This window comes from Bradyrhizobium lablabi, from assembly GCF_018131005.1.
GTDB classification, from domain to species: domain Bacteria; phylum Pseudomonadota; class Alphaproteobacteria; order Rhizobiales; family Xanthobacteraceae; genus Bradyrhizobium; species Bradyrhizobium lablabi_D.
Map to the genome: position 1 here is coordinate 166,042 of NZ_JAFCJK010000003.1, position 54,576 is coordinate 220,617.

The window sequence follows — 54,576 nt, forward strand, 5'->3', positions numbered from 1 at the left end:
CGATCGTGGTCTATAGCCGCACCAACATTTCTGACGAACTGCAAGCCGCCGCGATCTACCGCCGCGATCTGATCTATGACGTCGAGTATGCGACGGTCGAGCAATTCCCGGCCTACGTCATCACCTCGGTGCAGGTCTCGATCGCCAAGCCAGACAATTCCGCCATCGCTACCGCTCTAACATGAAGAGGTTGCCCGTGCGCCATCACCTGATCGTCGTGCATGAGTTCGGCCAATACGCTAAAGGCGACAAGATCATCGCATCTGACGAAGTCGCGAAGGTCCTCGACAGTCCGCAGCATACCCACGTCGTCAAGATCGCCGCGCCGGACGAGCCGCCGGCGCTGCCGGCGGACGAGGACGAGTAGCGCTCGCCTATCAACGCCACCCACCTAAAAAGGAACGTAGACCATGCCCGTCTTCCTCGACGGCCAGCAGAACCTTGCTGCGCTCACGGTACCCGGCGTTTATGGCGACATCGTACTGCCTTCACCGTTCATCGCGGGCACGCCGACCAACATCGAAGGTCTGGTCGGCGTCGGCAGCTGGGGGCCGCTCAACTCGCTGATCCCGGTCTCGAAGCCGTCCGATGCGGCGATTCAGATCGGGCCGCCAATGAGGCGCGACTATGACATCTCCTCCTATGTCTCGGCGGCATCGCAGGTCGGCGGCGCGATCGGATTCCTCTGCGTACGCGTCTCCGACGGCACCGATCTTGCCGCGAGTGCATCGATCCAGAGCGGCGCGCTGACGGTGACGGGCAAATATACCGGAACGCTCGGCAACGGCATCACCTTCTCGCTGCAGCAAGGCTCGCTCGCGAATTCGCTGATGGCCGTGATCGCCTTCCCGGGCCTCGTGCCGGAGCAGTTCAACAACATCATGGGCCCGACCCCGGCGTCCGGATCCGCGACCTTCTCCGGCAATCCTGTCGCCAACGACACGCTGACGATCGCCGGCACCGCGATCACCTTCGTGGTCTCCGGTGCGACCGGCCTGCAGGTCAATATCGGTTCTTCGCTCGCGGTCACGCTGTCGAACCTGTTGAACCTGCTGCAGACCTCGGCCGATGCCGGCCTCGTCAAATGCAACTATTCGCTCTCGGGCTCAGTGCTCACGATCGTCGCGAACCAGTTCCAGGGCACCGGCACGAATGCCGGCAGCGGCGGCAACGCGCTGACGCTCGCCAAGACCTCGACCGCGATCACGGTATCCGGCGCGACGCTCACCGGCGGCGTTGGCACCTGGCAGACGTTCTGGACCAACGCGGCGGCCGTCATCAATGCCGGCAACGCGACGCGCGGCCCGAGCTTCACCGTGGTCGCCACCGCGGGCACCTCGACCCTGGTGCCGCTCTTGAGCACGACGATCACGCTGTCGGGCGGCACCGATGGCGCCGGCAACGTCACCGATGCCACGCTGGTCGGGCAGGACATCGTGCCGCGCAAGGGCATGTATGCGCTCCGGCAATCGAACTGTGATTGCTTCACGCTATGCGACCTGTCGACCTCGTCGTTCTACGCGGCGATCGCTTCCTTCGCGCTGTCGGAAACCATGCTCGGCATCTTCGCGACGGTAAAGGGCGACACCATCCAGAACGCGATCGCCACGCGCATCAACTCCGGCGTCGACACGCCCTGGTTCAAGCTGATCCTGGGCGACTGGCCGACGTTCTTCGATAGCTTCAATCAGCTGTCGCGCCTGATCAGCCCGGCGGCGTTCGGCATCGGCATCTACGGCAATCTCTCGCCGCAGCAGTCGGCGCTCAACAAGCCGCTGCAGGGCATCTCGGCGACGCAGCGCTCACAGCTCGGCCAGACCTATTCCGACACCGAACTGTCGCTGATCAACACCGGCGGCATCGACGCCATCCTGCCGCCGACGTCCTCGCCGGGCGGGTTCTACTTCTCGTTCGCCACCGGCCGCAACTGCTCGAGCAACACGGCGGCGAACGGCGACGAGTACACGCGGATGACCAACTTCCTGATCCGCGCCTCGCAGAGCAAGGCGGCGGGCGCCTTCGTCGGTCAGCTGCAGTCGATCCAGCCGAACGATCAGACCCGCGCAAAGGCGAAAGCACTGTTCGACGGCTTCTCGGCGCAGCTGGCTTCGCCGGAAGTCGGCCTCGGAATCAACGGCCAGGGCATGATCGACAAGCCCTGGATGGTGATCTGCGATCTCACCAACAACCCGCCGGCGTTGCAGGCGCAGGGTTACCTATTCCTGTATTGGCAGGTTCGCTACCTCAATGTCATCCGCTACTTCGTGGTGAAATTCCAGGGTGGCGGCAACGTCACTGTGATCGACACCGGCTCCAACCAGCTGCCGAGCCCGTCGCAGTTCGCGACTGTCAACGCCTCGGTGTAGCCGAAGCCCAAAGGTCATTTTCCAACTCAATAGGAGGTCACCTTGCCGGTGAACGGAATGAACACGGGCGTCGACTACGCCCTATTCTACTTCGACGGTGCAACTGGCGCGCTGGTCGATCTCGGCGACGTCCAGAACGTCAAGATCATCGCGCTCAAGCACGACATCAAGTCGATGCCCTACAACCGGGTGCCGCGCTATGGCTATGTGCCTGACGGCTTCAAGATCGATTTCTCGATCACGCGGACCGGTGCGGCGCTTGAGGATTTCATGGTCGCGGCGTCGGCGTCGTTCAACGCCGGCGCCATTCAGAAGCCGGGCTATCTGCAGGAAACCATCATCAACCCAGACGGCTCGATCAGCCGCTACCAGTACACGGAGATGGTGATCTTCCTGACCGATCATGGCGAGATCAGCCGCGACAAGCCGGTCACACTCGCGCTCGAGGGCATGAGCAGCGAAAAGGTGCCGATCGCCTGATGCAGGTCGGCATCATCACCGTTGACGGCAGGCAGGTCGGCGTCGTCTCGCAGACCGAAGGCGATGTCGTCGACACGTTCACGCCAGACCTCGAAGGCTATGAGCCGCAGGGCCGCGCCTCGGAGACACCGCAGGGCGGCACGAAAGAGCCCGCGCCGGCGCCGCATCACGGCTACCACCATCACGGCGGCCGTCATCGCGAGCCGGGACATCACGAGCACCGCCAGCGCCGACGCGAGCCTGAAAAGCCGCGCATGCGCTTTGGTGGCGAGGGCGACACGGACCCCGTCAGCCCGCAGCGCCAGGGCTATCAACCGCGCGGCGAAGAGTATCGCGGCGAGCGTGGCCATCCGGTGCACCAGGGCTCGGCCGAAGTCGACCGCGCGATCGTCGAGGCCGCGCGCGCACACAACCTCGATCCGAACTTCATGCGCTCGATCGCCTCGATCGAAAGCGGCATGAATCCTTCGAGCAACGCCAACCGCTCGACGCAGTACAAGGGCCTGTTCCAGATGGGCTCTCGCGGGCCAAAGAGCGAATGGGCGCGGTTCGGCGGCGGCGGCAACATCTATTCCGCGCAAGACAACGCGATGGCCGCGGCGCGCTACTTCGACGCCAATAGGACCGTGTTCCGCCAGCACTATCACCGCGACCCGACCGACACTGAGATGTATATGATGCATCAGCAGGGGCTCGGCTTCTACACGCGCGGGGCGATGACGAACATCCGCGGCAACCCGTATCCGGGCATGCGAGGCGCACAGAGTCACGAGACCTTCGAAGAAGGATGGGGCCGCGAAGTCGCGCGGCGCAAGGCTGGCTATGCTGCGCGCTCGAAGCCGGAAGTCAAAGCCGAAGAGACGCCGCCGAAGCCCTTCGATCCCGAGACCGACCCGCTCTAGTAGTAGCGCTGTTCTTCGGTCCAGGGCGCTCGCAGCGCCGCCCAGATCGCCGACGGCCTGATGGCGATGGCGAGCCTCGGACCGATCCCGCTCCACACGCCGAGCAGGGTGACGACGACGCGCAGGATCCAGATCGCGAACGAATACACCAGCGCGCCAAGGGCGAGTTGGGTGTGTGTGATCGCTCCCGCTTGAAAGAGCGGCACCAGGCTGAAGAAAAACGTGTAGCCGAAAAACGCAATCGCCGGCGACAGCAGGACCCAGACCCACGCCGGCGGCCTGCCGCCGATCATGGGCGGATATTTCGGCGCGATCGCATCGGCATCGACCGGCTTGACGCGATAGCCGAGCCGGTGCGCGGCCGCCATCACGGCGGTGATCGCGACGTCTGGCGGCACCGTGAACCACTCGTCGCCGCCCGGCGATTTGTACTGGTTCAGCATGAAATGGGCTTCGACCTCGATCGGGCCGGCCACGTTGTCGATCGTCTCGCCGACGAATTCGAATTTCAGCGGAAAGGGCGACCCGGTTTGCAGGTCTTTAATGCGCTGCGCCGGGTTGTCAGTGATGCCGATCTTCTGCCGGCCGTGGTCGCCGGAAATCACGTAAATGAATGCCTTGGCCATCGTCTGGGTTCCATTAATGGTTGCGTCAACATAGGACAGTCATGAGTAAAGCGAAAGACACCCCCTCCGAATCGATAGCGGAAGCGGCCAATACGACCGATTGGGCGATGGACACCAGGGGCCGGCGGATCACGGTCAGCAAGCTTGATGCACTGCAATACTACCGCCTCGCCAAGGCGATGGGCGCCGTCTCCTCAAACCAGGCGGCAATGGATTTCGCGATGATCGCGGCCACGGTGCGCAAGATCGACGCGACCAAATTCCCGATCCCGAGCACGGAGCGGGATGTCGAGTTCATGATCCAGCAACTCGGCTTCGAGGGCATCAATGCTGCCGGCGTCGCGCTCGAAAAGCTGAACAGGCAGGACGAGGAAGCCAAAAAGGCAGAGGAAGAAGCCGCAAAAAACTAAGCAGGCGACCCTGGTTCAAGCTACGGGTCGCCGCTGTTCATGCTGGTCTCGACTTCGATGTGGCCTTCTCGGCCGACGACGGTTTCCTGATGGCGTGGATCGTCGCCAGCGGCGAGAACAAGGGCGCCTCATTCGATTGGGACGTCGGACAGTGGGTGAGGCCGACATGATGGAATTGAAAGAGTTCGAGGCGATGCTGTCGCGGTCGCTCGCGACCGTCGAGCCTAAGCTCGCCATCGGTCTCGACAAGGTCGGACAACTCGCCGAGTCCATCGCGGCCGAACTGCCAGGCCACTATCAGCCGGGCTGGGCTCCGCTCGCCGAGTCCACGATCAAGGACAAGGTCGCCAAGGGCTTCCCGGTCCCCTCGCCGTTGAAGCGCACCGGCGCCATGGCCGGCTCATATCGCAAGGAAGTCGACCCAGCCTCGCTTGCGATGGTGGTTGGCTCGGCGGACCCGAAAGCGCTCTGGCAGGAAATGGGAACGTCGCGCGGGATCCCGCCGCGGCCGGTGTGCGAGCCTGCGCTGAAACGGTCGCTGCCATTCGCCGCTGACGTGTTCGGCGCGATCGCGGTCTCGCTGTTGACGGGTAAGGCGCTGCTCAAGTGATCACATCGTTCGAAGTCGGCGCAGTCTTCCGGATCATCAATCAGGCGTCGCCGGCGCTTGCCCAGATTCTAAAACAGGTTCGCGAGCTCAGCGCCGCGATCGACAAGGCCAAGGCCAACATCGCCGGCATCGCCAAGATGCCAGGGCTTGCCGCCGCCACGGGCGAGGCGAAGGCACTGGCGCTGGCGTGGCGCGAGGTTGGCAAGGCGGCCTCATCGGCCAACCGGTCAATCACCGCGGCCAGCAAGAAATCCTTGGCGGGTCCTGGCGCGGCTGGCGTGGCCGAGGCGCAGTCGCTTGCGGCGGCCTGGGAGCGGATTGCAGTCGCATCTACGGCAGCGACCGGCAATGCGCGCCAGATCGCCACGGCAGCACGCCGGGGCGCCAGCGGGTCCGTAGGCGGCGGTGGTGGCGGTGGTGCTCCTCCCCGCATTGGCGGGCGGCATCAACCCGGCTTCATGGCGGGGCTATCCGGCGGCATGCACATCGGCGGGCCGTCGGCGGGTATCCCGGGCGGTGCACATATCCGCATGCGCGGTGGCGCAGCGGCGGCCGCGGGCCTCGTTGGCTATGGCGTCTATGAAGCGGCGCAGATGGAAGACGCGGTCTTCCAGCTGATCTATCACGCCGGCCTCGAGCAGAACGACGCCAACCGCGCCAAGTTTCGGAAGGTCCTGCAGGACTCGATGGTGGAATCGGGCTACGGCCTGCACGAAATCTCGGAGAGCGCAAAGCAGGAAATCCGCATGTTCCAGGGCACGCCCGGCGGCGGCCTGGATGTGCTGCCCGAGATGCTGCGCGCGGCGACGATCGAAAGCCGGCTGAAGGGAGAGAGTCCGCAGGAATCGATGAAGGCATTGATCGGCCTCGCGCACATGACGAAGCAGTATGATGCAAAGTCGATCGCGAAACTGGCCCCGGCGTTCGCGTTTCTCTCGACCGCCAATCCGGAGTCATTGAAATCGATCGAGCGCGCGGCCGGATATGCGACGCCGATCCTGCAATCGTCTCTCGAGGTCGACCCGATCCAGTCGCTGCTGATGGGGACCGCGCTGACGCGCGCCGGCGCGACGTCGACAAAATCGGGCACATGGCTCCGAGAAATGGCGATCCGCGCGATGCCGGGCACCGCGATCTTCGAGAGCGAGAAGAAGGCCGAGCGTCACGACGAGTTGCTGCGCCGGCTCGGCCTACTCGATAAGGATGACAAGCCGCTCTGGTTCACCAACGGCAAGCCCGACCTGTTCAAGATGTTGGACATCGCAGGGACCAATCTGGAAAAGATCCCGCTGACGGAGCGCGCCGGCGTCGAGCGCAAACTGTTCGGCGCGCAGGGTAGCGGCGGCCTCGCGCTGCTTTCAGATCCAGCGGTGCGCGAGCAGGTGCAGGCGCTTCGCAAGGAAATGGAATCTCCGGAGTTCAAGAATCGTTATGCCGGCTTCGTCGAGGCCTACAAGGAAGGATCGACGGTGCAGCAGGCGCGCACCTCGATGCAGGAATTTAATGTCCTGATGATGGACCTCGGCAAGGATATCCTGCCTTCCGTCAATGTGGCGCTGAAGAATTTCAAGCAGATCATCGAGGGCATCCGCGACCTGATCCCTGGCGCGAAGAATGACGGTAAGATGGGCGGCGCTGCGATCACCGGAGCCGTCGGCGGCGCGGCAGTCGGCTTCATGTATGGCGGCGTTCCAGGGGCGGTTGCTGGCGGAGTGGTCGGTGGCGTCGGCGGCGTCGCCGCGCAATACCTCGAGCAGCAGTCGCGCGATAGCAAGGCGAAGTTCGACGCTGAGGAAAAGGCGCGATCGAAAGCGAACCTCGATGCTCTCCGCGGCGTGCCAGCTGGCGGAGGCGGCGTCTTCCCTGGCGGCACCAAGGCCGTGGTGCCGCCGATCCATCTCAATCTCAACATCGATGGCCGCGCGCTCGCGGCCGCGGTGTCCGAACAGCAGAGCTCGGCGTCGAAATATGATACGTCCGCGCCGGATGTTAACGGCATCTCGTTCCCGGCGCCATAAACATGCCCAGCACCCTCATCCTCGCCGGCATCGCCTTCGACTCCTACTCGACGCCCCGGCGCATGGGCGCCGGCGGCCGGCAAGCGATGGTGGTGCATAAGCTGCCGGGCGGATCGCGCGCCATCGATACGCTTGGACCGGATGAGGCTGACATCGTCTGGCAAGGCGAGTTCTTCGGCGACGACGCCTACCAGACCGCGCTTGTGCTCGACGGCATCCGCGCCGCCGGTCAGGTGGTGACGCTGACCTGGGGCGGCCAATCGCGCCTCGTCATCGTCGCGGAGTTTCTCTACCTGATCAGGCGCGAGCCGGTCTGGGTTGAATATTCGGTGGTCTGCATGGTGGTCCAGAACCCGGGACTCGGACTGCTTGGCGTGGTGCCAGGCGGCATCGACAGGCTGATCTCCTCCGATCTTTCCCTCGCCGCAGGCCTGCTATGAGCATTCCCGCCAACATCGCAACCGAGATCGGGAGTCTGCAGCAGCAGGTCGCGGAGGCCGTGCCGCTGGCGCAGGCATCGCATGCCACGGTGACCGCGCTGCAGCTCAACGCCGGCAATCTGGTGAACGACATTCAGAGCGCGCTGACCGCGACCAGCACGCTCGACACATGGGTGCCGCCGGTCGACGCGCCCAGTATGGTCATTGGCTTCGATGCCGTCGTCACTGCAGCCGAAGATCAGGCCAATCTCTCACTGATGCGCGGCGTCGTCGGCCGCGTGTCGGCAAACCTGAACCAGCTATCATGACCGTCGGATTTATCGCGGCCACTGTGCCGGCCAAGGTGGTGCATGCAAGCGACACCACGCTGTTTCGCATAGCGATGCAGCAGACCGGCGATCCGCTGCAGTGGGTCGCGATCGCGCGGCTGAACGGCATCACCGATCCGTGGATCGTGGGCTCGCAAGACATCCTGATCCCGCCGGTGCTGCCGAGCGGTCCGCAGACCGGAATCCTGGGTCTATGAGATGGCAATCAGCAGTGGCGTCGGACCGCATGCGGCATGGCTGAACGTCGCCGGCGGTCAATTTCCGATCGAGCACGGCAACGTCGAGCAGACCGCTGACCGGAAGACCTCGTCGTTCTCCGGCGTGATCCCGATGGCCTTGAACGGCGCGCGCGCGACGTTCGCCGGCCTAGCGGCAGGAACGGAAGCCTCAGTCATCGTGATGACGCGCGGCCAGACCGCGACGCTGATCACCGGCGAGCTCGACGAGGTTGGCTTCGACTATATCGCGCGCACGATCCGTTTTCGGGGCCGCGACAAGTCGTCAAAGCTGCATGAGAACAACACGTCAGAGAAATGGCTGAACAAGAAGCCATCCGAGATCGTGCAGGACCTGATCGGCCGCGTCGGCCTCTCCGGCAACGTCGCCGCCAGCCTGGTCAAGGCCGGCAAGCAACTGCAGCAGGATTTCGTCAAGCTGTCGGAGAACAACACCTTTGCCCGCATCATCCATGAGATGGCGCGCCTCGATGGCGCGCGATGGTGGGTCGATCCGCAGGGCCAATTCCACTACCAGCCGATCGGAAGTCCGGAAGGCGTCTACTCGATCACCATCAACCAGGAGATCGAACCGATCTCTGCCGACTGCGTCGAACTGCGGGTTCTCCATAATCTGCAGGCCGCTCGCCCCGTCGCCGTCACCGTGCGGGGATGGCATCCGAAGAAGCGGCAGATCTTCTCCTACACGTCGAACGTCGAGGGCAAAGGCCCGAAGCTGAGCTATTTCTATCAGGTGCCGACGTTGACGGAGGACCATGCGAGGCGGCACGCGAAATCGGAAGCAACTGAAAAAGCGCGCCACGAGCTCCTGGTACATGCGACCGTGGTCGGCGATCCCTCAGTGCAGGCCGGCATGGGATTGCAGCTCAACGGCACCGACTTCGATCAGACCTACGATATCGATCACGTCAGCCACGACTTCGGCATGAGCGGGCATCGGACCCACATCTCGGCCCGGTCGCCGAAATCAGGAAGGTCGGCGTCGTGAGCAATCTGGACGACCTGATCTACCGGCAGATCATGCGCTATATGCACGGCGGCGTCGGCGCGATCGGCAACGCGCGCTTTCACGAGCGCCACGCAGTCGTCACGAGCTACGACCCCGAGAAGTATCTCGCCAAGGTCATGTTCATGCCGGAGCAGCAGGAGTCCGGTTGGCTGCCGATCGAGACCGGGCACATCGGCAATTCCTATGGCGTCGCCATCGGCCTGCAGCCGGGCGACGGCAAGAACTCTGGCGATCAGGTCATCGTTCGCTTCCAGGAAGGCGACCTCGAGTCCGGCAAGATCGTCCAGCGCGTTCACTCCGACGACGAAAAGCCGCCGGTGGTGCAGTCCGGCGAGATCGTGATCTGGTCGAAGTTCAAGAAGTCGACCGGCAAGTCAGGTCTTGGCGATGACAATACCGGCGGCGATTTCGACGAGACGGCCGAGAGTGGTCAGGGCGGAAGTGGCCAGCAACTCTACTTCAAGAACGACGGCACGCTGACCATCACCGACGGCAACGGCGCGACGCATTTCTACGACGGCAAGGGCAACATTACGGTCACCACGAAATGACGCATAAGATCCGGATCGTCCCATCGCAACCAGAGACGCCTGACAATCCGGGGCTCGACTCGCTCAATCAGCTTTCCGGCATGATCCAACAGGCCGCCGGGCTCTCCGGCGCTGGCGTCGGACTTCCCGGCCTCAACTCGCTCGGCTCGAGCATCTCCTCGCTGGCGTCCAGCTTCACCGGGGGCGCCGGCGGAACGTTCGCCTCGGCGATCGCCACGGCAGGGACATCGATGATGTCCGCAAGCGCCGGCGCCATGGCGGGGCTCGTCTCTTCGATGCAGTCGGCGCTGTCGTCGTTGACGGGCGCGCTCGGCGCCGGGTTGTTCGCGCAGGCGATCCACACCCATGTGCTCGACGCGAAGGACGGCATCCTGGCGAGCGCCTTCCAGGGCCAGCACAAGACGACATGGGACAACAACGGCGTGACCCATACGTCGAGCCAGGCGGTGACCACGACGGCGCCGCAGCTGCCGCACAACGGCAACCTTCTCGCCTCTGACAACCTGATCCTGACCAAGGTCATGACGGCGCTCAGCTACGTGACGACGTCGGATGCACGTCTCAAAAGCGACATCAAGGACCTGCCGCCGGTGCTCGACAAGGCCATGAAGATCAAGGTCAAGACCTTCCGCAAGCGGTTCGTCAGGACCAACGAGCGCGGCGAGCATTCCATCCATGAGGACGGCGTACGATCGATGGGTGTGATCGCGCAGGAATATCAGAAGCACTTCCCCGAGCTCGTCCACCGGACAACCGACTTCCTCGGCGTCGAAGAGTCAAAGATAGGCATCATCGCGCTGGTAGCGCTGCAGGAATTCGTCGAGGAGCAGCGGCGCGAGATCGCCGAGTTGAAACGCCAGCTGAAAGCGAAAGCCTGATGGCCGACGTCTCGCTTGAATGGAACGACGATTTTCAGCCGGATTCGAACGGCGATCTCTTGTTGGTCGACGGCGATGACGAGGTGCGCCAGCGCCTCGAGCGCCGCCTGTTCACCGCCGAGAAAGGCTACGTCTGGCATCCGAGCTACGGCGCCGGGCTGCCGCAGAAGATCGGCTCGGTGTACTCGGTGGAAGAGATCAAGTCGATCGTCGCCTCGCAGCTCGCGCTCGAAGCCTCTGTTGCGCCCTCGCCGCCGGCGCAGCTGACCGTCTCGCAAGCGGACGGCGGCATCGTCACGATCTCGATCCTCTATTGGGACGCCAAGACCGGCACGTCGGTCAGTTTCGAGATTACGTCGTGAGGACTTGATGGCAAACCTTCCGACGCAAAGCTTCGATACGATCGTCGCCAACACGATCGCCGGCATCCAGGGCCGCGCCAAAAAGCTGATCGACTTCTCGGAGGGATCGACGCTGCGTGCGATCGCCGAGGGCTTCACCGGCGTGTTCCTCTGGTTTCAGGGCCTGGTGCTGCTGGTGCTGCAGGCCTCGCGACTGTCGACCGCGAGCGGCGTCGACGTCGATACCTTCACCGCAGATTTCATGCCGCCGATTGTCGGAACGACATCGCCGCGGCTCGGCGCGCAGGCGGCCAGCGGGCAGGTGACATTCGCCCGCTTCACCGCGGCGCCGGCGACATGCTTCATCCCGGTCGGCGCGACAGTGCAGACCAACGATGGCCAGAACGATTTCGCCGTCATCGCCGATCCGACCTTCGGCACCTATTCGCAGGATCCGAACGGCTACACGCTGGCGGCCAATGTCGACTCGATCATCGTGCCGGTGCAGGCGGTTGTCGCGGGCTCCGCAGGCAACGTGGTCGCAGGCTCCATCACGGTGATGACGTCGCCGATCACCGGCATCGATACCGTCACCAATGTCGCGAGCTTCATCAACGGCGCCGACCAGGAAAGCGACAGCGCGCTGAAGGCGCGGTTCGCCGCCTACATCCTCGGCCTGTCGCGTGGCGATGCGTTCGGACTGCAGGCCTCGATCGAGGGCACCGCAGTCAATGTGCAGTACACGTTGACCGAGGCCTATAACCTCGACGGCAGCTTTCACCCCGGCTACTTCTTCGTCGTCGCCGATGACGGCTCGGGCTCGCCTTCGCCGGCCTTCCTGCAGATGGTCACGGATGCGGTCAACGCGGTGCGGCCGCTCTCGGTTCAGGCCGCGGTCTTCGCGCCAACGATCTTCATCGCCAATGTCTCGATGCAGATCCAGACCGCGCTCGGCTATGATCACAACACGGTAGTTTCGCAGGTCGTGGCGCTGATCGGCGTCAACATCAAGCAGCTCGGGCTCGGCAATCCGCTGCCGTTCTCGATCCTGTCGGCCTGGGCCTACTCGGTGCCGGGCGTCACGCAGGTCGGCGGCGTCCTGCTCAATGGCGCGAGCGGTGATGCGGCCTCGGTGCTGCCGACCAAGCTGACGCAGGATGGCACCTTCGTCATCCGCTACGCCACGATCAAGCCCGGCATCATTGCCGTGAGCTAAAGGCCCGATATGCTCCTGCTCCTCTTCGGCCAACAGTCCGATCCGACGCCGCCCCCTGTCGTCGTGACGGAGGCCGCTACGGCGCCGTCAACGAGTGACGACATCGTCGCCCGCGTCAAGAAGCTCATTCCGCATCGCTGGTTTAGGTGGGTCGCGCCGTATCGTGATGCCATCATCGGCGGCCTCGCCGACTCCGCGGCATGGAATTTCACGCTGATCGCATATGCGAAGGCTCAAACCCGGCTCGCGACGGCATATGGCATCTGGCTCGATATCTTCTGTTACGACTTCCTGGGCGGAGCGCTGACCCGCAGCGGGCTGCAGGACGACAGCTTCCGCGCCGTGATCCGCGCGACCATCCTGCAAGAGCGCGTGACGCGCGCCGGCATGAGCAACGCCGTGACGCGGATCACAGGCCTGGTGCCGCTGATCTTCGAGCCGTGGAACACTGGCGACACCGGCGGCTATGCCCATCAAGCGAGCGGAGTGATCAGCGGCGGCCAGTTCGGCTACGGCGTCGGCAACGGCGGCTATGGCAACATGAACCTGCCGGCCCAGGTCTTAATGCAGGTCCACCGCAGCGCGCCGAGCGGCGTGCCAGGCGTCGACGGCTACGACGGCACGATCGCCGGTTATGGCGCGGGCGCGATCGAATATGTCGGCAGCACCACGCAGCTCGAGGGCATCACCGATGCCCTGATCTACAACCAGATCAACATGACGAAGCCGACCGGATCGATTGCGTGGATCAGCTTCACGTCGCCGGCGCTGGTTTTGACTGATGACGCGGGCAATCCGCTGACGGACGGCAGCAACCTGCTTGTGACGAAATAAGGGAAATCGTCGTGATGATGATGGTGCGCAGCATTTTGCTGGCTGCTTTCGCTTGGCTCGCGGGCGCGGTGCCGGCGCTTGCGCAGGTGAACGTCCCGTTCTCGACCTACATCACGGGCGCGCCGACAGCGTCGTCGCTTGCAGGCACCGAGCGGATCGTCGGCCTGCAGTCGGGCGCGATCAAGACGCTGACGCCCTACCAGATCCTCTCGATCGTGGCCGGCGATTGCTCGATGGTGTCTCCGCCATCGCTGATCTGCACCAAGACCAACGGCCTGCCGTTTGTGGCCTCGGCGACCACCGATACCACCAACGCCGGCAACATCGGATCAGGCACGCTCAATCTTCAGCGGTTGTCGCTGGCAAACACGCACATCTATGTCGGCAACGCCTCCGGCAACCCGGCGGACGTGGCGCTGAGCGGCGACTGCACGATCAACGCGATCGGAGCGATCACCTGCACCAAGACCGGCGGCGCGAGCTTCGTCGCGAGCGCGACGACAAACACCACCAACGCCAGCAACATCAGTTCCGGCACGCTTGGCACTGCTCGCCTGCCTTCGCCCTTCACAAGCGGCGCGCGGCAGGGCAACACGTCGAACTTCGTCACCTATAGCGGCTCCGCACCGGTCTCAGGCCATGTCGCGACCTATGACGCCAGCGGCAATATCCAGGATGGTGGCGCGGCGGGATCCGGCACGGTCACCGAGCAGAAGAACACGGCCGGCGCGGGTCTGTCGACGTCAGGCAATTGCGACAACCTTTCGAGCAATGCCGGCTCGCCGTGCCAATACCAGATCGTGGCTGGCAGCGTCCCCGGCATCGCCACGAACACCGCAGCAAGCGCAGGCAACGTCGGCGAAGTCATCGTCTCGTCTCTCAACACCGGGACGTTGCCAAATGCGTCCCCCGTTGTCGGCGCCAGCATCTCGTTGACGGCCGGTGATTGGGACATATCAGGTCAGATCGAGTTCAACGCCGGCGGAAGCACTTCGGTGACCGATTGGAGCGCAGCCATCTCCACAACCGGCTCATCGCTCACTCCCATCACCAATTCGCTCGCCCTGCACGAGCGCGTGACGGCCATGAACGATCATTCGAGCTCGATGGCTTTTGCACCGATCCAGGTGCTGCCCTCCACGACCACGACCTATTTCCTCAACGTGCAGGCCACCTACACCGGCGTCGCGCCTAACGCCAACGTAGTCGTGCGCGCAAGGCGAATGCGCTGACCACTTCAAAACCTCACCTCTCCGAACCCGCCGCAAGGCGGGTTTTTTATTGGGCAAGGACGGCCATATGACTGACCGCGTGATCGTGTATCCAGGCCAGCTGCCGCAAGACACCGACATCCTCGACAGCAACTTGTTTGCGATGATCGGACAGGCGTATCTCAACGCCGCGGTCATCGGCTCCGCCACGGCGGTGTCCGGTCTCGCATGCACGCCGACCGCGCCCGCGTCTCTGGTGGTCAATGTCGGCGTAGGTTCGATCTATCAGATCGATCAGATCGACGCCTCCGCCTATGGCACGCTCGGGATCAACAGCAACAACATCGTCAAGCAGGGCATCCTGCAGGCGGCGCAGTCGCTGACGATCACGCCGCCCGGCACGACCGGCTTCTCGCAGGTCTTCCTGGTGCAGGCCGATCTGCAATCAATCGACACCGGCGCTACGGTGCTGAGCTACTATAACTCGGCGAACCCTGCGCAGCCGTTCTCTGGTCCCGCCAACTCGGGATCCTCGCAGTTCACGATCAGGTCGTGCAAATGCGTTGTGGCGCTCAAGGCCGGCGTGCCGGCGACCACCGGCACGCAGGTGACGCCCGCCGCTGATGCCGGCTTCGTCGGCCTCTATGCCATCACGGTGGCGAACGGCGCGACGCAGGTCATCGCGAACAACATCGCGCAGCTGCCGAGCGCGCCGTTCTTCCCGACGCTGCCGCAGGTGCCGTTCCAGGTCCAAGGCGGCAACTACATCTATGCCGGCCAGGACACCGGCACCGCGAACGCCTATGTCGTCACCTTCGTTGCCGGCCAGCCGATTCCGCTGGCGCTGACGGCTGGCCTCACCGTGAAGTTCAAGGCGCTGAACGCCAACACCGGCGCCTCGACCGTCAACGTCAATGGCCTCGGCAACGTCTCGATCCGGCGTGGCAACGGCATCGCGCTTTCGGCCAACGATATCGTATCCGGCGGCGTGGTCGAACTGACCTATGACGGCACCAATTTCCAGATGGCGAACTATCTGGGCACCGGCACCAACACGAACAGCAATACCGTCGTCGGCATCCCCTACGTCGCTGACACCGGCACGGTCAATGCGCTGATCGGCACCTATTCGCCGGCGATCACGGCCGGCCAGCAGGTTGCAGGCCTCACGCTCGAGATCAAGCTCGCCAATACCATCACCGGTGCCGCCACGATCAACGTCTCTGGCCTTGGCACCAAGGCGATCAAGACCGGCGATCTTCAGAACCCGCCGAACGGCCTGTTCGTGGCCGGCGAGGTGTTGCTGATCGTCTATGATGGCACCCAATATCAGGTCGCCAACTCCACCAGCCTGATCTATCGCAAGCCATCCGCCAACACGACGATCTTCGTCAATGGCTCGACCGGCAGCGATACGCTCTACGACGGCACCTCAGCGACCGTCGGCAGCGGCACCTCTGGACCGTTCGCGACGATCGGCAAGGCGGTAGCGGCCGCCTTTGGCTACGCGCCGAGCCAGTTCACGATCACGATCTCGGTTGCGGCAGGCACCTACAACGAGTCGGTTCAGACACCGTCGACGGCTGGTCCCGCGCTGGTCATCGATGGCGGCAGTGCTGCGACCACGACCGTAAATGGCGGCTCGATCGGGACCTGCTTTGCGGTCTTCGGGCCGAACACACTGACGGTCAAGAATTTCACCGTCCAGACGAGCAACCCTGCCTTCAACGGCTTCAGCGCATCGACCGGCGCGACCATGGTGACGATGAACACCGCGAGCAACGGCATCGGCCTCGCCGTGTTCGGCTGCAACTCAGGCGCCAGCCTGCAGCCGGGAACGCATACGTTCAACGGCTCATCGCAAGACCTATTCCTCGCGAACACCGGCGGCAGCATCAACCCTGCGGGCGGCACCGTCTACACGGTCTCGACGGCCATCTCGGTCAGCGCAGCAGCTGCGCAGGCCGTGGTGGGCGGCATCATCAACATGCCGATCACGATCCCCGTCACCTTCGTCAATCCGGCCTTCGTCAGTGGCAAGAAGTTCGACGCCACCGTCAACGGCGCGATCTTGGGCGCATCGCAGTTCCCCGGCACGATCGCCGGGACGCAGTCCACCGGCGGCCAGGCCGTCTTGTAAAGCTTACCCCTCGTAAATGGAATTGGAATGCCCATGATCGACCTGTCAGCACCACCCTATTGCGTCAGAGGAGACTGGTTTGGAAATGATGCCTGCGCCACCGACTGGTGGACAGCTATCCAGGATGCAGCGAACTGTGCCGGCGAGAATCCGGGCGGCATCTCGCCCGACTACGGCGGCTGCGAGGGCGACACGCTGATCCTGCCGAAGGGTTCGATCATGATCGGCCATCCACTGGTCCTGCCGCCCGGCGTATCGCTGCAGGGAAGCGGCAACTTCGCCACCACGCTGGTGGTCAAGGAGAGCTTCGATCCGAGCCGGCACTTCATCGATCTCGGCGATGGCACGCGGCACTACGCGGCGTTCGGCAACCAGATCAAAAACATGATCCTGTGGAATAACCCGAATGTCGACGCCGCCCAGGGCGCCGCGATGGTCTACACCAACAACACCCAGGACACCGACCCGATCCTCGATAACGTGAGGGTGATGGGCTACAAGCGGCGTTGCATCTGGGCCGAGATCGGCTTCGGCGGCGCCTCGATCGCGAAGTTCAGGCAGGTCACGACCGCCTGCACCAAACCCAATCTGCCCGGCGTGCTGCTCGACTATGGCGAGGGCACGCTGATCCACTTCGATGGCTTCGAACCCTGCGCCGGCCGGCAGTCGAACGATCCAGCAAGCCCGCTCTACAACCTGCCGATCCCCGGCACGATCGGCATGGTCATGAAGGGAGGCATCCTGCGCATGGAGCGGATGCATCCGGAGATCGTCGACACCTGCCTCCTGGTCAACCACAAGACCGCGCGCTGCTTCACCGATGTCGACTGGTCGACGATCGGCGGCGGCGTCAACGCCGGCATCGTGTTCATGGGCAACCCGCTGCAGAAGGGAAGGCTGCGCGTCGCCAACACCCAGTGCAACGCCAGTAACCCGAGCTGCCCGACCGTGCTGAACGGGCAATCCGGCGCCGTGTCGATCTTCGGCGACATCGTCGATCCGATCAGGCTGTGACGATGGCCGCCGACGTCTCAGCGCTGCAGGCGGCCTGGTCGCAGTATCCGGCCGGCATGACGACGATCGACAAGCTGACCGCGATCAACAGCCTGAAGGCGATCGGGCCTGCCGTGGATGTGCAGCGCTCCGAGATCCAGAAAGTCATGAGCGCCCACGGCGTGCTCGATAAGATGCAGGCCTACGTCGCCAATCCCGCCGCAGCGACGCAGCCCTGCCTCACCGCGACCAACTACATTCTAGCCGTCGTTCTCTATGAGGCGGAGACTCTCGGCGAGCTGATGCTGGTGACCTCGGACCCGGCCAACCTCAACCTCGTCCAGCAGATCGCGCCGGACCTGCTCGCCGATCCTGCCAACGGCATGACGGCAGACATCCTCGCTCAGATGATGGCGCTGATCACTCCGGGCGTCCCGTGGTGGCAGGCGCACGGCTTTGCCGGGCCGATCACCGTCAAAGACCTGATCGCCGCCGGCAATCTCTTCTGACCCTCACTCGACACGCTTCCCTGCACGCCGCCTCCGGGCGGCTTTTTCATGAGGACGTTACGCGATGAGTATCCCGGCGGAGTTCATGACGGCGCTTCCGTGGTTGGTGCTGATATTGGTTTTTCTCGGCATGGCCTGCCTGCAATGGCGGGTGATCAATGCACTGGATCAGGCGCTGTCGCGGCTGTCGCTGCCGACGGCGCCGCCTCCGCCGCCGGTGATCGTGCAAGGTCCGCCGCCGGTCACTCCCTCGCCGCCGCCTGCTCCGCCGGCACCGAAGTCGACCGGCCCTTTTGATGCAGCGCCGCCCTGGTTTCAAAAGGCGCTGCACGAGATCGGCTTTCACGAGACCGGCAACAACCAGGGCATTGACCGTTACATCGCGCTTGGCCATTGCGGCGCGCTCGGGGATCCGTGGTGCGCGATCTTCGCGAACGCGATGCTGGAATCATCCGGCATCGCCGGCACGCGATCGGCATCGTCGCAGTCGTTCCGCTCCAACCCCAACTTCGTGCAGCTGCAGGGCCCGGCGCTCGGCGCCATCGTCGTGTTCTGGCGCGGCACGCAGGACTCGGGTCTCGGTCATGTCGGCTTCTACCGCGGCGAGAATGCCAACAGCGTGTGGACGCTTGGCGGCAACGAAAACGACATGGTGCAGATCGAGGCGCTGGCGAAGTCGTCATCGACCTTTGGCCTGATCGGCTACTGGTGGCCGAAGTCGGTACCGCTGCCGACGACCGGCGCGGTGATGATGCCGACTGGATCGCCGACCAGCGTCACGGTTGCGCCATCCGCCTCCGCAGCACCGGCGCGGCAAGGCGTGCAGACCGACATCGTCGCGACCTATTTCGGCGGCCAGCAATCGGCCTACGGCGGCGCGATCGACGACAGCGCGCTCGGCGTCGCGCTGCCCTTCCACTTCCAGGGCGATCGGCCGCGCGTGCGCGTCACCGGCAAGCGCTCGGGTCTGTCCGTCGATTGCGACATCGTCGACGTCGGGCCGTGGAACACCAACGATCCCTATTGGCAGACCGGCGCGCGGCCGCAGGCCGAGACCGGCACCGACACGCGCGGCCGCCACACCAATCTCGCCGGCATCGATCTCACGCTCGCTGCCTCGCAGGCCATCCAGATCGACGGCAAAGGGCTCGTCGATTGGGAGTTCGTTCAAAGCCCTAAAGTCACATGAGGAGTAACGTTCGATGGTAGACGTGAAGACCGTTGCGGTCCAAGTCGCGCAAGTCGACGAGGCCGTCATGAAAGCCCTGCCGTTCATCTCGGGAATGATCGGCTTCATTCCAGGCGGCGCGGTCGCGGTGCCGTTCATGCCGCTGATCGCAGGGTTGCTGCAGGTGGTCGACAATGCGGCCAAGCATGTCGCCGAGGGCGACAATGGCGCAGCGATCAACGACGTCCTGTCTGAGATCATGGCCCACCTGACCCCGGGCATGCCGAACTCGAAGACACTGTCGCCGCCGCCGGTGATCATATCACCATCGAGCGCCGATCCGTCGGCACAGGGCTCCGGCTAGGGCCGAAGGCAATGGTAATGACCCCGGAATGGGTCCTGGCGATCTGCGCCGGGGTTACGCTCGCGATTCTGTGGACCGGCACCGTCATCGGCGCCGTGCTCTGGATCACGAACAGGCTCAACGAAATGAAGGCGGAGATCCTCGCCGACTTCAAAGCGAAGCATCAGGCCAACGAGCTGACGGTCAAGGCGCTCGAGTCGCTCGTCATCCGCCACGACGTCATCCTCAATCCAGAGTTCAACGGCGGCGGCGGACCGTCGGCGTATAGAAAGCATCACCCAAAATGAGAAACACAGGCGTGCCCCTCATCACAGGGGCGCTCGTCGCGCTGCTGCTTGCAGCGCAGGCGGGCTTTGCGTTCGCTCACGATCACAATCATCCCGAGCTTAACGAGTGGTATCGATCGCTGCAGTCCCGCAAGGGACCGTGCTGCGGCGGCCCTGACGAGGACGCCACATCGCTGAACGATCTGCAGTGGCGCACCAAGGGCAAGACCTTCGAGGTGTTCGTCGAAGGCGGATGGGTCGACGTGCCGGAAGAGGCGATCGTCAACGTGCCGAACGTCACCGGCACCGCGAAAGTCTGGCTCTATCACTTCAACGGTATGCCGGTGGTCCGGTGCTTCATGCCGGGGATGATGGGGTGATGAGCACGATCGACGACTACCTGATCTTGCAGGTGGACGGCCTGATCTTCTCCCGCACCATCCGCGATTTAAACGCGCTCGACGACTACTTCCCGAAGCTCGAGCCGCGCCACTTCCTGCACGGCTATTGGTGGCTCGCGTCGTTTCGTGGTGCGCCGGTCGCGTTCGCCGGCCTCGTGCCAATGACGCCGTTCGAGGGCGTCGGCTACCTGAAGCGCTGCTATGTGAAGGCCGATCATCACGGCCACGGCTTGCAGCTGCGCATGCTGGCCGCGCGCGAGGTCAAGGCGCGGCTGCTCGGCTGGACGCAGCTCGTCGCCGAGTGCCGGGCCGACAACGCTCACTGCATCAACAATTTCCGTAAGGCCGGATTTGAGCGGTGCGACCCCGAGCAGCGATGGGGCCAGCCCGGTTCGGCCTACTGGACGAAATCGCTGCGCTCCTGAAAAGGGAAATCCGAAAATGGCTACTGGGTGCCTGATGGCGGCTGCCATCTGCGCGGCGCTTGCGCCTGGCGCGCTCAACGATATCGACAAGACGCCGGGCGATGTCCGGACCATGAGCCGGCAGACGATCTGCACGACGAAGACCACGACCGTGCGCAACGTCACCGCCTCGACGAAGAAAAAGGTCTTCGCGCTCTACGGTCTCACCAACAAGACCGGATGGTGCAAGAAAGCCGGTTGCGAGGTCGATCATCTGATCTCGCTCGAGCTCGGTGGCAGCAACGACGCCAAGAACCTGTGGCCACAGCCATACGCCGGCGAGTGGAACGCGCATCAGAAGGACAAGCTTGAGAACAGGCTGCACCGGTTGATCTGCGATGGCACGCTGACGCCGAAAGAGGCGCAGCAGGCGATCGCGAGCGACTGGATCACGGCCTATAAGAAATTCGTCGCCCCACCAGACTGAGACCATCGGCGGACCTGCGCTGACTTGGCCCCGCTTGCCCTTACCGGGCGGCGGGGCCTTTTTTTGCGTTTTAGGCGGCCGCTTGCCAGCTTGCGCCTTTGCGCAAGTTGTCGATCGCCTTCAAGGGTTGAAGATTTGAAAGGGCCCAGCACTCCTTGATCTGCGCCGGGAGATCAAACGATGACACTGGTCGCCTATGGTCGATGTGCCATTCTGTGCCGTAGTTATCCCACGTCATCCAAGGTTCGAACTGCGCCTCGAGATGGGGCACCAGCAACGCCGGATCATAGCCGATCTGTTCCTGCCAGCCCTTCGGTCGTTTGCCGTTCAAGACCTTGGCAAGCCTCTTCCCGATACGCCGCGCGATGATGAAGGCAGGATTTTCTTTTCGATATGCGCGCTCTCGGAGGCGCGTCTGTTCAATGATCAGCGCTCTGTTTTCCCGATACCTGGCTTTTGCTCTATCGATGTGGGCTTCTCGATTTGACGTGTAGTAACGACGCTCCTTGTCGCGATCTCGCAATGAAGACCGGACGGCGTTCCTTGCAGTCCGGCGGCAAGGCTTGCAGATACGCCGCTGATGTTCAAAACAGTCAGCCGGCAGACATTGGGCGCAGGTCCGGCAGGTTTTGATTTTCGGGCGAATCATCGTGGCAATATTACCCGAATTTTGGGGAAACCGCGTAGGAAGCCCGTGGGTGCGTTATTTCCATGTCCCCCGTTGTGGAGTAGCGGGGCGATCCCGGGAACGTATGGGAGCGCCGGAATCCTGCGGGAATGGGCTGGCTAACCCGGTTGGCTAACCGTGCTGGCTAACCGTCCTATAGCGCTTTGATCGCGCTATTTTTTGGCGCTCCCTAGGGGAATCGAACCCCTGTTTCAGCCTTGAGAGGGCCGCGTCCTAACCGCTAGACGAAGGGAGCGTTGAGACCTCAGGCAATAGCCTTGAAATTCGCCTGCCGCAAGATGGCTTGTGCGTTGCGGTGGGGTTTTGTCACGTGATGCTTTACGGCTGTGGGCATTTTTTCGGCACGGAATGCCGCCATGTGGCCCGCCAAAGCCCGTACGCCCTCTCCCCAGCGCGAAATGCCTGGCCCAGGGGTGGAGCCAATCCGTGCCCACAGCCGCGAGTCGCCTCTCGTGCGTGGCGCGGGGCGGTCAGGACGGCCCTGCTTTTGACAAACGGCAGTGCAGGATAGCAAACTGTGAGTCATCTCCACCCCGGCGTCTGAATTCGCAGCACCGTCGCGCTGCGCCAGCCGGCGCCAAGGAGCGAAAAGGAGGGCTTGGAGCAACGCGCGAACTTGGCGCATCAGCAAATTTGTTCACGAGAAAATCTTGGCAAACAAAAAACAGCGCGGCTGCTGGCGAGTGGAAGTGTGTTCCGCCCTGCGCCGCATCGGTCAATAGCTTAGGCAGAGCGAGGACAGACCATGATCAAGATGAAAATCAACGGCCAGGAACAGAATTGGGACGGCGACCCCGATCTTTCGCTGCTCTGGTATCTCCGTGACGAAGCCGGACTGACCGGCACCAAATTCGGTTGCGGCCAGGCGCTGTGCGGTGCCTGCACCGTGATCGTCGACAAGCAGGCGGTGCGCGCCTGCATCACCTCGGTCTCCGACGTGGTCGGGCGCGAAGTCACCACCATCGAAGGCCTGCACCCGACCGGGGATCATCCGGTCCAGAAGGCGTGGCGCCAGATGAACGTTCCGCAGTGCGGCTATTGCCAGGTCGGCCAGATCATGCAGGCGGCGGCGCTATTGAATGAGACCCCAAAACCCTCGCACGAGCAAATCCGCGAGGCGATGTCGGGCAACATCTGCCGCTGCGGCTGCTACCAGCGCATCGAGAATGCCGTCCACCTCGCATCGACGGGAGTGTGACATGAACATCCTCACCAATCCCCGCAAGCTTCGCGGCTTCGAGAAGCACGTCAAGGTAGAGAACGTTTCCCGTCGCAGCATCCTGAAGGGCCTCGGCATCGCCGGCAGCTTCGTGCTCGCCGCGCCCGTGATGTCGCGCCCGGCCTTCGCGTACGAGACCGGCGCCGGCAAGATGCCTCATGGCGTCGTGATCGACCCGCGCGTATTCGTGGCAATCGCGCCCGACGGCATCGTTACCATCGTGGCACACCGTTCCGAGATGGGAACCGGAGTCCGCACCAGCCTGCCGCTGGTCGTTGCCGAGGAAATGGATGCCGACTGGTCACGCGTCCGCGTCCAGCAGGCGCATGGCGACGAGGTCAAATTCGGCAACCAGGATACCGACGGCTCGCGCAGCACGCGGCACTATTTGATCCCGATGCGCCAGATCGGCGCCTCGGCGCGCTCGATGCTGGAAGCCGCCGCCGCAAAGAAGTGGGGCGTGCCGGCGACCGAAGTGAAGGCGCAAAACCACGAGGTCGTTCACAGCGCGAGCGGACGCCGCATCGGCTTCGGCGATCTTGCCGCCGACGCCGCCAAGGAATCGGTGCCGGGTATCGAGGGCCTCAAGCTCAAGGATCCGAAGAATTTCCGCTATCTCGGCAAGGGCGAGGTCAGCATTGTCGACCTGCGCGACATCACCACCGGCAAGGCGCATTATGGCGCCGATGTCCGCCTGCCCGGCCTGAAATACGCCGTGATCGCGCGTCCCCCCGTCACCGGCGGCAAGTTGGTGTCATTTGATGGCAGCGCGGCCATGAAGGTGTCGGGCGTCGAGAAAGTGATGGAGGTCAAGGGATGGCCGTGGCCGTCCAAGTTCCAACCGCTCGGCGGTGTGGCGGTGATCGCGCGCAACACGGGCGCGGCGATCAAGGGCCGCGACGCGCTGAAGATCGTGTGGGATGATGGCGCCAACGGCAAATATGACTCTGTGGCTTATCGTGCCTCACTCGAGGAAGCCGCGCGAAAACCCGGCCTCGTCGTGCGTAAGGAAGGAGATGTCGAGGCGGCGCTCAAGAGCGCCGACAAGGTGATCACAGGCGAGTACTACCTGCCGCACCTCGCCCATGTCAGCATGGAGCCGCCGGTAGCGGTCGCTGACGTCAAGGGCGACCGGGCCGAGATCTGGGCGCCGGTGCAGAGCCCGGGTGGCACACGCGAGGATGTCGCCAAGACGCTCGGTATCCCCGAGGACAATGTCACCGTCAACGTCACGCTGCTTGGCGGCGGCTTCGGACGCAAATCGAAATGCGATTTCGCGCTCGAGGCGGCGCTACTGTCGAAGGAGCTCAACGCACCGGTGAAGGTGCAATGGACCCGCGAGGACGACGTTCGTCACGACTTCCTGCACACGGTCTCGGTGGAACGGATCGAGGCGGGCCTCGACAAGAACGGCAAGGTGATCGCCTGGCGGCACCGCAGCGTGGCGCCGACCATCGCCTCGACCTTCGCGGCCGGTGCTAACCACGCGGCCCCCTTCGAACTGGGCATGGGCCTGATCGACAATCCTTTCGAGATTGCGAACCTGCAATGCGAGAATCCGGAAGCCGCTGCGTTCACGCGCATCGGCTGGTTCCGCTCGGTGTCGAACATCCCGCGCGCCTTTGCGGTGCAGTCGATGGTGGCGGAAATCGCGCATGCGACAGGCCGCGACCCGAAGGATATGCTGCTGGAACTGATTGGGTCGCCACGGATCGTCAACTTGTCCTCGGTGAAGGATCCCTGGAACTATGGCGAGCCCTACGACAGTTACCCGATCGACACCGCGCGGCTGCGAAAAGTGGTCGAACTCGTCGCCGAAAAGGGCGGCTGGGGGCGCACGGTGCCGAAGGGCCATGGCCTCGGCATCGCGGTGCATCGCAGCTTCGTGAGCTACATCGCGAGCATCGTCGAGGTGGCGGTCAGCGAAAAGGGCCAGCTTACGGTGCCGCGGGTGGACACCGCGATCGATTGCGGCACCTACATCAACCCGGAGCGCATCCAATCGCAAATCGAAGGGGCCGCAATCATGGGCTTGAGTCTCGCCAAGTATGGCGAGATCTCTTTCAAGGACGGCAAGGTGGAGCAGGGCAATTTTGACGATTTCCCGGTGATCCGAATCGACGAATCTCCTGCCGTGACCAACGTCTACATCGTGCCTCCGGGTCCGGACACGCCACCGAGCGGCGTCGGCGAACCCGGCGTGCCGCCGTTCGCACCGGCCCTGATCAATGCGATCTTTGCCGCGACCGGAAAGCGTTTGCGCGCACTCCCGATCGGCAAGCAACTGGAGACTTGAGGCGGGCACCATAAAGATGGAACGATAGACGGAAGCAGCCGTTTTCATCGATCTGACAGGAGCGGATCGATGAACGCACTTCCCATGACGAACCGGACGCTCGCGGCATCCCTGCTCGCGGGCGTCCTCGCTTTAGGTATCCAGAGCGCCAGCGCTCAGAGCAACGCGCCATCGAGCACCGCGACAAGGCCCGCCAAGGTGCTGCCGAACCAGACGTCGGTTCCCGGCAACGGCCCGCCGGCGACCACCAGCCAGACCACCGGCGAAGCCAGCCGTGATCCGACCATCAAGAAGATGAACGACGACGAGAAGCGGAAGGTCGATACCAAAGGCAAATAGAACAAGAAGCGGCGGACTTTCATCCGCCGCTTCCCTGCCGAGCCGCTGCTGTCTCGTGTCGCCGCTACTTCTTGACGGCAAAGACCCAGACGACGCCTCCTTGCGGCACGTTGTTCTCGAAGCCGGGAACCTTGCCCGCGAGCGCATCCTGGATGCGTTGCGCATCGACGCCCCAGCCCGACTGGACCGCGATATATTGCGTGCCGTCCACCTCATAGGAGACCGGCATGCCGACGATTCCCGAGTTGGTCTTCTGCTCCCACAGCAACTCGCCGGTCTTGGCGTCGAAGGCACGGAAGTTGCGGTCGTTGGTGCCGCCGGCAAAAACGAGATCACCGGCGGTCGCAGTCACCGAGGCGAATAGTTGCGATGTCTTGAAGTTGTGCGACCAGACCTTCTTTCCGGTCGCCGGGTCCCACGCCTGCAACTCGCCGAAATGAGTGGCATCGGGGGCCGGCGTCAGTCCGATGTCCTCAGGCTTGGTGCCGAGCCAAAGCTGGCCGGGGACCAGCGGCTCTTTCTCGCCGGTGAAGCCGCCGCAGAAATTCTCGTTGGCGGGAACGTAGACGAGCTTGGTGTTTTGGCTGTAAGCCGCCGACGGCCAGTCCTTGCCGCCCCATAGCGACGGACAGAACTCGACCCGTTTGCCCATCACCGGCTTGTGCGCGGGATCGACGATCGGCCGGCCGGTCTCGGCTTCGATGCCCTTCCAGACATTGGTCTTAACGAATGGCCAGCCGGTGACGTAGTTGACCTTGTCAGCCTTGCGCTCCAGCACCCAGAAGATCGCATCGCGGCCCGGATGGATCAGGCTCTTGAACGAACGCCCGTCGCGCTGCAGGTCGATCAACATCGGCGCCTCGACCTCGTCCCAGTCCCAGGAATCGTTCTGGTGATACTGGAAGTGGGTCTTGATCTTGCCGGTCTCGGGATCGAGACCAAGCACGGAGCTGGTGTAGAGATTGTCGCCGGCGTGGGCTGATCCCGGCCACGGCGCGGCGTTGCCGACACCCCAGTAGACCGTCTTGGTATCCTTGTCGTAGTTGCCGGTCATCCAGGCCGATCCACCGCCCGACTTCCAGTCGTCACCGCTCCAGGTCTCATGGCCCGGCTCGCCTTCGCCGGGAATGGTAAAGGTGCGCCACAATTCCTTGCCGCTGTCGGCATCGTAGGCGACGACGTAGCCGCGCACGCCGAACTCACCGCCGGAACCGCCGACGATCACCTTGCCGTCGACCACCAGCGGCATCAGCGTCAGGTATTGCCCCTTCTTGTAGTCCTGCACCTTGGTGTCCCACAGCACCTTACCGGTTTTGGCGTCGAGCGCGACGACATGGTCGTCCGTGGTGGCGAGATAGAGCTTGTCCTGCCAAAGGCCGACGCCGCGGCTGGTCGGGTGCAGCTGGAACAGGTCGTCAGGGAGCTGCCGCTTGTAGCGCCAATATTCCTCGCCGGTCTTGGCGTTGAGCGCGATGACCTGCCCCGTCGGGGTCGCGACGAACATCACGCCATTGTTGACGATCGGCGGCGCTTCGTGGCCCTCGATCACGCCGGTGGAGAAGGTCCACACGGGTACCAGGTTCTTGACGTTGGAGGTGTTGATCTGGGTGAGCGGACTATAGCCCTGTCCGTCGTAGGTCCGGCGATAGAGCATCCAGTTGCCGGGTTCGGGATTTTCGAGACGTGCTGCCGTTACCGGGCTGTAGTTTTCGATCGGCCCTGCGACGGCGTAAGTCGAGACGAGGCATGTGAACGCGACACAATTCGACAATAACCACTGTTTCCTGCTCATGAGATGCTACCTCCCTAATCTGGTTGTTTTTTCAGTTCTAGGTCGTGCAGAAATCCCGATGCGGCCTCATCCTCCCTGCTGGGCGCCCACCTTTCCGACGAACGTTGCTGCGACAGTGATTGCGCCGTCCGCGATCGCGAGCGGCAATGCTGCCAGGCGCCGCGGCGCCGGCCCGAATACGACCTGCGCATTCTGCCGCGGGTCGTATTCGGAATTGTGGCACATGCATTTGAGGACGGCCTTGTCGCCCTGCTCCTGCTTGACCCAGGCGGTGATCGGGCAACCGGCGTGCGTGCAGATGACGGAATAGCCGACGATGCCGTCGGCGGCGCGCGCGCGCGTGTCGTCGTCGAGTTCGTTCGGGTCGAGCTTGACGATGACGACCTCGTTCAGTCGCGAACCTTTGCGCACGACCGACGTTTTCGGATCTTTCGGCCAGGCGCGCAGCGGTGGCCCGCCGAGCTTCAGGTCATCCGGCTTGATGACTTCGCCCGCCTTGTCGCCTTCGGCGCGAACCAGCAGATCGGCCTTTTGCGGCCGCTCATTGCTGCCCGGCTGTTCGTCTTCGGCAACGACGGGCTCGTTTGTCGCGAGGCAGGCGCAACCCGCGAGCGCGCTCAACAACAGCGTCCGCCGCGTGGGGTCTGCGCTTGGAACCACCCGTCTTGATTCATCGATCTGTTCGATCGAAGCGCTGAGGTTGGACTCCGACATGGCTCAAGCTGAACGTGCAACTCAGCCGAAAAGATGGCGGCAGACAATCTCGACGGCAAACGCAGGTGCAATATATGCTTTGGATACTTTGCACTCTTGGGTTGATCAGCCGCCCAGGTTCGCGATTGCTTAGGTGTCAGGGCTCGCTGACGAATGTCAGCCGGCCGGCCGGCTTCAGCGTCTTTGTATCGAACGTGCGGATCTCGGTTGCACCGCCTATATCAAGTGTCACCACCAGCCGATCGCCGGCGACGCCGGTCGAGACGATGCGGGCGCCCTTCGGCAGCGCAGCGGCGACGTCGGTTACCGATGCGGGGCTTCCCTCGCCGCGATAAAGGCGGTAGCCGATAGCTGTCAGCACGACCGCCACCGCCAGCGCTGAGGTCAGGCCCGCGATCAGCATCATGCGTCGCACCCGCGCGATCAGCGCAGCCTGTTCGGGGGTCGGTTCAGTCACGGCGGTGTCGGTCATCACAAGGCTTTCTTTTGCAGCACGTCTTTTCGAATAGCGGTCGGAGGCTGGAGGTCATTGTCGCGGGCGATGAGGGATCGGCCCGGCTCGACCGTGTGCTCGCGGTGCGTCACCCCGAGTTGTCGCGGTCGCGGCTAAAGTCGCTGATTCTCGCCGGTTCCGTGACTGTCAGGAACACGCCAATCCGCGACCCCGCTTATCATGTCGCCAGCGGCGATACGATCACAATCGACATCCCGGAGGCGGAGCCGGCCGAACCTCAGGGCGAGGAGATTGCGCTCGATATCGTGTTCGAGGACGACGACATCATCGTCATTGATAAGCCGAAGGGCCTCGTCGTGCATCCCGCCGCCGGCCACGCCACCGGCACGCTGGTCAACGCGCTCATCGCGCATTGCGGCACAAGCCTGTCCGGCATCGGCGGCGTCAGGCGGCCGGGCATCGTGCACCGCCTCGACAAGGACACGACGGGGTTGATGGTCGTCGCCAAGAACGACCGGGCCCATCAGTCGCTGACGGCGCAATTCGCGGATCACGGCCGCACCGGTCCGATGCAGCGCGGCTACATGGCCTTCGCCTGGGGCGTGCCAAACCGCCCCCATGGCACCATTGACGCGCCGATCGACCGCCACCCGCATGCCCGCGAGAAGATGGCCGTGCGCCAGGGCGGCCGCGAGGCGATCACCCATTTCGAGCAGCGGCAGAGCTTTGCCGGCCGGGACGGCAAGCCGGTCGCCTGCCTGCTCGCCTGCCGGCTCGAGACGGGCCGCACCCATCAGATCCGGGTCCATCTCGCCCATCTCGGCCATCCCCTGATCGGGGACTCCGTCTACGGCTCGCATTTCAAGACCAAGGCCAGTCATCTTGGGCCGCAGGCGCAAGCCGCGATTGCCGCCCTCGACCGGCAGGGCCTGCACGCCTATCTGCTCGCGTTGGAACATCCCCGGACCGGGCAAATTTTGCGCTGGGAGACGCCTTTGCCGGAGGATTTGCTTCTCCTGCAACGCGCGCTGGAGGCGGCGCTATGACGCAGAATCGTTAAAAAATAGCAATTATGACAACAGGTTATGGCAGCCACACGGGGACGTGACGTCAGCAATCCTTCCCTATTCGCCCCTGTTTAGTGTATGGTGCAGCTACGTTGGATGACCAACGCGGAACATCGCAGCACGGTCGGCTTTAACACAGCGGCCGCCTGCCGGGCCCGCCGCTATCGGGGGCCTGAACCACTGGAGGGCGCTAGAATGGCCCGTACAGCTACGTTACCGGTTCTCAACGGAGAATCTGGTCTTTCTCGATACCTCGCCGAGATCCGCAAGTTTCCCATGCTGGAGCCCCAGCAGGAGTACATGCTCGCCAAGCGTTGGCGTGAGCATGATGACCGCGACGCGGCGCATAAACTCGTGACCAGCCACCTCAGGCTCGTGGCCAAGATCGCCATGGGTTACCGCGGCTACGGCTTGCCCATTTCCGAGGTCGTCTCGGAAGGCAACGTCGGCCTGATGCAGGCAGTCAAGCGATTCGAGCCCGACAAGGGCTTCCGTCTCGCCACCTACGCCATGTGGTGGATCAAGGCGTCAATTCAAGAGTATATTCTGCGGTCGTGGTCGCTCGTGAAGATGGGCACAACCGCGAACCAGAAGAAGCTGTTCTTCAACCTGCGTAAGGCGAAGAGCAAGATTTCGGCCCTGGAAGACGGTGATCTCCACCCCGACCAGGTGAAACTGATCGCCAAGCGCCTCGGTGTGACCGATCAGGACGTGATCGACATGAACCGTCGCCTCGGCGGCGACGCCTCGCTCAACGCCCCGATCCGCGATGACGGTGAAGCGGGTGAGTGGCAGGACTGGCTGGTCGATACCGCTCCGAACGCGGAGGCCATCATGGCCGAAACCGAGGAGTTCGATCATCGCCGCCAGGCTCTGAACGGCGCGATCGGTGTGCTCAACCCGCGCGAACGCCGCATCTTCGAGGCGCGGCGTCTTGCCGATGAGCCGATGACGCTGGAAGATCTGGCCGCCGAGTTCGGCGTGTCGCGCGAGCGCGTTCGGCAGATCGAGGTCCGCGCTTTTGAAAAGGTGCAGTCGGCCGTCAAGGGCACGATCGCCAGACAGGAAGCCGAACTGGAAGCCGCGCACTGAAAACTCGCGGTACAGCAAGAGATGCGAAAGCCGGCGGAAACGCCGGCTTTTTTGTAGGCTACTCACCCCGCTCCCGTGCCTCGTCGCGAGCGCGCTGTGCGCATAGACGCGGTCGAGCGGGATGCGGATAGCGCGCGCAGCACGCTCAGGCGCGCCTGCGCAGCGCCGCCTCCGCCAGTTCGACCATGTCGGGAACCAGCGCCGGAGCCGGCTCGTAGGCGGCATAGCTGTTCTTGCCGCCCTTCTTGGCTTCGTAGAGCGCATGGTCAGCCGCCGCGATCAACCGGTCGGGATGCGCGCCGATTTCGCGGGTCCATTGCGCGACGCCGATCGAGACCGCGATCGGGATGTCGTTGCCGGTACACTGCGCCGCATCGACGCGGCAGACTTCCAGCACGCGGCGCGCGATCATCGCACCCTCGCGCAGCGTCGACGACGGCAGCACGATGCAGAACTCGTCGCCGCCGGTGCGGGCCAGCATGTCGCCGGGCCGGAGCCTGGTCTGCGCCATCAGGGTGAAATGCTGCAGGCACGCATCGCCGGCGGCATGGCCATGGGTGTCGTTGATGACCTTGAAGCCATCGAGGTCGATCACCAGCAGCGCAAACGGCTCGCCGCTGCGGTCCGACCGCGCGCATTCTTCCGCGAGCCGCTGCGCGAGGTGACGGCGGTTGCCGACGCCTGTGAGGTCGTCGATCAGCGCGAGGTCGGCGACCTCGTTGCGCAGGCGGTCCATCGCCATCAGCAGAAAACCGAAGTTCAGCGCCATCGACAGGAACACCAGCGACAGGATCACGAGCGACTGGCTGGCGTTGAAACGGATGAAGGAGAATTCGCCGGATTGTAGCAGCGCGCCGACGAGGCGCAGCACATAGATGCCGATGATCAGGCTTGCGACGATTCCGGCAAGCCGGGCGCCCGGGGAGACGTGACCGTTCTCGGGCGTCAGCAACAGCTTCAGCGCGAGCGCCATCGGCGCGACCTGCGCGAGCGTATAGATGAGGATGCGCATCTGCATGCTGTCGTACACGAAGATGAAGGTACTCAGTCCGGCAAAGGTGAGGCCGCTGAGCAGCGCGGTACCGCGCCACGTCACGGGGCGGTCGTGGAAGCGCATGACGCCCATCGCGGCGAGGCAGGCTGCGAACACCAGCACCGTGCCCGCGACCAGGAGCGGCACCAGCGATTCCATCGTCACCACGCGCACCATCGCGCTTGCCGCACCCGCGGCGGCGGCGAAAGCCGAGCCGGTCCAGAAGCGTGCCGCGCCGAACGCGGGATAGCTGCGCGCTACGTAGGCCCAGATCAGGCCGAGCGCGAGAAAGTTGATGACGAACACCGTCCAAAGCGTCGGAACGCTCAGCATCGCACTTCCGAGACCGCCTTGGCCCCGTTCCCCTCTGATTGAACCACCCGCCTCCGGGCTTCTCGCGGCGACAATCCCCGTTGTCCTGCGGGCCAAAATGCAGCCGCGCCGCTTAACGGACTGTCACCGCCATGCGCGCCAATCCATGCCGTGGTTTTAAATTGATGAAGAGCAGCGCGTTCCGTATTTGCGCCACGTTAAGCATGAGGCGAAATGTCGGCCGGGCCGCGCAGAATTTTGCGAAAAGATGCCGAAAACTCCTAACAACTGTGGATAACGCAATGACAGCGCCGTGACAGCACGCGGCAGCAGCCTGCGAATCTGCTGAGTTTGCGATCGAGGATGTTGCGAGGCTGGCCCTCCGCCAAGCATGCCTCGGTGTCGCGTTCAATCCATTTAACCCTGAGAGGATACTATGGCTAAGAAAGCGAAGAAGGCAAAGAAGGCGAAGAAGGCCAAGAAGGCGAAAAAGGCCAAGAAGTAGACAGATCCCGCCCGGGTAGAGGCTCTTGCCCTGCCCGGGCATCCAGACCAGGGACATTTTCAGCGGGCGAAAGGCCCGCTTTTTGTTTTGTCGATCGTCTTTCAGGCACGCCGCTCAGCTCATGCGCCGTCCCCGGATTCTCCGAGGACGACGCACCGTCATGAAGACCCGCGCGAGCCGCCCGCGCCGTTTCCGAAGAGCGCAGGCACCTTCGCTTCGGCAACCATCTCGGCGACGCGGATCACGTCCAGCGGCGCCCACGGCTTTGCCCAGAACGTGGCGCCGTCGGGCAACGGCTGTCGCAGCGGCCTGCCCGAGGTGACGATGACGTCGAGGTCGGGGTTGTGCTTCTTGGCGACATGGGCGAGCTCGACGCCGTTCATGTGCCCGGCCAGTTCGACATCGGTCATCATCAGCACAACGTTGCCGCCGCCATCCTGCAGCACCAGCTCGGCGGCCTCGGCGCTCTCGCAGGCGATGACGTCGAAGTCACTCTCCTCCAGCAAAAGGCCGATCATCTCGCGCTGCATCGGGTCGTCCTCCACCACCAGCGCTTTTGCACGATAGGGCGTTGACTGTCCCATGGGTGTGCCTCCCTTGAATGGTCGTCAATTGAAGCGGACACAGACTAAATGCCTAGAAGCGCTGGATGGTTCGGTTCCAATTTGAGAAAAGTAGCGGAACCTGCTGCTCTCTACTGATTCGCACGGAGTTGCCCATGACCGCGATCCAGGGATCCGCCGCTGCCGTGACCGGGGCTGCGAGTGGCATCGGCCGGGCGCTCGCCCTTGAGCTGTCGCTGCGCGGTTGCGACCTGGCGCTGGCCGATCGCGACGAAGCCGGCCTGCAAGCGGTCGGCGCCGAGATCGCCAAGGCAAGCCAGCGCAAAGTCACTGCGCACCGCTTGGATGTCGGCGAGCCTGGCCAGATCGAGGACTTTGCAAGAGCTGCGATCACGGCGCATCCCGCCCTCAACATCGTCATCAACAATGCCGGTGTCGCCCTGCTTGGCCAGTTCGGCGAAATCGAGCAGGCGCAGATGGACTGGCTGTTCAACATCAACTTCTGGGGCACCGTGCATGCCACGCGCGCCTTCCTGCCGCAGCTTTCGCGACAGCGCGAGGCCCATATCGTCAACATCTCCTCGATTTTCGGCATCGTCGCTCCGCCCGGCCAGAGCGCCTATTGCGCGGCGAAATTCGCGGTGCGCGGCTTCTCTGAAAGTCTGCGCCACGAACTCGCGGTGGCCGGAAGCCCCGTCAAGCTGTCGGTGGTGCATCCTGGCGGGGTCGCCACCAACATCGCCCGCAATGCGCGCACCGGCACCGGCGTCACCGACAACGCCCGCCGCGCCCAATCGATCGAACGTTTCGATGCGCTGGCCAAGACCACGCCAGCCGCCGCAGCGCTCCGCATCATCGCCGGCATAGAGAAGAACCGGCCACGCATCCTGATCGGCAACGACGCCCGCTTCATGGACCTGCTGCAGCGGTTTCGTCCGGCGACGTACTGGAAGCCGCTGCAACGGCGGATCGAGAAGGCGGCGGCCAAGGTGGCGACGGCGAAGTGAGGTCGAAAGTCTGGAAGGAAAGTAAGGGCGCGATCACTCGCCCAACTGCTTCTTCACTTCCAACGCCAGCCTGTACAGCGGGTCGCTCCGCTCCGACGGATAGAGCGCTGTCTTCGCGACCCGCGGAAAATTGTCGTTCTTCCAGAACGTCGCCGGATCGAAGACGAACTTCGCGACCAGCCGCCGGCCGAAATCCATCTCGTAGGGAAAGTAGTTTTCCTTCTGCTCGTAGCCGGTCATGTCAGGGTATTCGCCGAGCAGGTAGCCCTCCTGGATGTGCGGCCGCACGGCGGACGGCGGGCAGACGCTGGAGAGACGGACGATCTGCAGGCCCGCTTCGGCGCTCGCGGTGATCGCGCCGCTCAGATTCGGCACGCCCAGCACATAGAGGAAGGCGGTGTCGGATCCGGCGAGCGAGGCAAAGGACGCGGCGATGCGGATCGAATGCGTGACGTCGAGCAGCGGCGTGGTGCAGACTTCGTAATGCTGCAGGATCGACCAGCGCAGGATCCGATGCCGCTTCAGCCGCTCGATGCCGAGCAGCTTTGCTTTGCTATACTCTGCGATCAGGATTTGCTCGGCGCGCTCGAGCGCCCCAAACCGCGTGACCAGCGTCGCTCGGTCCGGATTACCGCTGATGCCACGGAACAGCGTCGGCTTCAGCGAGCTGTTGCGCTTGACGTTCCGGTGGTCGGCGTCCTGGCCGCGAAACAGCAGCACATGGTCGCGGTTGAGGAATTGCAGCTCGGCGATTTTTGTTGCGAGCTCGAGATAGCTGCCGACGCGATGACCCGCGCCCTGCCGCACCGCCGTGTTCTTCGCGATCTGGCAACCCTTGCGATCGAAGAACGACCAGATCTTTTGGCTGCCGATCGTTTCCATGAGACCACCTGAAACCGTAGGGCGGATTAAGCGAAGCGTAATCCGCCGCAGCATCGCGTGTGATCGGCGGATTACGCCTTCGGCTAATCCGCCCTACGAAGCGGCCGCGGCCTGCGCTCGCAATGACCGCCGAGGCTGTCTGGGAATGAAGCTACACCTCATCTTCCCACGAGCTGATCCGCGAAATACCCGATCGTCTTGCGGTAGATCACGGCTCTGTTCCACTCGCGCATCGCCTCGAAATTCGCGCTGCCCTCGCCGTAGGGCGCGCCCATCTTGAAGCCGTTGGTGTGGAGCAGGTTCGCGGTCGAGGCCAGCACGTCAGGCACCGAGTGACGCAGATCGACATGGCCGTTGCCGTCGAAGTCGACGCCATATTTGATATAGGACGACGGCAGGAATTGCGTTTGGCCGATCTCGCCGGCATAGGCGCCGATCATGTCGTTCAGCCGGAGATCGCCGCGCTGCACGATCTTGAGCGCGGCGAGCAATTCGCCCTGGAACAGCTCGGTGCGGCGACAGTCATGCGCCAGCGTCGCGAGCACGCGGAAGACCGGCAGTTTGCCCATGTCGCCCTTGCCGAAATCGGTCTCCAATCCCCAGATCGCGACCAGGATCTGCCGGGGCACGCCGAATTTGGCCTCGACCTGCGAGAGCAGCGCCGCATGCCGCTGTAGCATCGCCCGCCCGGTATTGATCCGCCCCGGCCCGACGCGCGTCGAGACATACTGCTCGAAGCTCTTGTTGAAGGTGTAACGCTGCCGCCGGTCGAAGGCGAGCACGCCGCCATCCTGCTGCACGCCGCCGAGCGCTGAGGCGACGACGTCCTGCGAGATGCCGGCCGCCACTGCCTCCTGCGAAAAGCCCTGGATGAAGGTGTTGAAATTGCCGCCGCAGCGGGCGGCGTAGGCCGGGGTGGCTAACAACAGGACGCCGAACACAACCGCCAGACGACACCTGAGCATGCAAAAATCCCCCTGCTTTGTGCGGTCGATCATGCCATGGCGGAAACGACACAGTCAAAGCGTTGGCGCGGATCAATTACCGCGCAAGGCAGGTGAGGGCGAAGGCGCGTGCGAATTGCTTTGACAGCGGCGGCCCTATCGAGGACAAGCCGCGCATGCCGAAAAAACCCGGAACCAATCCCAAAGGCGAGTTCGCCTTCTTCAACGTGGTGTACGAAGACAACAGTCAACGTTCGAACCGCCGTGTGCCGGCCGAACTCCTCGGCGGGCTCGACGGAGACGAGCCGGCGCGTGCGTTCATCCGCGAGCAGGATCGAGAGATCGCCGAAAAATCCGGCCGGCCGCAGCTTGAGATCAAGAGCATCAGCCGGGTCGGGGTGAAGAAGAAATAAAGCGGACAAACGAAAACGGCGGGACGAGGCCCGCCGTTTTTGATCTGAATGGATGCCCGTCGGCTTAGTTGTCCAGGAACGACCGCAGCTTCCGCGACCTTGACGGATGCTTCAGCTTGCGCAGCGCCTTGGCCTCGATCTGACGGATGCGTTCGCGGGTGACCGAGAACTGCTGGCCGACTTCTTCCAGCGTGTGGTCAGTGTTCATGCCGATGCCGAAACGCATGCGCAGCACGCGTTCCTCACGCGGCGTCAGCGAGGCCAGCACGCGCGTGGTGGTCTCGCGCAGGTTGGACTGGATCGCCGCGTCGATCGGCAGGATCGCGTTCTTGTCCTCGATGAAATCGCCGAGGTGCGAATCCTCTTCGTCACCGACCGGCGTCTCGAGCGACAAGGGCTCCTTGGCGATCTTGAGGACCTTGCGGACCTTCTCCAGGGGCATGCCGAGCTTCTCTGCAAGCTCCTCCGGCGTCGGCTCGCGGCCGATCTCGTTCAGCATCTGGCGAGAGGTGCGCACGATCTTGTTGATCGTCTCGATCATGTGCACGGGGATTCGGATGGTGCGGGCCTGGTCCGCAATCGAGCGGGTGATCGCCTGCCGGATCCACCAGGTCGCGTAGGTCGAGAACTTGTAGCCGCGGCGGTATTCGAACTTGTCGACCGCCTTCATCAAGCCGATGTTGCCTTCCTGGATCAGGTCGAGGAACTGCAGGCCACGGTTGGTATATTTCTTGGCGATCGAAATCACCAGACGGAGGTTGGCTTCCACCATCTCCTTCTTGGCCTGACGGGCCTCGCGCTCGCCCTTCTGCACGCCGTGCACGATCTTGCGGAACTCGCCGATCTCGAGACCCGTGAGGGCTGCGAGCGACTGGATCTCGTGGCGCAGCTCCTTGATGCGGTCCTTCTCGTGATGGACGAAGTTCTTCCAGCCCTTGGCACCGAGCTTCGAGACGCGGTTCAGCCAGCGCGGATCGAGTTCCGAGCCCTGGTAGTTGCGCAGGAAATCGTCGCGCGCGACGCCGTGGCTGTCGGCAAGCCGCATCATGCGGCCTTCGAACGACACCAGCTTCTTGTTGATGTCGTAGAGCTGCTCGACAAGGGAATCGATGCGGGCCTGGTTCAGGCGCAACGACTTCACCTCGACAATGATTTCGTCCTTCAGCTTCTTGTACTTGCGCTCCTGGTGAGGAGAGAGCGACTCGCTCTGCAGCTGGTTCGCGATGTCCTGCTCCTGCAGGCGGCGCAGCTTCTTGTACTCGGATGCGATCTTGTCGAAGGTCTCGACGACCTTCGGCTTCAGCTCGGCCTCGATCGCCGCGAGCGACATCTGGTTCTCGAACTCGTCATCCTCCATGTCGGCTTCGGCCGCGGCCTCGCCCGGATCCTTCTCCTCGCCTTCGGCCTCGCCGCCGGCGGGCTGAGTGCGGAACGGAGTCGGTGACGGCGGAGCGGCGGGCGGCGAGACATGTGCTAGTGCGGCGGCTTCAGCGCCATTGCCATTGCCGCTGCCATTGGCCTCGGCGGGAGCTCCCTCAGCGCCGGCGCCTGCCATCAGGTTCGGATTGATGCCGCCCTTGGACTCCGGGCCGGCATAGGTGGCCTCAAGGTCGATGATGTCGCGAAGGAAGATCTTTCCCTCGTTGAGCTCGTCGCGCCAGATGATGATGGCCTGGAAAGTTAGCGGGCTCTCGCAGAGCCCGGCAATCATCGCCTCGCGGCCGGCCTCGATGCGCTTTGCGATCGCGATTTCACCTTCACGCGAGAGCAGCTCGACGGTGCCCATCTCGCGCAGATACATGCGCACGGGATCGTCGGTGCGCTCGCCCGGCTCGCTCTTCTTGACCTCGGTGACGGCCTTCTGCGTGACCTCGACGAGCTCGTTGTCGCTATCGTCGTCGGTGTCCTTGTCCTCTTCCTCGCCCTCGGAATCATCCGCCTCGGTGACGTTGATGCCCATGTCCGAGAGCATCGACATGATGTCCTCGATCTGTTCAGGCGAGGTGGTGTCGGAGGGCAGCACTTCGTTGAGCTGATCGAAGGTCACGAAGCCGCGCTTCTTGGCCTGCTTGATCATCTTCTTCACCGCGGCATCCGACAGGTCGAGCAACGGCGACGGCGCGTCGACGGAATCCTTCTCAGGGGCATCCGCTGCCTTGTCGTCTTTTTCCTTGTCCTTTACCTGCAGCGTCTTTGCCTTGGTGGCCATTCACTCAGCTCCCGAAACGCGCTCATGCGACATGGCGCCACGCGCACACGCCGCATCATTTTTCACCTGATCAACTCTCGATGCACAAAGGGCGGCGCAAAAGATCGCCACCCCTGCCATCCGCCTCGACGGTTTCCATTTGCCTAGCCCGTCGCGTCTTCCGCAAAAGTGGGTGCCGGTTCTATCATCAGAAGACGCGCCAGACCGAGAGGCTGACACATTTTCTTCGCGGGCCGACCGGGCACCACTTCGCCTGAAAATGCTACCGTAGCTATTAAGTTTCGCTTAACCCTGTTTTTGCAGCCAAACCATGGATTTGGCGAGTCTTTTCGCGAGCATGGCCAGCGTCGTCCGCATGATTTTTTTCACTAGACGCTGCGCTGGAACCGGCCCGACAATTCGCCAAAACCCTCGATCAGGGCCTCGGTCCCGTCAGCTTCTGCCATCCGGGCCTGGATATCCTGCAGCCATGCCAAATTGGCTTCGCTCGAATCTTCAGCCAAAGCCGCTTCCGCATCCTTTCGTTCCCTAAGTAAGGCATGAGTTTTCTGATGCAAGGCAACAAGTTGGCGCCAGGTCGATAAAACGTCCTCCCGCGCCGCGCCGACCCTCACGCCCCACACCGCCTGGGTTGTAATCGCCCGCTCAACCCTTTGAAGGATTTGGGAGAATCCTGCAGTCTCGAGATCGGAGCGCATTTTTTCGGCCTGCTCCTCTTCGTCGGGGGAATGGTGATGATCATGGGCGAAGGCAGCGATGATGCCGGCACGCAGCTTATGGGCCTCGGGATGGGCGAGTTCGAGGGCCGCGACCTCCTCCAGATGATCGTGCAGGAGCCAGGGGTGGTTGATCAGGGATTGCAGGATCAAGGCCTCGCGGCGGGAGATCGCGCTGCGCTGGCCCCGCATGATCGGGCTATTGGCGAGTTGGGGGCTTGCCGCCTGGTAGGGCCCGTGGGCAAGGCCGGTGACGGCGCCCCTCGGGCCTGACCGGCCGGCCGGAACGGGTCCGCGGGGGGCGAAACGGCGCCCTGATTCGCCGCCTATCGCGCCCCGGAAATTGCCGCGGCCGTACCCGCCGCGTCCATTCTCGGGGGCAAAGCTGCGCTGCAGGCGTTCGGCAAGATCCTGACGATAATAGCGGCGCACCACCTCGTCACGAATGCCGCCCGTGAGTTCGCCGATGCGCGCCTCCAGCGCCGCGCGCCGTTCCGGCGTGACAAAACTTCCGCCCTCGATCTCGCGGGACCAGATCATGTCGGCGAGCGGACGCGCGGCCGATATCACGTCCTCGATCGCGCCGCGGCCGCCCGACCGCGCGAGATCGTCGGGATCCTGCCCCTCCGGCAGCAATGCGAAGCGGAGACTCTTTCCCGGCTTGAGCAGCGGCAACGCGAGATCGGCGGCGCGATGGGCCGCCTTCTGCCCGGCGCGGTCACCGTCGAAGCAGAGGATCGGCTCGTCCGCCATCTTCCAGAGCAGCGCCAGCTGGTTCTCGGTCAGCGCCGTGCCGAGCGGCGCGACACTGGCGGCAAACCCCGCGTTGACCATGGCGATGACGTCGACATAGCCCTCGACCACGATGAGCTGTGCGCCGTTGTGCGCGGCCTGGCGGGCGGTGAAGAGGTTGTAGAGATTATCGCCCTTGTGAAACAGCGTGGTTTCCGGCGAATTCAGGTATTTTGCCGGAACGTCCTTCTCCAGCGCGCGCCCGCCGAAGGCGATGACGCGGCCGCGGGCGTCGGTGATCGGAAACATCACACGGTCGCGGAAGCGGTCGAACGGCACGGGCTTGTCCTCGCCCGAGACGAGAAGCCCTGCCTCCACCATGTCGTCGCTCGAGATGCCTAGCCCGCCGAGATGCTCCTTGAGCGCGAAGCGATCCGGCGGAGCGTAACCCATGCGGAACTGGAGCTGCGTCGCCGGCGAGATGCCGCGGTCGGCGAGATAGCCGCGTGCCTTGGCGCCGTTGCGCGAAGCCAGCGTGTCGGCGAAGAATTTGGCCGCCAGTTCCATCACGTCATGCAGCGTGCGGCGGCGCTGCTCGTGGCGCGCGGCGTCAGGCGTCGCCGCCGGCACCGCCATGCCCGCCATGCCCGCGAGCCGCTCAACCGCTTCCGGAAAGGTGACGCCCTCAGTCTCCATCACGAAGTCGAAGATGTTGCCGTGCCGGCCCGAGGAGAAGTCGTGGTAAAATCCCTTCTGGTCGTTGACTGTGAAGGACGGCGTCTTCTCCTGCTGGAACGGCGACAGTCCCTTCCACTCGCGCCCTGCCTTCTTGAGCTTGACGCGCTTGCCCACGACTTCCGATACCGGTAGCCGGGCACGCAGCTCATCAAGAAATTGGGGCGTGAAGCGCATGAAGGTGATTCGAGCCGGAGCGATGAGTCGGACAACCGGCTAGCCATATAGGGACGCCGGATGAAATACTAAGTTTGTGGTGGCTTTTCCGGGCTATTCACAGGCCCCCTCATTCCACGGCTCAATCCGCAGGGCTACCCCGGAAATGACGGTGGAGAGGGGCTGCAGCCAACTTGAACCCCGCCCGCTTCCGCGCTTGGATAGGCCATGTTCACGACGTTCCGGGGCGGACAAAGCGGCGGCTGGAAGGTGACTTCGGTCGCGAGGATCAAGGGCGAAACGCTGCCGAAGGTGGCGGCGCTGTCGGTCATTGCGAGCGAGGCGATCGCGCTGCCGCTTCTGCCTTCCCAGACCTCGTGGCGGCTCGCCGGCGTCCTCAGCCATTTGCGCTATACCGAGACGGCCGAGAAGGAGCAACTCGCCGCCGCGCAGGCCGGGCTCGGCCGGCCTGAAGCGACGCATGCGGCGCTGATCCCGATCCGGAAATCGGCGGAATGGTGGGAACTCACCCAGGACGAGCGGCGCAAAATCTTCGAGGACAAGTCGCAGCACATCGCGGGCACCGTGAAATACCTGCCGGCGATCGCCCGCCAACTCTACCACTCGCGCGATCTGGGCGTGCCCTTCGACTTCCTGACCTGGTTCGAATTTTCGCCCGAGCACGTGCCGCTGTTCGACGAACTCGTCGGCATGCTGCGCGCCACCGAGGAATGGGCCTATGTCGAGCGCGAGGTCGACGTCCGCGTGATCAGGGAAGACTAGTTCACCGGAATTATGGCCGGCGGAAACCAATCGCCGCGCTTGACGATGTCCTTGGGCACGTAGGTGCGGAAGGTGAGGGAGAACGGCTTGCCATCGGGAGCCGGGAGCCAGTTCGATTCAGGAACGTCAGGCCCCGACTTGGGGGCGAGAAAGATCTTTAATGATCCATCGGCCTCTGATTTGGGCGGCGTGACGCTGTTAAACGTGTAGCGATTCAATCTATTTGGCACGGCCACGAAGCCGGGCACATCAACCACGCTCAGTGACCAGTACGCATTGACGACTTCATCCGGCAGGCCTGTCTTGGGGAAGTCGATGACATAGGTTCGCGAGCCGTCGAGCGGTTTGCCGTCGGCATCGCGGGTCGTCACGAAATAGATGACTTCATGGCGCGCGTTGGCCCAGAGGCCTACGTAGTTCGCAGCGGTACGGATGGCGAAGTCGTCGCCATAGTTTCCGATCACTGTCGTGCCGATCCAGTTGTTCTTGATGGCGCCAGCCTCAGCCACCGAATATTTCTGGAAGGCTGGAATGATCTTCGTACGCAGGAGATTGTCGATGTTCGCGCGATGCTTCGGATCGGCTGCGAGCCTTGCGACATCGCGCACCTTTGCCTGCAACTGAGCGGCTACCGGCGAAACGTCCGGTGCGCTGGCGAGGACCTTGTCCACGTTGTCAAAGAGTTCAACGCCGATCAGTTTCGCGTTGTCAAAAGTGGCCATCGGCAAAGCGGGCGTGACTTTCGGCTGCCCGAGGGACGCAAGCTTGAACCGCTTCTGCAGCGCGACCGCGCCCTCAGGATCGCCTCTAAGTTCAACGCGCGCCAGCATCTTTGCCTTGGGCGAGCGCAATTCGATCCGCACCGCGTCGGCAGGAATCTCGGCGTTCGAGCCCGGCGCTACCAAAGCGTATTTTCCGGACGGATGCTGCGGATAATTGCGCGGGTTGATATTGGTGATCACCTCGCCCCATTCGTCAAGGATCTGGGCGGTGTAATACCGCCCTTCAATGCGCGGGATCTCCAGCAAGGCCGGCGTGTTGTCGTCCACCAAAATCCAGGCTTCGTTGTTGGTTACATCGAGGTTTGGATTGACCCATTCCAGCGGCTTGCCGATCGGGTTGTATTTGATGACGTTGTAGCCGATGCCCTTCTCCTTGAGATCGGCCTGCTCCTGGCGGATCACCACGGCTCGACCTAGCAGATACACATAGGCGTCCGAGATCGTCGCCTCATCCAATGCTGCAGCGGCTGTGACCGACTTGTCCTGCGCAAGTCCTGCCAATGGCAAGGTTGACACCGTGACGGTCATGCAAGCGAGCACCACAGCGGACTGACAATAGAGGTTCATGACTGCATCTCCTCTGTTGCAACGAAGCCAGTGATATCAGTAATTTTGACATATGGTCTTGCGAAGCCGACAATCGTCAGCGCTTCACCAACTGGGGAACAGGCATCGCGTACCCATCCTTGATGATCCCGTCGACTGGGCGGTAGATGCGCACGCCGAGGTACCAATTGTCGCCGGGCGCATCCAACCTGTTCGGAACGTCGCCGCAGGCTGACTGGGGTCCGTAGTGAATAGTGAACGTGTCATCCGGATTGGATGTGATCACGTGGTTGTTCAGCGTCGAGCGCTCGCTATGAATATACTTGTCTGCGCCGTACATCGTGAACGAGAAGAATCCCTTATCGTTGAAGCCAGGCTTCGAGTAAGTGGCTCGATAACATTCGCTGCCTTTCAGGCCGTAGTCCCGATAGATGTACATCGCGTGTTGCGGCGGCTGCAGCCCGAGCGCCACCGATACGCCAAGGCGCTGCTTGTGAGGGTCGAGGGTGCCGTGTGCGCCGGAGGTTTCGTTCAGGTTGGGAAGCGCCTTGGCCTCTTCCCGATACTTGGCGCGCAATGCTTCAAGACTCGGCATATCCCAGTCGCGCGGCTTGTAGTCCTTGGCAACGGCTCCCGGCGGCAGCTTGACGACGATCTGGTCCTGAAGCGAATTGACGTATTTCACGTCTTCCGGGGCGGTCGCGTCGACTTGCGTGCGGATTGCTATGCCAGAGAATTCAGTCTGGGAACTGATTTCGAATGTTCCCGCCGCATAAAACGTCTGGTCGATGTAGTGATCAGTCTGCAGGATCATCGCCGACTGGTAGCGGTCATCCTTGGACTTCGGAAGGGTGATTGTGGTGCCCTTCGGGGCATAGAAGATGCCGAAAGAGTAAATGGTATCGCGGTTCATCGTCACCGCGGGCTGCTTGTCGAGTGGAATCAGCGAGCGGTCATGGCGGAATTTGTTTGAACCAACTTCGCGGACGATTTGGGAGAAGGTGATATCAACCTCGGCTTCGACATAGTTGTCCGGGGTCACCTTCTCGGCTGCAACCGCAGCTGTTGAGACCATCACGACCGTGCTGAGCAGGAATGCTGCGAATGCCCGGCTCGACTTGTTCGCGACGGCCGAAGAATCGAGCGCATGTGCCATGGCGTCCTCCATCTTCATCCAATGTCGATCACACTCCCGCGTCCAAGCGTTGCCTCGAACACGGCAGATCGGATTGGCAGGAGGAATAAACTTACGCCGCAACAGCGATTGTACCCGCCGGTACAATTACAAAAATGTGATGGCGGCAGACTCGATCCAGTTGACGTTGCTGTTAGTCGAGCCGCTTTTCCTTTATGAATTGAGTGAGGCCAGCTCTATCCGTGATCACCATCGAGCGATAACCCCGCCTAAGCCACCCCGCGGCTTCGAAGTGCTTGAGCGCAGCATTTACCTGCTTGCGAGAGGTATTGGAAATTACGCCAATATCGCTTTGGGAAAGCGGTACGATATTTTCACGATGTGACGTAATGCGTTCGAGCGTTGCTGCAACCCGGAATAGCTCATCCGGTGAATGGAGATCATAGAAGGCCTTCACAAGCGTATCGAGATTCATCATGAGCAATTTGGTAAATCGTCTTACCGCCAGGGGATCATGACTTGCAATCTCCTCCATAGCGGTGACCGCCAGATATACCATCCACGTTTCAATGGCGGCCTGCATTCCAACTCGCCGTGGCTCCTTGACCAGGAAGGGCCCTTCACCGATCCAATCACCGGGGACGCCGACATGAAATAGACGCGGCGCCGCAGTGACGGGGGAAGTCGTGACGGTCACCGCGCCAGAAATAATTCCATAGATGCCGCCAATAGGGTCGCCTACCCGAAAAACGACATCGTCGGGCATAAAGCGCTGAAGCAAAGCCTTGCGCCAAATCTCAGCTTGAAATGCCTCGGGCTGCTGCGACAGCCATCCCGTTCTGCCCAAGACTTCTTTGGCGTGAGCTAAAGTAGCCATTCGACCAATGTCCATGCGGGTTGTTCACGCGATCAGAAGGCGTGAAACATGCGGTCCGCCGCAGTTCAGTACTCGCTGCAAAGTCGCATCAGGCCGACACACTTCGTTGGTGACGAGTTAACGCTACAATTTTTCGACGAGATTTCAAGTGAGCACACTGTGGGTTCGCACCCGCAACTGAGCCGTTTGATTGACTGATCAGTCGGGGGACGGCGTTCGTATGGCGGCTTCCATCGGCATGGTCTGCTTTGGGGCATTTTCGACCGTTTGTCGGCTGGCTGATGTCTGGGGCCGTATCATGGACGCACTTGCCGCCGCCCAGATGATCGACACCTCGATTGTCCGCGTGCATCAGCATGGGGCCTGTATCGCAACCGCAGCGCGTTTGTCGCGAAGGAAGCCGCCCCACGCTGATCCGGATCATGATCTAGTGGTCGAGAAACTTTCCTGACTCGATCCGCGGCAGTTGCGTCACCGGCCAGTTGTAGAGATAGGTCCACGCCTCGCCGCTGCGGCCGTCGGCGAGCGCAACTGGCAGCATTTCGCGAACATATTCGGTCGGCGGCGGAAAGCCGTCGCCGCAGGCTTCATACATGTCGAACTCGCGCAGCATTGCCTCGCGCTCGCGCAAACGAAACAGTTCGCCATGGACGATGTCGTTGGGATCGTCGGACTTAACCAGGCCAGGATAGTGCTTCACGAGATAGAGCCGGCCGTGGCAGCACGCCTCGCCGAGGAAGTCTGCATTTGCCGACAGCAGCTTCGCCATCGGATGGTCGAAGCCACGCATCAGCGTGCCATAGACGAACAGGCGGTCGGAGATCATGGCCCTCTATGTCATTGTGGGCCGAGCGAAGCAATCCATCGGATCGCAGTAATGGATCGCTTCGTCGCCGCCGCCCCTCGCACCGACGAGATGCCACGTCACGCCGCTACCACTTCATCGGTGACGACCAGGAATTTGGCGAGCGTCATGCGGCCAAAACTCGTGGTGAGCGCCACGTCGGCGGCATCGCGGCCGGTGCCCATCAGGATGCGGCCGATCCGCGGCACGTTGTGGCGGGCATCGAACGTGTACCACTGGCCCGAGAGGTAGACCTCGAACCAGCCGGAAAAATCCATCGGCGCCGGGTCCCGAGGCACGCCGATGTCGCCGAGATAGCCGGTGCAGTAGCGCGCCGGGATGCCCATGCAGCGGCAGAGGGTCAGTGCAAGATGCGCGAAGTCGCGGCAGACGCCGGCGCGCTGCTCGTAGACGTCATGCGCCGACTTCATGTGATGGGCGTGCTGATAGCCGAACGTCACGTGATTGTGGACAAACTCCGTGATCGCCTGCACCCGTGCCCAGCCGGGCGGCGCATTGCCGAACAGCGACCAGGCGATGTCGGTCAGCTTGTCGGTCTCGCAATAGCGGCTCGGCATCAGATAGAGCAGTACCTCGTCGGGCAGTTGCTCGATCGGGATCTGCTCGGCGGCGGGATTGACGACGTCGGGCAGCCCGGAATCGCGCACCAGCGCATGCCCTCGGAAGGTGATGCCGCCAGCGGGCGCGACCAGCCGGCCGCAGACATTGCCGAAGCCGTCGCGATAGAAGCCGATCGGCACGTCGGGCTCGGTGACGATGCGCTCGGTGCCGACGATGTCGGAATAGCGCGAGGGATGGATCGACAGCATGATCACCATCGGCGTCGGCTGCGCCGCGGCATAAGTGATCTCGAAGCCGACTTTGATCTCCATCGTCAGGCCCTCTCCTGCTCCATGCCCTCGACGGCCGAAGCGACGCTGATCTCGACATCCATACGCTCGAAAGCATCCGTTGGTCCGAGATAGAGGCCGTGCAGCGGGATCGCCTGGCGCGGATCGCGCGCGACCGCGACTCGGATCAAATCGTGCGAGCCGACGATGCCGTTGGTGGGATCGAACTCGATCCAGCCAGCGCTCGGCAGGTAGACCTGCACCCAGGCGTGCGTCGAGCCGCCGCCGACATAGCCATGCGCGCGGCCGGGAGGCATCGCGAGATAGCCGGAGACAAAGCGCGCGGCGATGCCGAGCCGGCGCAGCGCCTCGATCATAAACAAGGCATAGTCGCGGCATGAACCGGACCTCGTCTGCAGCGTGTCGAGCGGATGCTGGGTGCCGCGCTCATGGCGTTTGCGGTAACTGAAGTCCTCGCGGATGCCGTGGGTCATGCTGCTCAGGATCTTGAACGTCGACGTCTGTGCCTTGATGTCGAGGAAGCGCCGCGCCCAGGCCGACAGTTCGCCGTTCGGGTCGCCGTATTGCGGCGTAATGAATTGCTGCAGGTCGGGGAATTCCTCGTCGTCATAGAGAAATGGATAGAAATAAGCGGGGTCGGCGGGCGTCAACGCGAACGTATCAGCCGGATTGTGCTGCACGGTCGCCGTCGAGACAAAGGACAGGGTGTCGGCGCGCTTGTCGAAGGCCGCGATCGCCACACTATTGCCGAACACATCGTGGATCCAGCGCAGCGACATCGGCTGCGGATCGATCGCAAGCTCGCTGCCAAGCAGCCGCAGATCGTGGCTGTCACGCGGGCGCAGCATGGCGCGGTGCTCGCCAAACGCCACCGGGCGCGAGTAGCGATAAACGGTCTTGTGATGAATACTCAGCAGCGGCATCGTCGAACAATCATCGTGATTCTGGGCGCTTTAATCTATAGAGAAAGCTGCTCAATTCCGCATCGGCATGCCGCCTGAATGGGCAAAGTTGGGGAAATGATCTTGAAACACGTCGGTAGTCCCTCGCTCCTGCTCGCAACCACCGACGTCTCACCGGTCCTCGAACATAATGCTGCCGGCCGCTCTCCGTTCCTGTTGACCAGCGACCATTATGGCCGGCTGATTCCGGGCTCGCTCGGCGATCTCGGGCTGCCCGATAGCGAGCTCGTGCGGCACATCGCCTGGGACATCGGAATTGCCGGCGTGGCAGCGCAGCTTGCCGATCGGCTCGACGCGCATCTGATCGCGCAGCGCTACTCGCGGCTCGTGATCGACTGCAACCGCCCGCCACATGTCGCAGGCTCGATCCCGCTGATCAGCGAAGCGACCACCGTTCCCGGTAATGAAGGCCTGTCGCGTGAGGATGCGGAGATGCGGCGCACGCAGATCTTTGATCCCTATCACAGGCGCATAGACGAGGTCATCGACCAGCGGCTGCATCAGGGCATGCCGACCGTGCTGTTGTCGCTGCACAGCTTCACCCCGGTTTATGCCGGCATCGCGCGGCCGTGGCACATCGGCACGCTCTATCACCGCGACAGGGTGTTGCCGCCGTTGCTGCTGCGGCATCTGCGCCGCGATGACGATCTCGTGGTCGGCGACAACGAACCCTATGCGGTCGGCGACGAGACCGACTACACGATCCCTGTGCACGGCGAAATGCGCGGCCTGCTGAACTCGGGCATCGAAATCCGCCAGGACCTGATCTCCGACCAGGCCGGCGAGACGACATGGGCCAACCGGCTGGCGCGCATCCTCGCCGAGATCGAGACGACGCTGCGCGCGGAGCAGCTCATTTAACGCTGCGCATTCGTCGATCGCGGCGGTAGATGCCAAAGCGATGTCAGCTCTTCCCCGAAACGAATTGCGTCAGGCGCGGCCGTTCTTGCCGTCAACGACGAGCCGACGTCGTGTCGAAAACAGCGTTACATCGTAGCGCTCGGAGAGCAGACCCCAGAGGCCCTTCGGCGCGAACAGCATGATCAGGATCGCGAGCGTCCCCAGGAGAATGAGATACCAGGCGCCGAAATCGGCAAGATAGCGCTGCATCAGATAGAAGATGATCGCGCCGATCACCGGACCTTCCATGGTGCCGATGCCGCCGATCACCACGATGAAGATCACATAGGCGGTCCAGTCGAGCACCGAGAACGCGGCGTCCGGCGAGATGCGCGCCTTCTGCAAGTAGATCAGCGCTCCGATCATGCCGGTCACGGCGGCGGTGGCGACATAGACTGCGAGCTTGATGCGATAGACGTCGACGCCGAGGCCCGAGGCGGCGGCCTCGTGATCGCGGATCGCGCCGAGCGCGAGCCCGCGGCGCGAGCGCAGGACCAGATAGACGAAGCCGAGCGTGGCGGTCATCAGCGCCAGCGCCACCCAATAGGAGACGATGTCGCGCGCCGCCGGCGTCCGCAGGTCGAGCAACGCCTTGATCGATTCGATGCCGGGGACCGACGACGTCACCGCCGGCGTCAGCGACGTTCCGGTGCCGCCGCCGAGCGGCTTGAATTGGGCGAAGACGAGCCGATAGACCTCGGCCACGACCCAGCTGCCGATCGCGAAGTAAGCGCCGCGCAGCCGGAACACGATCAGTGCGGTGGGAAATGCGAACAGCGCCGAGACGACGCCCGCAATGGGAATCGCAAGCAGCGGATTGACCCCGCCGAGCAGCGTGAGCGCGAACAAGAGGTAGCCACCGAGGCCGACAAAGGCCTGTTGGCCGACCGAGATCAGGCCGGCGTAACCCGCCAGCAGGTTCCAGCATTGCGCCAGCGCCAGCATGTAGAACAGGAAGATCAGATCCTGGACGAGGTTGCGGCCCGCGACGAGCGGAAGCAGCACCAACACGAGCAGGACGATGCAAGCCGCGGCCGCAGCAGCGCGCGAGGCGCGGCTCGCAGTCTCGATGCGGAACGCCTGCGTTGGCCTGGCGGCGTTGTCGTCCATCATCCCTCCCTTCAATCGAGCGCGCGGGGAAACAGGCCGCGCGGTCGCACGACCAGCACCAGCAGGAAGGCAAGATGGCCCGCCAGGATCTGCCACTCGGGGTCGATCCGCGCGCCGATGGTTTGCGCCACGCCTAGCACAATGCCGCCAGCGAGCGTGCCCCAGAAGCTGCCAAGCCCGCCGATGATCACGGCCTCGAAGGCATAGATCAGCCGCGCGGGACCGATGGTCGGATCGAAATTCGCGCGCAGCCCGAGAAAGAGCGCGGCGATCGCAATCACGACAAAGGCGACGCCCATCGCCGTGGCAAATATCCGGTTGATATCGATCCCCATCAGTTGCGCGACTTCAAGATCGTCGGATGTCGCGCGGAAGGCGCGGCCGACCGGGGTGCGATAGAAGATGAAGTTGAGAACGAGGATCACGGCAATCGCGGACAACAGCGTCAGCAGTGGCACGACGCCGACTGCAATGCCGCCCCCGAGCGGGATCGACGCCGTCTCGATCGCGCCCGAACGCAGGCGCTGGCTGTCGGCGGAGAAAGTTTGCAAGAGGCCGTTCTGGACGATGATCGAGAGGCCGAAGGTGACAAGCAGCGGCGGCAGCAGGTCGCGCCCGAGTGTCCGGTTCAGGAGCACGTGCTGAAGTGCGAAGCCGATCACGAACAGGATCGGACTTGCCAAGATCACAGCCACGAACGGATCGAGGCCGAGCTTGGTCGCGACGACGAGAATGGCGAAGGCGGCGAGCACGATGAGATCGCCATGGGCGAGGTTGACCAGCCGCATCACGCCGAACATCAGCGACAGGCCCGCCGCGAACAGCGCGTAGAGGCCGCCGAGCAGCGCGCCCTGGATCAGTGCATCGAGCCAGCCGGTCATCTCAGGCGCCAAAATAGGCGCGATGGATCTGCTCGCGCGTCAGATCGCGTGGCCGGCCGCTCAGTGAAAGCCGGCCCTCCTGGAAGCAGTAGACGCGGTCAGCAACCTTCATCGCCTGCACGATGTCCTGCTCCACCAGCACGACGCTGGTGCCCTCCGCCTTGATCTGCGGCAGGCTCGCGTAGATGTCGGCGATGATGATGGGCGCGAGACCGAGGCTGATCTCGTCGCACAGGAGAATGCGGGGATTGGACATCAGCGCGCGGCCGATCGCCGCCATCTGCTGCTGTCCGCCCGACAGGGTCGGCGTCGCCGACGACCGCCGCTCCTTCAGAATCGGAAACAACGCCTGGACGCGATCGAGCGTCCACGGCCCTCGCGCCTTACGGCCATAGCTCCCGATCAACAGATTCTCCTCCACGGTGAGCGACGCAAACAGCCGCCGCCCCTCGGGCACCAGGGCGATCCCGCGCCTGACGATTTCGGCCGCGGGCTTGGCTCCGATCGGTGCGCCGTCGAGCAGGACGCTGTCATCGGCGCCGTGAATGAGGCCGGCGATGGTCTTTAGGAAGGTCGACTTCCCCGCCCCGTTGGCGCCGATGATCGCGATGGTCTCGCCTCTCTCCAGCATCGTGTCGATGCCGTAGAGGGCCTGGAAATCACCGTAGAAGGCGGTGAGATTGCGCGTTTCCAGGAGCGCCATGCGTCACGCCTCGATGCCGATATAGATCTGGTGCACCTCGGGCAATTGCATCACCTCCCTCGGCGCGCCTTCCGCGATCTTGCGCCCGAAATTCAGCACGACGAGGCGATCGATCACCGCGAGCAATGCATGCACGACATGCTCGATCCAGAGGATCGCGACGCCGGTCCGGCGGATCTCGCGGATGGTCGCAACAAGCTCGCTGCACTCGCCCTCGGTCAGTCCACCCGCGATCTCGTCGAGCAACAGAACCCGCGGCGCGGTTGCGAGCGCGCGTGCCATCTCCAGTCGCTTGCGTTCCAAGAGCGTCAGCGAACCTGCAAGCGCATTGGCGCGCCTGAGCAGGCCGAGCCGCTCGAGGATTTCCCCGCAGGACTGCACGGCCTCGCGCTCCGACGTGCGACGGCCATAAACGGCGCCGACGAGCAGGTTCTCGAACACGGTGAGTTTTTCGAACGGTTGCGGAATCTGGTGGGTGCGGCCGATGCCGGAGCGGCAGCGTCCTTGCGGCGGCACACCCGCGAGATCACGGCCATCGAAACGAATGTGGCCCGCGCCCGGAGAGAGGCCGCCGGCGATCATGTTGAACAGCGTGGTCTTGCCCGCGCCGTTCGGCCCGATGATGCCGACCGCCTCGCCGGCCGCGACATGCAGGTCAAGATCATCGGCGACGATGATCGAGCCGAAGCTTTTCTTCAGGCCGGCGACTTCCAGCAGCATGAGATGTCAACGCGTCGCGCGATCAGGCGATAGCCTCCATCTGGCCGCCGACGGGGATCGCCGGTGCCGTCCGGTTGTCGGTGATGACGATATCGTATTTACCGTCCTTGTACCGCCACTGACCGCCGACAAGCGGCGTCTTCGCGACATTCTTGGCGGCGAACGGCGGCAGGTTCGCAGCCCCCCACTGCACCTTGCCGACGACGGTGTCGAGATTGGTGGCGGCGATCGTCGCGGCAATGGCCTTGCCGTCGCGATCAGGTGCGCGCTTGAGCACGTCAATGGCGACTTCGAACAGCGCATGCGCAAAACCGATCGGCTGCGTCCACTGCTTCTTGGTCGCGCTCTGATAGGCGCCTGCAAGATCCTTGGCGCTCACGCCCGTGAGCGACGACTTGAAGGGGTGGTTCGGCGACCACCAGACCTCGGAGGACAGATTGTGCCCGTCCTTGCCCAACGCCTCGACCGCGACCGGGAACAGGATCGCCTTGCCGATCGAGGCGACCTTCGGCTTGAATCCTTGCTGCAGCGCCTGTTTCCAGAAAGTAGTGAAATCCGGCGGCAGCACTACGCCGGTGATGATTTCGCAATTGGCCGACTTGAACGCCCCGATCTGCGCCGAGAAATTGTCGGTGAGATTCTGGTAGCGGCCGGGATCGGTGAGCTTGTAGCCGCCCTTGTCCAGCACCGGCGGGAATCCGACGACCTTGTCGCCCCAGGCGTTACCGTCGCCGTCGTTCGGAAACAGTCCGCCGACCGATTTGTTGGTTGCGACCTGGCTCCACATGTTGGTGAAGACGGCGATGACGTCCTCGAGGCCCCAGAAGAAGTGATAGGTGTAGTTGAAGCCCCTCCAGGCCGGCGGCCCGCCGGCGGGATTGGCCTGGCGTCCGATGAACCAGGGTTGCCACGGTGCAACCGTCGAGATGCAGGGCACCTCTTCGATCTCGCATTGGGTCGAGACCGGGTTGGTGGTCTCCGGTGTCGACGCCACGAGCATCAGATCGATCTTGTCGTGGACGATCAGGTCTTTCGCGACCTCGGCGGCACGGTTCGGATTGGACTGGCTGTCCTTGACGACAACCTCGACCGGCACGTTGGCGTTGCCGATCTTCGCGCCCGCCTTGGTCGCGTCCTTGAAATTGGCGATGATGAAATTGTCCGCCTCCGCGAAGGCCGCAAGCGGCCCGGTGAGCGGCGAGACATAGCCGAGCTTGATCGCTCGCGTTTGCGCGATCGCCGGCGCCTTCAATCCGACCGACAGGGCCGCGCCCGTTGCGGCCGAATATTTCAGGAGCGTGCGGCGATCGATCTGAGAGCGATGAGTCGAACCGTTCTCGTGGCAGGTCATCTGCGCGTCCTCCCCTCTGGATGCGCCGGATTCTCGTCGTGGATCGCGAATTGACACACGGGCCGGCGTTCGATATTCGAACATACGTTCGTAATTCGACCAGTCTCCGCCAGAGGCCAAAGCGAGTCAACAGGCCGCGTCATGACACAATCCCCAGCGCAACGTCAGGGCGATCCCGGGCATCGCAAGAGCGAGCCCGGGCATCGCAAGAGCGAGCCGGACGACAAGGAGTTCATGACGACGCTCGCCAAGGGCCTGGCGGTGCTCGGCGCGTTCGGCCGGCTTCGGCCGACCATGACCTTGTCGGAGGCCGCAGGGGTTGCGGACCTGTCGCGCGCCACGGCGCGCCGCGTGCTGCGCACCCTCACCCAGCTCGGCTATGTCGCGCAGGATGGACGGACGTTTTCCCTGGCGCCGAAAATTCTCGAGCTCGGGTTTGCCTATCTCTCGACGCAGAGCTGGATCGATCGCGCCCTGCCCCTGATGCGCGAGCTCAGCGAGCGTCTCGGCGAATCCTGTTCGGCAGCGATCCTGCAAGGCAATGACATTGTCTATGTCGCGCGCGTGCCTGCGCGCCGGATCATGTCGGCGGCACTCTCGGTCGGCAGCCGCCTGCCGGCGCTGCACACCGCACTCGGACGGGTGCTGTTCGGCTATCTCGATGAGGCCGAGATCTGGCGGCGGCTGATGTCGCAGCGCATCGAGGCCTACACGCCGCAGACGATCACCGATCCGCAGGCCCTGTTCGATCGCATCCACGCTGACCGCGCGCAGCACTTTTCCATCGTCGATGAAGAGCTGGAACTCGGCCTGCGCGCACTCGCCGTGCCGGTGCTCGACCGCGGCGGCCAGGCCGTCGGCGCAATCAATTTGTCGACACACTCGACCCGCACGACCCGCAACGATATGCGCGAGCACTTTCTGCCCGAGCTGAACCGCATCGCCGGGCAGGTCTCCTCGATGACGGTCTGATCGGAGCGCTCCCCTTGCCAACCGGCAGGTGCAGCCGTATCGTTGCGCCAAGTTCGGAATACGGACACAAGTTCGATAATC

The 54,576-nt window shown here is 63.2% G+C and carries 59 protein-coding genes, 1 tRNA gene and 1 pseudogene (1 of these 61 only partly in view); 38 read left to right on the forward strand and 23 right to left on the reverse strand.

Annotated elements, in window-relative coordinates:
* The 5 genes in view from JQ553_RS10630 to JQ553_RS10650 are tightly spaced (at most 43 nt apart) and all read left to right on the forward strand, a layout consistent with a single transcriptional unit that may run on beyond the window.
* A protein-coding gene (locus tag JQ553_RS10630) for a hypothetical protein (RefSeq protein ID WP_212499896.1) crosses the window boundary here: on the forward strand, positions 1-185 show its end. 691 nt of this gene lie to the left of the window's left edge; the window shows 185 of its 876 coding nt (coding positions 692-876); the start codon falls outside the window, past its left edge; it ends in the stop codon at positions 183-185.
* A gap of 11 nt (positions 186-196) precedes the next feature.
* Positions 197-367 carry a hypothetical protein gene (locus tag JQ553_RS10635; RefSeq protein WP_212499897.1) on the forward strand — a complete coding sequence of 57 codons (171 nt, stop codon included), beginning with the start codon at positions 197-199 and terminating at the stop codon, positions 365-367.
* A gap of 43 nt (positions 368-410) precedes the next feature.
* Complete coding sequence (locus JQ553_RS10640; protein ID WP_212499898.1) at positions 411-2,366, forward strand: hypothetical protein; 1,956 nt, start codon at positions 411-413, stop codon at positions 2,364-2,366.
* A 42-nt stretch (positions 2,367-2,408) separates the two neighbouring features.
* Positions 2,409-2,846 (forward strand): hypothetical protein, encoded by a 438-nt coding sequence (locus JQ553_RS10645; protein ID WP_212499899.1) that lies wholly within the window; start codon positions 2,409-2,411, stop codon positions 2,844-2,846.
* Positions 2,846-3,748, forward strand: a complete 903-nt coding sequence (locus JQ553_RS10650; RefSeq protein ID WP_212499900.1) for a hypothetical protein — start codon at positions 2,846-2,848, stop codon at positions 3,746-3,748. The genes JQ553_RS10645 and JQ553_RS10650 overlap by 1 nt, the downstream gene beginning before the upstream one ends.
* On the opposite strand, the gene JQ553_RS10655 is transcribed toward JQ553_RS10650, so the two are convergent.
* Positions 3,745-4,374 carry a GIY-YIG nuclease family protein gene (locus tag JQ553_RS10655; RefSeq protein ID WP_212499901.1) on the reverse strand — a complete coding sequence of 210 codons (630 nt, stop codon included), beginning with the start codon at positions 4,372-4,374 and terminating at the stop codon, positions 3,745-3,747. The two genes, JQ553_RS10650 and JQ553_RS10655, sit on opposite strands and share 4 nt — an antisense overlap.
* Before the next feature lie 41 nt (positions 4,375-4,415).
* Between JQ553_RS10655 and JQ553_RS10660 the strand changes: the two genes are divergently transcribed.
* The 22 genes from JQ553_RS10660 (at position 4,416) to JQ553_RS10765 (ending at position 21,189) form a co-directional block, all read left to right on the forward strand.
* Entirely contained in the window at positions 4,416-4,784 is a 369-nt protein-coding gene (locus tag JQ553_RS10660) for a hypothetical protein (protein WP_212499902.1), read from the forward strand.
* A 166-nt stretch (positions 4,785-4,950) separates the two neighbouring features.
* Complete coding sequence (locus JQ553_RS10665) at positions 4,951-5,394, forward strand: hypothetical protein (RefSeq protein ID WP_212499903.1); 444 nt, start codon at positions 4,951-4,953, stop codon at positions 5,392-5,394.
* On the forward strand, positions 5,391-7,412 hold the full coding sequence (locus tag JQ553_RS10670) for a hypothetical protein (RefSeq protein WP_212499904.1): 2,022 nt from the start codon (positions 5,391-5,393) through the stop codon (positions 7,410-7,412). The genes JQ553_RS10665 and JQ553_RS10670 overlap by 4 nt, the downstream gene beginning before the upstream one ends.
* Positions 7,413-7,414: 2 nt before the next feature.
* Positions 7,415-7,852, forward strand: a complete 438-nt coding sequence (locus JQ553_RS10675) for a hypothetical protein (protein WP_212499905.1) — start codon at positions 7,415-7,417, stop codon at positions 7,850-7,852.
* Entirely contained in the window at positions 7,849-8,160 is a 312-nt protein-coding gene (locus JQ553_RS10680; protein WP_212499906.1) for a hypothetical protein, read from the forward strand. The genes JQ553_RS10675 and JQ553_RS10680 overlap by 4 nt, the downstream gene beginning before the upstream one ends.
* Positions 8,157-8,378 (forward strand): hypothetical protein, encoded by a 222-nt coding sequence (locus JQ553_RS10685; protein WP_212499907.1) that lies wholly within the window; start codon positions 8,157-8,159, stop codon positions 8,376-8,378. The genes JQ553_RS10680 and JQ553_RS10685 overlap by 4 nt, the downstream gene beginning before the upstream one ends.
* Position 8,379: 1 nt before the next feature.
* Positions 8,380-9,405, forward strand: a complete 1,026-nt coding sequence (locus JQ553_RS10690; RefSeq protein WP_212499908.1) for a phage late control D family protein — start codon at positions 8,380-8,382, stop codon at positions 9,403-9,405.
* Positions 9,402-9,977 (forward strand): hypothetical protein, encoded by a 576-nt coding sequence (locus JQ553_RS10695; protein WP_212499909.1) that lies wholly within the window; start codon positions 9,402-9,404, stop codon positions 9,975-9,977. Before JQ553_RS10690 ends, JQ553_RS10695 begins: the two co-directional genes overlap by 4 nt.
* Complete coding sequence (locus tag JQ553_RS10700) at positions 9,974-10,855, forward strand: tail fiber domain-containing protein (protein ID WP_212499910.1); 882 nt, start codon at positions 9,974-9,976, stop codon at positions 10,853-10,855. Before JQ553_RS10695 ends, JQ553_RS10700 begins: the two co-directional genes overlap by 4 nt.
* Positions 10,855-11,217, forward strand: a complete 363-nt coding sequence (locus JQ553_RS10705; RefSeq protein WP_212499911.1) for a hypothetical protein — start codon at positions 10,855-10,857, stop codon at positions 11,215-11,217. Before JQ553_RS10700 ends, JQ553_RS10705 begins: the two co-directional genes overlap by 1 nt.
* Before the next feature lie 7 nt (positions 11,218-11,224).
* Entirely contained in the window at positions 11,225-12,412 is a 1,188-nt protein-coding gene (locus tag JQ553_RS10710) for a baseplate J/gp47 family protein (protein ID WP_212499912.1), read from the forward strand.
* Positions 12,413-12,421: 9 nt separating this feature from the next.
* A complete protein-coding gene (locus JQ553_RS10715; protein WP_212499913.1) occupies positions 12,422-13,246 on the forward strand; it encodes a hypothetical protein in 825 nt (274 codons plus the stop codon).
* A gap of 11 nt (positions 13,247-13,257) precedes the next feature.
* On the forward strand, positions 13,258-14,478 hold the full coding sequence (locus tag JQ553_RS10720) for a hypothetical protein (RefSeq protein WP_212499914.1): 1,221 nt from the start codon (positions 13,258-13,260) through the stop codon (positions 14,476-14,478).
* Between the two features lie 67 nt (positions 14,479-14,545).
* Positions 14,546-16,597, forward strand: a complete 2,052-nt coding sequence (locus JQ553_RS10725; protein ID WP_212499915.1) for a hypothetical protein — start codon at positions 14,546-14,548, stop codon at positions 16,595-16,597.
* 33 nt (positions 16,598-16,630) lie between these two features.
* Positions 16,631-17,611: a hypothetical protein gene (locus JQ553_RS10730; RefSeq protein ID WP_212499916.1), complete on the forward strand. Its 981-nt coding sequence runs from the start codon at positions 16,631-16,633 to the stop codon at positions 17,609-17,611.
* A 2-nt stretch (positions 17,612-17,613) separates the two neighbouring features.
* On the forward strand, positions 17,614-18,099 hold the full coding sequence (locus tag JQ553_RS10735; protein ID WP_212499917.1) for a hypothetical protein: 486 nt from the start codon (positions 17,614-17,616) through the stop codon (positions 18,097-18,099).
* A 64-nt stretch (positions 18,100-18,163) separates the two neighbouring features.
* Positions 18,164-19,288, forward strand: coding sequence for a hypothetical protein (locus tag JQ553_RS34390; protein WP_249144151.1), 1,125 nt, complete (start codon positions 18,164-18,166; stop codon positions 19,286-19,288).
* Positions 19,289-19,301: 13 nt separating this feature from the next.
* Entirely contained in the window at positions 19,302-19,631 is a 330-nt protein-coding gene (locus tag JQ553_RS10745) for a hypothetical protein (protein ID WP_212499918.1), read from the forward strand.
* A gap of 17 nt (positions 19,632-19,648) precedes the next feature.
* Entirely contained in the window at positions 19,649-19,918 is a 270-nt protein-coding gene (locus JQ553_RS10750) for a hypothetical protein (RefSeq protein ID WP_212499919.1), read from the forward strand.
* Positions 19,919-19,929: 11 nt separating this feature from the next.
* Positions 19,930-20,277 carry a hypothetical protein gene (locus JQ553_RS10755; protein ID WP_312015120.1) on the forward strand — a complete coding sequence of 116 codons (348 nt, stop codon included), beginning with the start codon at positions 19,930-19,932 and terminating at the stop codon, positions 20,275-20,277.
* Positions 20,277-20,723 carry a GNAT family N-acetyltransferase gene (locus JQ553_RS10760; RefSeq protein ID WP_212499920.1) on the forward strand — a complete coding sequence of 149 codons (447 nt, stop codon included), beginning with the start codon at positions 20,277-20,279 and terminating at the stop codon, positions 20,721-20,723. Before JQ553_RS10755 ends, JQ553_RS10760 begins: the two co-directional genes overlap by 1 nt.
* Before the next feature lie 16 nt (positions 20,724-20,739).
* On the forward strand, positions 20,740-21,189 hold the full coding sequence (locus tag JQ553_RS10765) for a hypothetical protein (protein ID WP_212499921.1): 450 nt from the start codon (positions 20,740-20,742) through the stop codon (positions 21,187-21,189).
* Between the two features lie 70 nt (positions 21,190-21,259).
* Here JQ553_RS10765 and JQ553_RS10770 read toward each other — a convergent pair whose 3' ends face one another.
* Both JQ553_RS10770 and JQ553_RS10775 read right to left on the reverse strand, forming a co-directional pair.
* The gene (locus JQ553_RS10770) at positions 21,260-21,838 is read right to left on the reverse strand and encodes a hypothetical protein (protein WP_212499922.1); all 579 of its coding nucleotides are present in this window, start codon (positions 21,836-21,838) and stop codon (positions 21,260-21,262) included.
* Between the two features lie 199 nt (positions 21,839-22,037).
* Positions 22,038-22,112, reverse strand: a tRNA-Glu gene (locus JQ553_RS10775).
* Between the two features lie 510 nt (positions 22,113-22,622).
* Here JQ553_RS10775 and JQ553_RS10780 point away from each other — a divergent pair.
* The 3 genes from JQ553_RS10780 (at position 22,623) to JQ553_RS10790 (ending at position 25,731) form a co-directional block, all read left to right on the forward strand.
* Positions 22,623-23,075 carry a (2Fe-2S)-binding protein gene (locus tag JQ553_RS10780; protein WP_212499923.1) on the forward strand — a complete coding sequence of 151 codons (453 nt, stop codon included), beginning with the start codon at positions 22,623-22,625 and terminating at the stop codon, positions 23,073-23,075.
* A 1-nt stretch (position 23,076) separates the two neighbouring features.
* Complete coding sequence (locus tag JQ553_RS10785; protein ID WP_212499924.1) at positions 23,077-25,392, forward strand: molybdopterin cofactor-binding domain-containing protein; 2,316 nt, start codon at positions 23,077-23,079, stop codon at positions 25,390-25,392.
* 69 nt (positions 25,393-25,461) lie between these two features.
* Positions 25,462-25,731 carry a hypothetical protein gene (locus JQ553_RS10790; RefSeq protein WP_249144153.1) on the forward strand — a complete coding sequence of 90 codons (270 nt, stop codon included), beginning with the start codon at positions 25,462-25,464 and terminating at the stop codon, positions 25,729-25,731.
* Between the two features lie 64 nt (positions 25,732-25,795).
* On the opposite strand, the gene JQ553_RS10795 is transcribed toward JQ553_RS10790, so the two are convergent.
* The 3 genes from JQ553_RS10795 to JQ553_RS10805 all read right to left on the reverse strand — a co-directional run bounded on the left by JQ553_RS10795 (position 25,796) and on the right by JQ553_RS10805 (position 28,709).
* Positions 25,796-27,523 (reverse strand): methanol/ethanol family PQQ-dependent dehydrogenase, encoded by a 1,728-nt coding sequence (locus tag JQ553_RS10795; protein WP_212499925.1) that lies wholly within the window; start codon positions 27,521-27,523, stop codon positions 25,796-25,798.
* A 66-nt stretch (positions 27,524-27,589) separates the two neighbouring features.
* Entirely contained in the window at positions 27,590-28,237 is a 648-nt protein-coding gene (locus JQ553_RS10800) for a ubiquinol-cytochrome c reductase iron-sulfur subunit (RefSeq protein ID WP_212499926.1), read from the reverse strand.
* A gap of 136 nt (positions 28,238-28,373) precedes the next feature.
* The gene (locus tag JQ553_RS10805) at positions 28,374-28,709 is read right to left on the reverse strand and encodes a hypothetical protein (RefSeq protein WP_212499927.1); all 336 of its coding nucleotides are present in this window, start codon (positions 28,707-28,709) and stop codon (positions 28,374-28,376) included.
* A gap of 47 nt (positions 28,710-28,756) precedes the next feature.
* On the opposite strand from JQ553_RS10805, the gene JQ553_RS10810 reads away from it, so the two are divergent.
* Entirely contained in the window at positions 28,757-29,737 is a 981-nt protein-coding gene (locus JQ553_RS10810) for an RluA family pseudouridine synthase (protein ID WP_212500356.1), read from the forward strand.
* Positions 29,738-29,953: 216 nt separating this feature from the next.
* Positions 29,954-30,850, forward strand: coding sequence for an RNA polymerase sigma factor RpoH (rpoH, locus tag JQ553_RS10815; protein ID WP_212500357.1), 897 nt, complete (start codon positions 29,954-29,956; stop codon positions 30,848-30,850).
* Positions 30,851-30,995: 145 nt separating this feature from the next.
* Here the strand turns inward: rpoH and JQ553_RS10820 are convergent, their stop codons facing one another.
* Together JQ553_RS10820 and JQ553_RS10825 are read right to left on the reverse strand one after the other, a co-directional pair.
* Positions 30,996-32,216, reverse strand: coding sequence for a GGDEF domain-containing protein (locus JQ553_RS10820; protein ID WP_212499928.1), 1,221 nt, complete (start codon positions 32,214-32,216; stop codon positions 30,996-30,998).
* A 642-nt stretch (positions 32,217-32,858) separates the two neighbouring features.
* The gene (locus JQ553_RS10825; RefSeq protein WP_212499929.1) at positions 32,859-33,284 is read right to left on the reverse strand and encodes a response regulator; all 426 of its coding nucleotides are present in this window, start codon (positions 33,282-33,284) and stop codon (positions 32,859-32,861) included.
* A gap of 134 nt (positions 33,285-33,418) precedes the next feature.
* Here JQ553_RS10825 and JQ553_RS10830 point away from each other — a divergent pair, with 134 nt between their 5' ends.
* Positions 33,419-34,270: an SDR family oxidoreductase gene (locus tag JQ553_RS10830; RefSeq protein ID WP_212499930.1), complete on the forward strand. Its 852-nt coding sequence runs from the start codon at positions 33,419-33,421 to the stop codon at positions 34,268-34,270.
* A gap of 33 nt (positions 34,271-34,303) precedes the next feature.
* Here JQ553_RS10830 and JQ553_RS10835 read toward each other — a convergent pair whose 3' ends face one another.
* Together JQ553_RS10835 and JQ553_RS10840 are read right to left on the reverse strand one after the other, a co-directional pair.
* Positions 34,304-35,152, reverse strand: a complete 849-nt coding sequence (locus JQ553_RS10835) for an FRG domain-containing protein (RefSeq protein ID WP_212499931.1) — start codon at positions 35,150-35,152, stop codon at positions 34,304-34,306.
* Positions 35,153-35,310: 158 nt separating this feature from the next.
* Positions 35,311-36,117, reverse strand: a complete 807-nt coding sequence (locus tag JQ553_RS10840) for a lytic transglycosylase domain-containing protein (protein ID WP_212499932.1) — start codon at positions 36,115-36,117, stop codon at positions 35,311-35,313.
* A gap of 155 nt (positions 36,118-36,272) precedes the next feature.
* On the opposite strand from JQ553_RS10840, the gene JQ553_RS10845 reads away from it, so the two are divergent.
* Complete coding sequence (locus JQ553_RS10845; protein ID WP_212500358.1) at positions 36,273-36,509, forward strand: hypothetical protein; 237 nt, start codon at positions 36,273-36,275, stop codon at positions 36,507-36,509.
* 64 nt (positions 36,510-36,573) lie between these two features.
* On the opposite strand, the gene rpoD is transcribed toward JQ553_RS10845, so the two are convergent.
* Together rpoD and dnaG are read right to left on the reverse strand one after the other, a co-directional pair.
* Positions 36,574-38,718 (reverse strand): RNA polymerase sigma factor RpoD, encoded by a 2,145-nt coding sequence (rpoD, locus tag JQ553_RS10850; protein ID WP_212499933.1) that lies wholly within the window; start codon positions 38,716-38,718, stop codon positions 36,574-36,576.
* 368 nt (positions 38,719-39,086) lie between these two features.
* Entirely contained in the window at positions 39,087-41,078 is a 1,992-nt protein-coding gene (gene dnaG / locus JQ553_RS10855; RefSeq protein ID WP_212499934.1) for a DNA primase, read from the reverse strand.
* A 207-nt stretch (positions 41,079-41,285) separates the two neighbouring features.
* Between dnaG and JQ553_RS10860 the strand changes: the two genes are divergently transcribed.
* Positions 41,286-41,840, forward strand: a complete 555-nt coding sequence (locus JQ553_RS10860; protein ID WP_212499935.1) for a chlorite dismutase family protein — start codon at positions 41,286-41,288, stop codon at positions 41,838-41,840.
* Here JQ553_RS10860 and JQ553_RS10865 read toward each other — a convergent pair.
* The 3 genes from JQ553_RS10865 to JQ553_RS10875 form a co-directional block, all read right to left on the reverse strand.
* Entirely contained in the window at positions 41,837-43,189 is a 1,353-nt protein-coding gene (locus JQ553_RS10865) for a DUF1214 domain-containing protein (RefSeq protein ID WP_249144155.1), read from the reverse strand. The two genes, JQ553_RS10860 and JQ553_RS10865, sit on opposite strands and share 4 nt — an antisense overlap.
* A gap of 76 nt (positions 43,190-43,265) precedes the next feature.
* Positions 43,266-44,324 (reverse strand): DUF1214 domain-containing protein, encoded by a 1,059-nt coding sequence (locus JQ553_RS10870; RefSeq protein ID WP_212499936.1) that lies wholly within the window; start codon positions 44,322-44,324, stop codon positions 43,266-43,268.
* A 172-nt stretch (positions 44,325-44,496) separates the two neighbouring features.
* Positions 44,497-45,195, reverse strand: a complete 699-nt coding sequence (locus JQ553_RS10875) for a Crp/Fnr family transcriptional regulator (RefSeq protein ID WP_212499937.1) — start codon at positions 45,193-45,195, stop codon at positions 44,497-44,499.
* 256 nt (positions 45,196-45,451) lie between these two features.
* Between JQ553_RS10875 and JQ553_RS10880 the strand changes: the two are divergent.
* Positions 45,452-45,571, forward strand: a pseudogene (locus JQ553_RS10880) (IS5/IS1182 family transposase); the annotation flags it as partial.
* A 36-nt stretch (positions 45,572-45,607) separates the two neighbouring features.
* On the opposite strand, the gene JQ553_RS10885 reads toward JQ553_RS10880, so the two are convergent.
* The 3 genes from JQ553_RS10885 to JQ553_RS10895 all read right to left on the reverse strand — a co-directional run bounded on the left by JQ553_RS10885 (position 45,608) and on the right by JQ553_RS10895 (position 47,819).
* Positions 45,608-46,006: a gamma-glutamylcyclotransferase gene (locus tag JQ553_RS10885; RefSeq protein ID WP_212499938.1), complete on the reverse strand. Its 399-nt coding sequence runs from the start codon at positions 46,004-46,006 to the stop codon at positions 45,608-45,610.
* A 98-nt stretch (positions 46,007-46,104) separates the two neighbouring features.
* Positions 46,105-46,917 carry a transglutaminase family protein gene (locus JQ553_RS10890; RefSeq protein ID WP_212499939.1) on the reverse strand — a complete coding sequence of 271 codons (813 nt, stop codon included), beginning with the start codon at positions 46,915-46,917 and terminating at the stop codon, positions 46,105-46,107.
* 2 nt (positions 46,918-46,919) lie between these two features.
* Positions 46,920-47,819 carry a transglutaminase family protein gene (locus tag JQ553_RS10895; RefSeq protein ID WP_212499940.1) on the reverse strand — a complete coding sequence of 300 codons (900 nt, stop codon included), beginning with the start codon at positions 47,817-47,819 and terminating at the stop codon, positions 46,920-46,922.
* Between the two features lie 96 nt (positions 47,820-47,915).
* Here JQ553_RS10895 and JQ553_RS10900 point away from each other — a divergent pair, with 96 nt between their 5' ends.
* The gene (locus tag JQ553_RS10900; RefSeq protein WP_212499941.1) at positions 47,916-48,719 is read left to right on the forward strand and encodes an N-formylglutamate amidohydrolase; all 804 of its coding nucleotides are present in this window, start codon (positions 47,916-47,918) and stop codon (positions 48,717-48,719) included.
* Positions 48,720-48,788: 69 nt separating this feature from the next.
* Here JQ553_RS10900 and JQ553_RS10905 read toward each other — a convergent pair whose 3' ends face one another.
* From JQ553_RS10905 to JQ553_RS10925, 5 genes are read right to left on the reverse strand one after another with little or no spacing between them, the layout of a single operon-like run.
* Entirely contained in the window at positions 48,789-49,868 is a 1,080-nt protein-coding gene (locus JQ553_RS10905; RefSeq protein WP_212499942.1) for a branched-chain amino acid ABC transporter permease, read from the reverse strand.
* An 11-nt stretch (positions 49,869-49,879) separates the two neighbouring features.
* Positions 49,880-50,749 carry a branched-chain amino acid ABC transporter permease gene (locus JQ553_RS10910; protein ID WP_212499943.1) on the reverse strand — a complete coding sequence of 290 codons (870 nt, stop codon included), beginning with the start codon at positions 50,747-50,749 and terminating at the stop codon, positions 49,880-49,882.
* A 1-nt stretch (position 50,750) separates the two neighbouring features.
* On the reverse strand, positions 50,751-51,452 hold the full coding sequence (locus tag JQ553_RS10915) for an ABC transporter ATP-binding protein (RefSeq protein WP_212499944.1): 702 nt from the start codon (positions 51,450-51,452) through the stop codon (positions 50,751-50,753).
* Positions 51,453-51,455: 3 nt separating this feature from the next.
* Positions 51,456-52,172, reverse strand: coding sequence for an ABC transporter ATP-binding protein (locus JQ553_RS10920; RefSeq protein ID WP_212499945.1), 717 nt, complete (start codon positions 52,170-52,172; stop codon positions 51,456-51,458).
* A gap of 22 nt (positions 52,173-52,194) precedes the next feature.
* Positions 52,195-53,523: an ABC transporter substrate-binding protein gene (locus JQ553_RS10925; RefSeq protein ID WP_212499946.1), complete on the reverse strand. Its 1,329-nt coding sequence runs from the start codon at positions 53,521-53,523 to the stop codon at positions 52,195-52,197.
* Positions 53,524-53,664: 141 nt separating this feature from the next.
* Here JQ553_RS10925 and JQ553_RS10930 point away from each other — a divergent pair, with 141 nt between their 5' ends.
* Complete coding sequence (locus JQ553_RS10930) at positions 53,665-54,495, forward strand: IclR family transcriptional regulator C-terminal domain-containing protein (RefSeq protein ID WP_212499947.1); 831 nt, start codon at positions 53,665-53,667, stop codon at positions 54,493-54,495.
* Positions 54,496-54,576 lie beyond the last annotated feature (81 nt).

What these genes read in the sequence shown, in the direction of transcription:
- JQ553_RS10640 (WP_212499898.1), top strand. Translation starts at nt 411, where the DNA reads ATGCCCGTCTTCCTCGACGGCCAGCAGAACCTTGCTGCGCTCACGGTA.
- JQ553_RS10650 (WP_212499900.1), top strand. Translation starts at nt 2,846, where the DNA reads ATGCAGGTCGGCATCATCACCGTTGACGGCAGGCAGGTCGGCGTCGTC.
- JQ553_RS10655 (WP_212499901.1), bottom strand. Translation starts at nt 4,374, where the DNA reads ATGGCCAAGGCATTCATTTACGTGATTTCCGGCGACCACGGCCGGCAG.
- JQ553_RS10660 (WP_212499902.1), top strand. Translation starts at nt 4,416, where the DNA reads ATGAGTAAAGCGAAAGACACCCCCTCCGAATCGATAGCGGAAGCGGCC.
- JQ553_RS10665 (WP_212499903.1), top strand. Translation starts at nt 4,951, where the DNA reads ATGATGGAATTGAAAGAGTTCGAGGCGATGCTGTCGCGGTCGCTCGCG.
- JQ553_RS10675 (WP_212499905.1), top strand. Translation starts at nt 7,415, where the DNA reads ATGCCCAGCACCCTCATCCTCGCCGGCATCGCCTTCGACTCCTACTCG.
- JQ553_RS10680 (WP_212499906.1), top strand. Translation starts at nt 7,849, where the DNA reads ATGAGCATTCCCGCCAACATCGCAACCGAGATCGGGAGTCTGCAGCAG.
- JQ553_RS10685 (WP_212499907.1), top strand. Translation starts at nt 8,157, where the DNA reads ATGACCGTCGGATTTATCGCGGCCACTGTGCCGGCCAAGGTGGTGCAT.
- JQ553_RS10690 (WP_212499908.1), top strand. Translation starts at nt 8,380, where the DNA reads ATGGCAATCAGCAGTGGCGTCGGACCGCATGCGGCATGGCTGAACGTC.
- JQ553_RS10700 (WP_212499910.1), top strand. Translation starts at nt 9,974, where the DNA reads ATGACGCATAAGATCCGGATCGTCCCATCGCAACCAGAGACGCCTGAC.
- JQ553_RS10705 (WP_212499911.1), top strand. Translation starts at nt 10,855, where the DNA reads ATGGCCGACGTCTCGCTTGAATGGAACGACGATTTTCAGCCGGATTCG.
- JQ553_RS10710 (WP_212499912.1), top strand. Translation starts at nt 11,225, where the DNA reads ATGGCAAACCTTCCGACGCAAAGCTTCGATACGATCGTCGCCAACACG.
- JQ553_RS10715 (WP_212499913.1), top strand. Translation starts at nt 12,422, where the DNA reads ATGCTCCTGCTCCTCTTCGGCCAACAGTCCGATCCGACGCCGCCCCCT.
- JQ553_RS10725 (WP_212499915.1), top strand. Translation starts at nt 14,546, where the DNA reads ATGACTGACCGCGTGATCGTGTATCCAGGCCAGCTGCCGCAAGACACC.
- JQ553_RS10730 (WP_212499916.1), top strand. Translation starts at nt 16,631, where the DNA reads ATGATCGACCTGTCAGCACCACCCTATTGCGTCAGAGGAGACTGGTTT.
- JQ553_RS10735 (WP_212499917.1), top strand. Translation starts at nt 17,614, where the DNA reads ATGGCCGCCGACGTCTCAGCGCTGCAGGCGGCCTGGTCGCAGTATCCG.
- JQ553_RS34390 (WP_249144151.1), top strand. Translation starts at nt 18,164, where the DNA reads ATGAGTATCCCGGCGGAGTTCATGACGGCGCTTCCGTGGTTGGTGCTG.
- JQ553_RS10745 (WP_212499918.1), top strand. Translation starts at nt 19,302, where the DNA reads ATGGTAGACGTGAAGACCGTTGCGGTCCAAGTCGCGCAAGTCGACGAG.
- JQ553_RS10750 (WP_212499919.1), top strand. Translation starts at nt 19,649, where the DNA reads ATGACCCCGGAATGGGTCCTGGCGATCTGCGCCGGGGTTACGCTCGCG.
- JQ553_RS10760 (WP_212499920.1), top strand. Translation starts at nt 20,277, where the DNA reads ATGAGCACGATCGACGACTACCTGATCTTGCAGGTGGACGGCCTGATC.
- JQ553_RS10765 (WP_212499921.1), top strand. Translation starts at nt 20,740, where the DNA reads ATGGCTACTGGGTGCCTGATGGCGGCTGCCATCTGCGCGGCGCTTGCG.
- JQ553_RS10770 (WP_212499922.1), bottom strand. Translation starts at nt 21,838, where the DNA reads ATGATTCGCCCGAAAATCAAAACCTGCCGGACCTGCGCCCAATGTCTG.
- JQ553_RS10780 (WP_212499923.1), top strand. Translation starts at nt 22,623, where the DNA reads ATGATCAAGATGAAAATCAACGGCCAGGAACAGAATTGGGACGGCGAC.
- JQ553_RS10785 (WP_212499924.1), top strand. Translation starts at nt 23,077, where the DNA reads ATGAACATCCTCACCAATCCCCGCAAGCTTCGCGGCTTCGAGAAGCAC.
- JQ553_RS10790 (WP_249144153.1), top strand. Translation starts at nt 25,462, where the DNA reads ATGAACGCACTTCCCATGACGAACCGGACGCTCGCGGCATCCCTGCTC.
- JQ553_RS10795 (WP_212499925.1), bottom strand. Translation starts at nt 27,523, where the DNA reads ATGAGCAGGAAACAGTGGTTATTGTCGAATTGTGTCGCGTTCACATGC.
- JQ553_RS10800 (WP_212499926.1), bottom strand. Translation starts at nt 28,237, where the DNA reads ATGTCGGAGTCCAACCTCAGCGCTTCGATCGAACAGATCGATGAATCA.
- JQ553_RS10805 (WP_212499927.1), bottom strand. Translation starts at nt 28,709, where the DNA reads ATGACCGACACCGCCGTGACTGAACCGACCCCCGAACAGGCTGCGCTG.
- rpoH (WP_212500357.1), top strand. Translation starts at nt 29,954, where the DNA reads ATGGCCCGTACAGCTACGTTACCGGTTCTCAACGGAGAATCTGGTCTT.
- JQ553_RS10820 (WP_212499928.1), bottom strand. Translation starts at nt 32,216, where the DNA reads ATGCTGAGCGTTCCGACGCTTTGGACGGTGTTCGTCATCAACTTTCTC.
- JQ553_RS10825 (WP_212499929.1), bottom strand. Translation starts at nt 33,284, where the DNA reads ATGGGACAGTCAACGCCCTATCGTGCAAAAGCGCTGGTGGTGGAGGAC.
- JQ553_RS10830 (WP_212499930.1), top strand. Translation starts at nt 33,419, where the DNA reads ATGACCGCGATCCAGGGATCCGCCGCTGCCGTGACCGGGGCTGCGAGT.
- JQ553_RS10835 (WP_212499931.1), bottom strand. Translation starts at nt 35,152, where the DNA reads ATGGAAACGATCGGCAGCCAAAAGATCTGGTCGTTCTTCGATCGCAAG.
- JQ553_RS10840 (WP_212499932.1), bottom strand. Translation starts at nt 36,117, where the DNA reads ATGCTCAGGTGTCGTCTGGCGGTTGTGTTCGGCGTCCTGTTGTTAGCC.
- JQ553_RS10845 (WP_212500358.1), top strand. Translation starts at nt 36,273, where the DNA reads ATGCCGAAAAAACCCGGAACCAATCCCAAAGGCGAGTTCGCCTTCTTC.
- rpoD (WP_212499933.1), bottom strand. Translation starts at nt 38,718, where the DNA reads ATGGCCACCAAGGCAAAGACGCTGCAGGTAAAGGACAAGGAAAAAGAC.
- dnaG (WP_212499934.1), bottom strand. Translation starts at nt 41,078, where the DNA reads ATGCGCTTCACGCCCCAATTTCTTGATGAGCTGCGTGCCCGGCTACCG.
- JQ553_RS10860 (WP_212499935.1), top strand. Translation starts at nt 41,286, where the DNA reads ATGTTCACGACGTTCCGGGGCGGACAAAGCGGCGGCTGGAAGGTGACT.
- JQ553_RS10865 (WP_249144155.1), bottom strand. Translation starts at nt 43,189, where the DNA reads ATGAACCTCTATTGTCAGTCCGCTGTGGTGCTCGCTTGCATGACCGTC.
- JQ553_RS10870 (WP_212499936.1), bottom strand. Translation starts at nt 44,324, where the DNA reads ATGGCACATGCGCTCGATTCTTCGGCCGTCGCGAACAAGTCGAGCCGG.
- JQ553_RS10875 (WP_212499937.1), bottom strand. Translation starts at nt 45,195, where the DNA reads ATGGACATTGGTCGAATGGCTACTTTAGCTCACGCCAAAGAAGTCTTG.
- JQ553_RS10885 (WP_212499938.1), bottom strand. Translation starts at nt 46,006, where the DNA reads ATGATCTCCGACCGCCTGTTCGTCTATGGCACGCTGATGCGTGGCTTC.
- JQ553_RS10890 (WP_212499939.1), bottom strand. Translation starts at nt 46,917, where the DNA reads ATGGAGATCAAAGTCGGCTTCGAGATCACTTATGCCGCGGCGCAGCCG.
- JQ553_RS10895 (WP_212499940.1), bottom strand. Translation starts at nt 47,819, where the DNA reads ATGCCGCTGCTGAGTATTCATCACAAGACCGTTTATCGCTACTCGCGC.
- JQ553_RS10900 (WP_212499941.1), top strand. Translation starts at nt 47,916, where the DNA reads ATGATCTTGAAACACGTCGGTAGTCCCTCGCTCCTGCTCGCAACCACC.
- JQ553_RS10905 (WP_212499942.1), bottom strand. Translation starts at nt 49,868, where the DNA reads ATGGACGACAACGCCGCCAGGCCAACGCAGGCGTTCCGCATCGAGACT.
- JQ553_RS10910 (WP_212499943.1), bottom strand. Translation starts at nt 50,749, where the DNA reads ATGACCGGCTGGCTCGATGCACTGATCCAGGGCGCGCTGCTCGGCGGC.
- JQ553_RS10915 (WP_212499944.1), bottom strand. Translation starts at nt 51,452, where the DNA reads ATGGCGCTCCTGGAAACGCGCAATCTCACCGCCTTCTACGGTGATTTC.
- JQ553_RS10920 (WP_212499945.1), bottom strand. Translation starts at nt 52,172, where the DNA reads ATGCTGCTGGAAGTCGCCGGCCTGAAGAAAAGCTTCGGCTCGATCATC.
- JQ553_RS10925 (WP_212499946.1), bottom strand. Translation starts at nt 53,523, where the DNA reads ATGACCTGCCACGAGAACGGTTCGACTCATCGCTCTCAGATCGATCGC.
- JQ553_RS10930 (WP_212499947.1), top strand. Translation starts at nt 53,665, where the DNA reads ATGACACAATCCCCAGCGCAACGTCAGGGCGATCCCGGGCATCGCAAG.